Raw genomic sequence first — 56651 nt, 5'->3', positions numbered from 1 at the left:
GTAGGTCGAGCCGACCGCGTCGCAGTTGTCCTCGACGAGGAACAGTCCCCGTTCCTCGGCCAGTTCGGCCATTTCGCTTGCCTGGTAAGGGTTTCCCAGGGTGTGCGCCAGCATGATGGCACGCGTCTTCGGGCCGATGGCCGCGGCCACCCGCTCCGGCGTGGTGTTGTACGTGCCCAGTTCGACGTCGACGAAGACCGGGACGAGGCCGTTCTGCACGATCGGGTTCACCGTGGTGGGGAACCCGGCGGCCACGGTGACCACCTCGTCGCCGGGGCGCAGCGCGTGCTCCTCCAGCGTCGGCGATGTCAGCGCCGACAGGGCAAGCAGGTTGGCCGAGGACCCCGAGTTGGTCAGATGCGCCTTGCGCACGCCCAGTTTCCGGGCGAACCGCGACTCGAACACCTGCGCCTTCGCCCCGGCGGCGATGCGCAGTTCCAGCGCGGCCTCGACCAGCGCGGCGCGGTCGTCGGCGTCCAGAACCGCGCCGGAGGGCCAGATCTCGCTCACGCCGGGCACGAACGACTGGAACCGGCTCTTGTCCTGGTGGTACTTCATCACCTCGTCGAGCAACAGTTCCTTGCGGTCACCCATGTCGAATCCCTCCTGGAGCTGTCGCCGCGCCGGTGCTTCCCCGCCATCACACAACGGCGCCCGCCGCCCCGGCATCTCTTGCCCTGCGCTGGACGGGCGCGCAATCGGCAGGACGGCGGACCCGCGCGGAAGCCCTACCGTCGGTGGACGCGACGCGTGTCGAGCCGAGGAGCGCTTATGCGGTGGAAGGTGCACGGGGAACGCGAGCTCTACCACAGCGACTGGGTCCAGCTGTGCCTGTCCGAGATCGAATTCGACAGCGAGCGGAGGGAGCACCACCTGATCCGGCTGGCGCCCTCGGTCGGGATCGTGATCGTGAACGACCGGGACCAGGTGCTGATGCTGTGGCGCCACCGGTTCACCACGGACACCTGGAACTGGGAGCTGCCCGGCGGGTGGATGGAAAGCGGCGAGAGCCCGGCGAAGGCCGCCGCCCGGGAGGCCGAGGAAGAGACCGGCTGGCGGCCCCGGTCGATCCGCGAAATCGGGTATCTGCAGCCGATCGCCGGCATCACCGACGCCGAGCAGTACATCTTCCTGGCCGAGGGCGCCGACCGGATCGGGCCGCCGCCGGACGCCTACGAGTCCGACCGCGTCGCCTGGGTGCCGCTGGCGGAGGTTCCCGGCCTGATCCGGCGACGGCAGATCGTCGGCGGGGTGTCGGTCGCGGGCCTTCTCCAGCTGCTGACCGAGCGCGAACCGAGAGGAGAACAGCAATGATCAACATCTTCCAGCCGAGCCTGGGCGCGGAGGAAGTCGCCGCCGTCGCCGAGGTGTTCGAGAGCAACTGGGTCGGGAAGGGCGAGCGGACGGCCAAGTTCGAGGCCGCGTTCGCCGAGCACCTCGGCGTCGGGCAGGACCGGGTGATGACGGTCAACTCGTGCACCGAAGGCCTGTTCCTGTCGATGCAGCTGGCCGAGGTCGGCCCGGGCGACGACGTCGTCCTCCCCACGGTCAGCTTCGTCGGCGCCGGCAACGCGGTCGCCTCGCGCGGCGCCCGGCCGGTGTTCTGCGACGTCGACCCGCGCACGCTGAACCCCACCGCGGCCGACGTGGAGGCCGCGCTGACCCCGGTCACCAAAGCGGTCATCGTGCTGCACTACGGCGGCCGGGCCGGGGAAGTGGCGGAGATCGCGCGGCTGTGCCGGGAACGCGGCATCCTGCTCGTCGAGGACGCGGCCTGCGCGCCGGCGTCGCGGGTCGAGGGCCAGGCCTGCGGCACCGTCGGCGACATCGGCGTGTGGAGCTTCGACGGGGCCAAGATCCTCGTCACCGGGGACGGCGGCGTGCTCACCGCGCGCGACCCCGGTCTGGTCGAGCGCGGCCGCAAGCTGACCTACTTCGGCCTGGAGCAGGTCAGCGGGTTCTCCCAGGCCAGGCAAGCCGGCACGCGGTGGTGGGAGTTCCAGATCTCGTCGTTCTCCCGGCGGTCGGTGATGAACGACGTGCAGTCCGCCATCGGCCTGGTGCAGCTGGGCAAGCTGGGGGGCTTCGTCCGGAGGCGCCAGGAAATCGCCGACCGCTACGACCGGCGGCTGCGCGGCACTGCCGGGATCACGACCCCGCCGCCGCTGCCCGGCGGCCAGACGTCCTCGCACTACATGTACTGGATCCAGCTGGACCCGGCGCAGCGCGACCAGGTCGCCGCCGACCTGTACGCGGCCGGGATCTACACCACGTTCCGGTACGCGGCGCTGCACGCGGTGGACGCCTACGACTGGGACGGCTGGCTGCCGAACGCCGAGCACGCGGTGGCCGCCACGCTGTGTCTGCCGCTGCACCAGGCACTCGCCGACGACGACGTCGACTTCGTGGCCGACACCCTGCTGGAGTCGGTGAACGCCCGATGAGCGCGGTCTACGACGAGGACGTCAGCACGGTGTACGAAGCGTTCTACGCGGGCCGCGGCCAGGATTTCGCCGCGGACGCCGGTGTCCTCGCGGCGATCGCCCGCGCTCGCGGCCGCACGCGGTCCGTGCTGGACGTGGCCTGCGGCACCGGCGCGCACCTGCGCGGGCTGAGCGAGCACTTCGCCGATCTGGCCGGGGTGGAGCTTTCGCCGTCCATGTGCGCGGTCGCGCGGGGAAGGCTGGACGGGATCCCGGTGCACCAGGGCGACATGCGCGATTTCGACCTGGGCCGGACGTTCGACGTGGTGTGCTGCCTGACCAGTTCCCTGGGCTACATGGCCGACGAGGCCGAGCTCGCCGCCGCCTGCCGGCGCATGGCCGCGCACCTGGTTCCCGGGGGCCTGCTCGCGGTGGACCCGTGGTGGTCGCCCCAGTCCTTTCGGGACGGTCACGTCGCCGGGGACGTGGTGCGCGAGCCCGGCCGCACCATCCTGCGGCTGTCCCACTCCCGGCGGACCGGAGCCGCGGTGCGGCACCAGGCCGACTACCTGGTAGCCGGACCGGACGGGATCCGCCACCTGCGGCACGTGCAGCCGCTGCACCTCTTCACCGCCGAGCAGTACCGCACCGCGATCGAACGGGCGGGCTGCACGGCCGAACACGTCGCCGCGGACGGCGGGTTCGCCGCCCGCGGGCTGTTCCTCGGCACGAAAAAACCCTGAGCGCACAACGGAAAGGGCCGCCCGCGGGCCCTGCCCCGCACCACCGGTCAGGCCGCGGACTCGCCGACCACGCGACCAGCACCGAAACCCCGATCACCCAACGAGACAAGGCCGCCCGGAAGCCCCCGGACAGCCCTGCCCCGCACCACCCGATTCAAGCCGCGGACTCGCCGACCACCAACTGCTCGAACGACGCCGAGACCGGCACCAGCACCTCGGACTGGGTCGAGAACCTCCCGGCGAAGCGGTCCGGCCGCCACGGTTCCAGGTCCGCGACCAGTTCGGTGCGGCCGAGCGCGATGTGCTCGGCCAGCGCCCGGCCGAAACCGGGGCCGTGGGTGACGCCGAGTTCGTTGTCGCCGCCCATGACGTACAGCCCGTCGAAGCCGGGCACTGCGCCGAGCAGCGCCATGTCGTCCGGGGTGTAGCACGGCGCACCGTGCTTGACCCGGATGCTCGCCCGCCGGGACAGCGCCGGCAGGTACCGGGCGGCCCGGGCCACGCGCTGGTTCTCCAGCACGCCGTCGGTCGGCAGTTCGTCCAGCCGGCCGGGCACCGGCCGGTCGACCAGGACATTGCGCGGGTACGTCGTGTACATGCCGCCCCACAGGAGGCCGCCGTCGTGCCAGCGCACCCACAGCACGGTGCCGCCGCCGGGCTCGTCCGGGAGCGTGCCCATCAGCATGAGCACCGGCAGGGTCTCCGGCAGCCCGATCGGCTCGGTGATGATCCTCGAGGTGATCTGCGGGACGGCGGGCAGGAAATAACCGTGCGGCCGCAGCAGTTCGGCGTTCCAGGCGCCGGCCGCGACCACGACGGAATCGCACTCCACCGGTCCGGTCGGCGTGTCCACCCCGGTCACCCGGCCGCCGTCGGCGCGGACTCCGGTGACCGGCCGCCGGGTGTCGATCACGCCGCCCAGCCCGGTGATGCGGTCGGCCATGGCCGCGGCGACCTTGGCGGTCGTGACCTGGGCGCCGCTGGGCAGGTACTGGGCCGCCCGCACCAGGTCGCCGTGCACGGCGCCGCCGGTGAGCTCGGTGATCCGGTCGCCGGTCAGCGTGACGCTGTCCGGGTCGGCCGCCGTCCAGGACAGGCCGCGGTTCTGTTCCCAGGCCGGTTCGCTGGCGCAGACCCAGAGCAGGCCGTTGCGGCGGTAGTCCACGTCGTAGCCCGCTTCGTGCAGGCCGGCGTAGAACTCCAGGCCGTAGCGCTCCACCGGCAGCATCGGCGACGTCGCGCCGTGCAGCGGCGACACCGTGGTCCACGGGGCGAGGAAGCCNGAGGAAGCCGCCGCCCGCGCCAGTCGTGGCCTCGAACAAGCCGTCCCGCTCCAGCAGGCGCACCCGCGGCACCCCGGCCTCCAGCAGGTGCAGCGCCGCCGAACTGCCGAAGATCCCGCCGCCCACCACGACGACATCGGCCCTGTCAGTCATTCCAGCCTCCTCGAAGGGGTTTTCCTCATCAGGACGCGGCGCGCTTCGCCGCCTCCTCGCGGACCGCGTCCGTCTCGCGCACCAGGCAGAACTTCACCGCCTCGTTGGCCGAGCGGGCCGCGGTCGCCGCGGTCCGCAGGTCCTCGACCGCTTCCGGCCGCCGGCCGGCCCGACGGTGCCGCGCGGCAGCGTCGATCAGCCGGTAGACCTCGGCGCAGACGTCCAGCGCGTGCTGCAGCGCGTCGTCGGCGTGCCGGGCGCGGTGCCGGCGGGGAACGGACACCGGAGGCCTACCTGACCCTCGGCGCCAGCGTGAACATCCGGTCCTGCCACAGGGCGTGCAGCTCCCGCCGGAGCTCCTCGTCGAGGGAGCAGCCCGCGCGCCCGGCCAGTTCGCCGACGGTCCGGCGGCCGTCCGCTCGGGACAGCAGGTCGTGCAGCCGGGCGGAGATCTCCCGGCGCGGGCCGGTCGCGTAGTCCAGCGCGATCTCGCAGCGGGCCTCGCCGGTCCCGCATCCGGCGGCCGCGACGGTCCGCGAGACCCGCGTGACCGGCCGGAAGCCGAGCACGAAATCGTCGAAGGCCAGGTCGGCCCCCGGCTTGCGGCGCACCACGAAATCCCCGGCGACGAGGACGTCCAGCCCCGTGGTGAGGAAGCCGGTGAGCACGTCGGCCAGGTCCTGCACGATCGGCTCGGCGTTGTTGTTGAACGACGTGTTCAGCAGCACCGGGGTGCCGGTCAGGTCCCCGAACCGGGTCACCAGGCGGGAGAACCGCTCGTCGGTCTCCTCGTCGACGACCTGCACCCGCGCCGTCCCGTCGACGTGCGTCACCGCGCCCAGCACGGCCCGCCGCTCCTCGCGGACCGGGACCACGAAGGACATGAAATCGTAGTTGGCCGCCGTCTCCGGCAGGTCGAAGAACGCGGCCGCGTCCCGGCTGGTCACCACCGGGGCGAACGGCCGGAAGCTCTCCCGCTTCTTCACCATCGCGTTGATCCGGGTCTGGTTCTCCTTCGGCCGGGCGTCGGCGAGGATGCTGCGGTTGCCCAGGGCGCGCGGACCGAACTCCGACCGGCCCTGGGCCCACGCGACGACCGCCCCGCCGGCCAGCAGTTCGGCGGTCGCGTCTACCACGTCTTCCGGCCGCTCGTACTCGACCAGGTCGCCCCATGCCTTCAGGGCGCGCTCGATCTGGTAGCTGTCGCCCAGCGCGGGGCCGAGGCTCGCGCTGCGCAGCCGGGCGACCGGCGGCGGCGCCGCCCCCAGCCGCCGCGCGGCGGACAGCGCCGCGCCTTCGGCCGCCCCCGCGTCGTGCGCGGCCGGGTGCACGAACACCTCGTCGAACAGCCCGGACCGCAGGATCAGCCCGTTCAGGCTGCTGTTGTGCGCGACGCCGCCGGTGAAGCACAGCTTGCGCAGGCCGGTCGTGCGGGCCCAATGGCCGAGCACGTGCAGCACGATCCGCTCCAGCGCGTCCTGCAGCCCGGCCGCGAAGTCCATGTGCTGCTGGGTCAGCGGTTCGCCCTTGCGCCGGGGCAGGAAGCCGTTCGCGAAGAACGCCGGGCAGACCAGGTTCATTTCCGGGGAGCCCGGGTTGAGCTCGTAGCCGCCGTCTGGCCCGAGCCGGCACAGCCCGTCGAACACCTCGCGGTAGCGCCCGGGATCACCGTAGGGGGCCAAGCCCATCACCTTGTACTCGTCGCCGAACCGGTACCCGATCAGGTTGATCGCCGCCTCGTAGAACGTGCCCAGCGACTGCGCGATCGAGTACCGGCCGAGCGCGGTCAGATCCTGGCCTGCGCCGCGGAAGACGGTGCCGGAATGCTCCTCGCCCCGGGCGTCCAGCACCACGACGAGCGCTTCGTCGGTTCCGGACCGGGCCAGCGCGGAACGGGCGTGGCAGACGTGGTGCTCGGTGAACACCAGCCGGTCCTCCGCGGGCCGCCAGCCGAGCCCGTCGTGCAGCCGGTCCCCGATCAGCCGGCGCGCGTAGCGCAGCGGCGTTCCCGGGTTCTCCGCGTACCAGTTGTTGAGGGCGTGGTCGGTGAACTCGCGGTCGAAGTAGTAGCCGACCGCGTCCACGTCCCCGGGCTCCGCCCCGATCGCGTCCAGGCAGGACCGGACCGCGTTGACCGGGAACTTCGTCGTCTTCTTGATCCGGTTGAGCCGTTCCTCCTCCACCGCGGCGACCAGTTCCCCGTCGCGGACGAGACAGGCGGCGGCGTCGTGGAAGTAGTAGTCCGGCATGCCGGGGACCAGGTCCGCGCTTTCGGTCCCGAAGTTGCCGTTGATCCCGAGTACCAGCATCGAGCCCCCATCGAGGATGCGTCGTCGTCCTGGAATGCGGCCGGAGATGTCCGCGCGGTGCCCATTCTCGGCACGCAGCGCGGACCGGGGACAGTGACCGGCGAACCCGATCGGCGTGGGTTTCGCACGACTTCGGCCGGACGTGCCGGCAGGGCAATCCGGAGGTGGTACCCGTTCCTGAGCGGGTGCCACTCTCGGCCGGGTTTCGACGCTCGGCGGTGGACGTAGGAGGCGACCTGGATGGAAACGCGCAATCGCGATCGTGCGGTGGTGCTCGGCGGCAGCATGGCGGGCCTGCTGGCCGCCCGGGTGCTGTCGGAGAGCTTCGCCGACGTGCTGGTGCTCGACCGGGACGACGTCGGCGGGACCGCCGCGCGCCGGGGCGTGCCGCAGGGGCGGCACGTGCACGGCCTGCTGGCCCGCGGCCAGCAGATCCTGGAGGAGCTCTTCCCCGGATTCACCCGGGAGATGGTCGGCGCCGGGGTGCCGACCGGCGACCTCGGCGGCCTGCGCTGGTTCTTCGACGGCCGGCGGCTCAGCCCCGGCGAGACCGGACTGACCTGCGTGTCGGCCAGCCGGCCGGTGCTGGAGCACCACGTGCGGGAACGGGTCCGGGCGATCCCGAACGTCCGGCTGGAACGCCGGGACGTCCTCGGCCTGGCCGCCTCCCCCGGCCGTGGCCGGGTGACCGGCGTTCGCACGGCGACCGGGGAACGGCGGGCCACGGTCGGGGCCGACCTCGTCGTGGACGCCACCGGGCGCGGCTCGCGCACTCCGGCCTGGCTGGCCGGACTCGGCTACGAGCGGCCCGCGGAGGACCGGATTTCCGTCAAGCTGAGCTACACCACCCGGCACTTCGCCCTGTCCTCGCCGGACGTGCTGCAGGGCGACCTGTCCATCAACCCGGTGTCCACCCCGGCCAGCCCGCGCGGCGCGTTCCTCAGCGACATCGGCGGCGGCCGGTGCGTCGTGTCGCTGACCGGCGTGCTCGGCGACAGCGCCCCGGTCGACCCGGCGGGCTTCCTGGAATTCGCCCGGTCGCTGCCGGTCCCGGACGTCCACGACGTGATCCGGGACGCCGAACCGCTCGACGACGCCGTCTTGTTCCGGTATCCCGCGAGCGTCCGCCGCCGCTACGAGCGGCTGGACCGCTTCCCGGAGGGATTCCTGGTGCTGGGCGACGCCGCGTGCAGCTTCAACCCGGTGTACGGCCAGGGCATGACCGTCGCCGCGCAGGAGGCGCTCGCCCTCCGGGCTCATCTGGAAGCGGAGGGGCCCGGGCGGCCCCGGGCGTTCTTCGCCGGCATCGCGAAGGTGATCGACGTGCCGTGGGGCATGTCCGCGGCGGGCGACCTGGGATTCGCCGGAGTGCCCGGCAAGCGCACCGCCCAGGTGAAATTCCTGAACGCCTACCTGGCGCGGCTGCGGGCGGCCGCGGCGCGCGACGGCCGGCTCACCAGCACGTTCATGCGGGTGGCGGGGCTGGTCGACCCTCCGTCGGCGCTGCTGAGCCCGGCGACCGCGCTGCGCGTGCTGCGCAACGGCTGGCGGGCCGCCCCGGCACCGGTCGCCGCGGCCCCGGAACGGCCCGACAATCGGCTGGCCGCGTGAAACCCGCCGGCGGCGGCCGATGAGTTTCCGCTCCGGCAGCCGTCACATGAAGCACAACGGTCCGAACGACACGGAGGCGACCATGACCACCCAGGTGGAATCCGGCGGCCGGGGCGAGAACGCCGACCTGGTGAGCGCGGCACAGGCGGGCGACGAGTCCGCTTTCGGCGAGCTGACCGCGCGGTACCGCCTCGAACTGCAAGCGCACTGCTACCGGATGCTCGGCTCGTACCACGAGTCCGAGGACATGGTGCAGGAGACCTTCCTGCGCGCGTGGCGCAAACGAGAGGCCTACCAGGGCCGCGCGACCTTCCGGGCCTGGCTGTACCGGATCGCCACCAACGCCTGCCTGGACCTGCTGGACCAGCGGTCCCGCACCCCGCTGACCGGCGACGGCGCGCTTCCGGGCGACCCGGGCGCGGCGCCGCTGCCCGCGGTGGCGGTCCCGTGGCTGCAGCCGTGCCCGGAGCCGCTCGTGGACGCGGTGGAGGCCAAGGAGACCCTCGAACTGGCGTTCCTCGCGGCCATCCAGCATCTTTCGCCGCACCAGCGGGCGGTGCTGATCCTGCGCGACGTCCTCGGCTGGTCGGCCAAGGAAACCGCCTCGGTGCTGGAGGCCACGCTCGCGTCGGTGAACAGCACCCTGCAACGGGCCCGGCCGGCGCTGAAGAAGCATCTGCCGCGGCGGCGCATCGACTGGACGTCGCCGCCGGGCAGTTCCGAACAGGACCGCGCGGTGCTGCGCCGGTACATGGCCGCGCTGGACAACGCCGACGCCGACGCGCTGGGCGACCTGCTGCGCGCCGACGCGCGCTGCGGCCAGCAGTCCGGAGCCGGCGGCAACATGGGGCCGGACCCCATCTGGTACTCCGGCCGCGACACGATCCTGGGGGCCTGGTCCCCCGCGCTGCGAGGCGACGACGCCGTCGAGTTCGCCACCCGCGCCACCTCGGCCAACGGGCAGCTCGCGGTCGCGACCTACACCCGCGAACCGGGCACGGAGACCTACCGCGCCTTCGGCCTGACCGTGCTGGACGTGGTCGACGGCCTGATCGCCGAACTGGGGGTGTTCACCCCCGACCTGTACCCGGCGTTCGGCCTGCCGCGGAGCGTGTGATGGCTTCGCGGCGGCTGTTCTCGCAGTCCACTGTGGACCTCGCCCCCGGCCAGCGGTGGCCGGAGCCGGGGCAAGCAGCCGAACGCGCCTCGCTCGTGCTGGTGGAACGCGGCCGCGTGCAGATCCGCTGCCCCGGCGGCGCCGGCGCGGACTTCGACGAGCACGCCGTGCTCACCCTGGCCGGACTGGGCGAGGAGTGCGCGGTGTACAACCGCGGGCCCGGCGACGCCGTGCTGGTCGTCGTGGTCCGGCGGCCCTGGCGCGCTCTCTTCGCGCGGATCCGCCGTCTTTTTCCGCGAACCCGATGATTCCCGACCGGATCGGCCGTCGTACTGGGTACCGAAGCCGATCGCCGAGACGAAACGAGGCCGGACAATGACCGAACACGTGCCAGCCGCCGGGCGGCGCGAGTGGACCGGGCTGCTGGTGATGCTGCTGCCCACGCTCTTGCTCGGCGTCGACCTGAGCGTGCTGTACCTCGCGCTGCCGAGGCTGAGCGAGAGCCTGCACGTCGACACCGTGCAGCAGCTGTGGATCACCGACATCTTCGGTTTCATGATCGCCGGTTTCCTGGTGACGATGGGAACGCTGGGCAACCGCATCGGCCGCCGCAGGCTCATCGTCATCGGCGCGGCCGCGTTCACGGTGGCCACGCTGGTCGCGGCCTTCTCGGTCAACGCGGGCATGCTGATCGCCGCCCGCGCGGCCATGGGCGTCGCCGGCGCGACGATGGCCCCGTCCACCATGGCGCTGATCAGCACGATGTTCCGCCAGCCCAAGCAGCAGGCGTTCGCGGTGGGCGCCTGGATGAGCTGCTTCGTCGGCGGCAACGCGGTGGGGCCGCTCGTCGGTGGCCTGCTCCTGCGGTCGTTCAGCTGGGGCTCCGTGTTCCTGATCGGCGCCCCGGTGATGGTGCTCCTCATCGTGCTGGCCCCGTTCGTGCTGCCGGAGTTCCGGGACGAGAACCCGGTCCCGCTGGACCTGGTCAGCGTCGCCCTTTCGCTGGCCGCGGTGCTGGGCGTCATCTACGGCATCACCGAGATGGCCCGCGACGGCGTGGAATTCCGGTATGTCGCGGCGGTCGTCGCGGGCCTGGCCCTCGGCGCGGTGTTCGTGCGCCGTCAGCGCCGCCTCGACCATCCCCTGCTGGACCTGGGGCTGTTCGGCAACCGCACGCTGCGCAACGCACTGACCATCAGCGTGATCGGCGCGGTGTTCCTGGGCGGCACCACCTACCTGGTCACCCAGTTCCTCCAGCTCGTGACCGGGCTGGACCCGTTGCGCGCCGGACTGCTGCTGGTGCCCTCCATCGCGGCGATGATCGCCGGTTCGCTCGGCGCCCCGGCGCTCGCGCGCCGGATCCGCCCCGGTTACGTGATGGCGGCCGGCCTTGTCCTCGCCGCGGCCGGGTACCTGATGCTCACGCAGGTGCCCAGCACCGGCAGTCCCTGGCTGCTGGTGCTGGGCTGGGCGGTGACGCTCGGCGGCAACGGCCTGCCCGCCGGGCTGGGCACCGCGCTGGTCGTCGGTTCGGTGCGGCCGGACCAGGCCGGTTCGGCCTCGGGCCTTTCCCAGGCGTTCAGCGAACTCGGCCTGGCCGCGGGCATCGCACTGGTCGGCAGCCTGGGCGCGGCGGTGTACCGGGCCGGCCTGTCCGACGTGCCGGCGTCCGGCCAGACCGCCGCGGCGCGGCAGAGCCTGAGCGAGCTGCTGGCTCATCCCCGTCCCGACGCCGGGCTGCTGGCCACGGCCCGCGCGGCCTACACCGACGGGCTGAACGTGTCGGTCGGGGTGAGCGCGGGCGTGTTCGCGGTGCTCGGCGTGCTGTGCCTGATCACGCTGCGCCACGTCCCGGCCTACAACCAGGCCGAGTCCGGGGGCGCGGACGAGAACGCGGGCCCCGGCGAACTCGTCGGCCGCTGACCGGCCGCCGTCCCGGCTTCCGGGGCGCTCGTTTTCCGTTGCCACCGACCGGAAGGACCGCACGATGCTGACCGAAAGCAAGGCATTCAGCGGGATCGCCGTCGACGACCTCGACGCGGCCCGGAACTTCTACTCCGAGGTCCTCGGCCTCGACGTCCGCGTGGTCGACGAGAAGTACGGCCTGCTCGGGCTCGCCGTGGCGGGCGACCGCGAGGTGCTGGTCTACCAGCACCCGCGGCACCGGCCGGGCAACTACACGGTGCTGAATTTCCCGGTGCCCGACATCGAGGCCGTCGTGGACCGGCTGGCCGGCCGCGGCGTGGAATTCCTGCGCTACGACGATTTCGACGCCGACGAGCGCGGGATCTACCGCGGCGGCGGCCCGCTGATCGCGTGGTTCGCCGATCCCGCGGGCAACATCCTCTCGGTTCTGCAGGACCAGGACTGAGCAACCCCGCAGGCCGCCCCCGCGAACGCGGGGGCGGCTTGTTGCCGCGCAGGTCCGCCCCGCGGCACCGGCGTCCGGCGATCAGCGCGTCAAGCGGGCTCAGGCAAAGCAGTCCGCAACCGGACACGGTTCTTCGCGAACGCCGCCTCCGGCCGACAGCAGTGAGCGACCCTCGCTTTCACGAGGGTCGCTCACTGCTGTCGCGGCAACTGTCTCAGGGCGTGTTCACCGCGGCCCTCAGGCGGACGGGAAGGCTGCGGTGGCCGTTCATGATGAAGGTCGGAAGCGGCTCCAGCTCTTCGGCGGGCACCGCCAGGGACAGCTCCGGGAACCGGCGGAACAGGGCGGACAGGCCGATCGCGGCGACCGCGCGGGCGATGGCGGCGCCCAGGCAGAAGTGCGGCCCGAAGCCGAAGGACAGGTGTTCCTTGTCCTCCCGGGTCGCGTCGAACTCGCAGGCGCTCTCGCCGTGCCGCGCCGGGTCCCGGCCGACGCCGCTGTAGTTCACCAGGATCGGGTCGCCCTGCCGGATGTGCACGCCCTCCAGCTCGAGGTCGGTGACCGCGTACCGCAGCGGCAGGTGCGCCAGCGGCGACTGCACCCGCAGCGTCTCGTCGATGACCGCGTCCCAGCCGATCTCGCCGCTGGTCACCAGTGCCCGCTGGTCGGGGTGGCTGAGCAGCGCGGTGATCGCGTTGTCGAAGAAGTTGATCGTGGTTTCCGAGCCCGCGCCGAGGATGGCGAAGATGGTGTCGGTCAGCTCGTCCTCGGACAGCCGGGAGCCGTCCTCGTCCCGGGCCGCGATGAGGTCGGAGGTGATGTCGGCGCCGGGTTCGCGCCGTTTGTGCTCGATCAGCGTCCGCATCGCCCCGCGCCAGCCCTGGAGGGTCTTCTGGGCCTGCTCCGGCGTGAGCGTGGTGTCGACCATCATGTCGATCACCTTCGCGGTCTCCGCCCGGGCCTCCTCCGACATCCCGATCAGGTCGGCGACGAGCATGGCGGGCAGCGGGTAGGCGAACCGCTGCCGCAGGTCCACGACCTCGCCCGGCCCGGCGGCGGCCAGCTTGTCCAGCAGCTGGCCGGTCAGCTCCGCGATGTGCGGGCGGATCGCCTCGGCCCGCCGCGGGGTGAACGCCTTGCCGACCAGGCGGCGCAGGCGGACGTGGTCGGCCCCGAAGGCGGTCACCATGTTGTCCATCGCGACCCAGCTGATCATCTCCCAGTCCGGCGGGATTTCGCCGTCGATGAACCTCGGCCAATGGTTGCGCGCGCTCTTCGTGACCCGCGGGTCGCCGAGCACCTTCTTCACCGCGGCGTAGCTGTTGACAGACCACGCCTGCACGCCGCCGGGAAGCTCCACCCGGACCGCGGGGCCGATTCCGCGCAGCCGGGCCGTTTCGCCGTGGAGGTCGCGACCGCTCGGGTCGAGGACAGGACAGCCTTCGTGCATCGGATCTCTCCCTGCTCCGTTTGTCGGTCCCTGCCCGTCCAACTTCGCACCGGCACGGCCGCGGATCGCCTTCTCGGCTGCTCTGATCGCGCAAGGAGGGAGGCGCTGCGCGCACCCGGCCGGACGAGGATTCGTCCCGCTCCGGGCACCCGGCCCGGAGCGCACTGAGGGGAGTTCCCGTGTCCGTTGCCGACCCGCCTGTTCCCGGCGCCCGAAAACCGGAATCGGCCTCGCCCGCCGTGCCGGCCTGCCCGTCCCTGACCGGACTGCGGTTCGCGGCCGCCGGCCTGGTGTTCGCCTTCCACAGCTCGCTCACCTCCTCGCCGGTGACGGCCGGCCAGCCGGTGAACCTGTTCGCCGATCCGGCCGTGGCCGTCCCGTACACGGAGGTGCTGAACACCAGCGGCTTCGCCGCCGTGTCCTTCTTCTTCGTGCTCAGCGGATTCGTCCTGGCCTGGTCCCACCGGCCCGGCGAACCCGGGCGCTCGTTCGTCCGCCGCCGGCTGCTCAAGATCTACCCCAACCACGCGGTCGTGTGGGCAGCGGCGATGCTCCTGTTCGCCGGGGCGACGACGCCGGTGTCGCGGTGGCTGCCCAACCTTCTGCTCGTGCAGTCCTTCTCGCCCGACCCCGGCGCGTCGATCAGCGTCAACTCGCCCAGCTGGTCGCTGTGTTCGGAACTGCTGTTCTACCTGGTGTTCCCGCTGCTGATCGGCCCGGTGGCACGGATTCCGGAACGCTGGCTGTGGCCGGCGGCCGGCCTCGTGGCCGCCGCGGTGGCCGCCGTGGCGCTGCTGGTCCAGTTCGCGGCGCCCGGCGGGCCGGCCGCCGCCGGGTCCCCGTCCACCGCGCAGTTCTGGCTGGGCTATTTCTTCCCGCCGACCCGGCTGCCCGACTTCCTGCTCGGCATGCTGATCGCCCGCATCGTCCGGACCGGCCGGTGGCGCGTCGGCATCGGCTGGTCGTTGCTCGCGTTCGCTGCCTGCTACGCCCTGTCCCTCCTGCTGCCGCCGGTGTTCCGGTTCGACGCGGCGATGATCGCGTCCCTGGGGCTGCTGGTGGGTTCGTTCGCGTCCGCGGACGTGCGCGGCGCGCGCACCGGCGGCCTGCGCAGCCGGCCGATGGTCTGGCTCGGCGAGGTGTCCTTCGCGTTCTACCTCTGCCAAGGCATCGTCCTGCTGTACGGCCGGACGCTGATCGGCGGCCGCCAGTTCTCCACCCCCGTCGCGATCGTCGTGCTGATCGGCTTCTTCCTGGCCACCGTGCTGGCCGGCTGGCTGCTGCACGTCGCCGTCGAACGCCCGGTCATGCGGCGCTGGGGCCGCCGTCCGCGGCCGCTGCGAGCCGGACTGCCCGCCGCCTGACCGGCGACGCACCGGCGCCCTCAGCCGATCGGCTGAGGGCGCCGGTGCGTTCTCCGCCGGGACGCGGCGGCCCGTCAGCGCCGTCCGGCCGCCGGGACCGGACGGCGCGCTGTCCGCTCCAGCCACCACTGGGCCAGCAGCAGGTTCAGGGTGAAGCCGATCCAGGTCGCGGTCTGGCCGGCCGTGATCGCCCACGAAGGCGAGTAGCCGGGGACGAGCGGCAGCGTGGTCAGCACGAGGCGGCCCCACACGATCGAGTAGGTCAGCGCGACGCTGTAGATCATCCACCGGCGATGCTGGGCGAATCGGCGCTTGCGCACGTGCACGTAGGCGACGGTCGTGGCGGCCAGCCACATCACGCCGGTGACCAGGTTCCCCGGAGGGAACAGCGACACCGGCATGATGCCGAACGAGAGCAGGGCCGCCGGGATCACCCCGGCGAACACGTACACCCGGCCCAGGAAGCGGTGCACGGCCGGACGCCGCCGCCGGAGCCGGCCCCAGACCTGCAGCGGCGCGGTGGCGATGGCGATCGTCCCGCACGCGATGTGCGCGACGAGCAGCCAGTAATGCGCCGGGAAATCCGGGGTGATCGGGAGCCGGGACTGCCGCGGGTCCAGCGTCAGGTACGGCGGCAGCGCGTAGGCCAGGAAGGCCGCTGAGATCGCCGCGCCCACGAGCCACCAGTTGCGGTCGCCCGGCCGCCTGGTCCGCCGCGGCCGCGCGGGCGCCGTCTCTTCCAGCGTGCGAGTCACGGGATCTCCTTCCGGTGCGCCGCGGTGAGCCGTTCCAGCTCCGGCACGATGTCGTTCGGGGTCGGGACGGCCAGCGCCTCTTCGCGCAGCCGCGCGGCGTTCGCCTGGTACGAGCGGTCGTCCAGCAGCCGGACCAGCGCACCGCGCAGCGCGTCCGGGGTGATCGTGTCGGAGTCGCCGACGTAGATGCCCGCCCCGCGTTTCTCGAGGCCGTTGGCCATCGCCACCGGGCCGTACCACTTCTCGGTCCACCAGCAGCTGGGCGTGATGAGCTGCGGCACGCCGTGTTCGACGGCGGAGGCGAACGTGCCGGCCCCGCCGTGGTGGACGATGGCCGAGCAGCTGGGCAGCAGGAAGTTCAGCGGGACGAAGTCCACGGCGCGGACGTTGCCCGGCAGCGCCGCCGGACCGGCCTGCTCCGCGGTCAGCGTCGCGACCACCTCGATGTCGAGGCCGGCGACCGCGGCGAGCAGGTCGCCCGGGCTGGCCTCGGCCCGGCCCGCCTCGCGGTGCGAATTGCCCAGGGTCAAGCAGACTCGCGGGCGGTCCGGCGGCTCGCGCAGCCAGTCCGGCACCATCGCCGGCCCGTTGAACGGGACGTGCCGGACCGGCAGGTAGTTCACCCCCGGGGCATGCCACGTCCAGGCAGGCATCAGGTCCAGCGTCCACTGGCCCAGCACGGTCTCCTCGCTGAACTCGCCGCCGTGGCGGGCCAGTTTGGGGCCGAGCCAGTCGCGCATCGGGTCGCGGCCCGAACCCCTCCGCCCGGCGAGGAAGGCCGACCGCACCTGGGCGACTCCGTCCGTGGCCAGCACGAGCCGCGCGTGCGCGGCGCCGCAGGCCTGGGCCACCACCGGGCCCGCGTAGGTCAGCATGTCCCAGACGACCAGGTCCGGCCGCCAGGTCCGGGCGAATCCGATCAGGTCCTCGAACAGGGAATCCGGGCACATCAGCGGGTACAGCCGCGCCACCAGGGTCTCGAACTCGGCCGCCGGGTCGTCCTCGGCGTACTGGTCCTGCACCGGGTTGCTCCCCGGCGCGCCCGGGGGCGGGGCGGCCGGGACCGGTTCGGCCTCGTTCATGCCGCCGATCACCTCGACGAGGTCGCCGGCGGGCAGCCCGGTCAGCCCGGTGGCTCCGATCGTCTCGGCCAGGTCCGGCTGGGCGGCGACCAGGACCTCGTGGCCCGCGGTGCGCAGCGCCCAGGCGAACGGGGTCGCGATGTGCAGGTGGGAGCGGTTCGCCACGGTGAGGAACAGAACGCGCATCGTCGTCTCCGATCACCGGCGCAGCGAGCGCACGAACGCCCGGATGTCGCCGACCAGCTCTTCGGGCTGTTCGAGCGCGGCGAAGTGCCCGCCTCGCCCGAACTCGGTCCAGCGCGCCAGGGTGGGCAGCGCGCGCTCGGCCAGCGCGCGGACCGGCCGCGTCGCGTCGGCCGGGAACACCGCGACCCCCACCGGCACGGCCAGCGGCCACGGACCGCCCCACGTACGGACGAAATCGGGCGTGGTCGGCGTGGTCTCGTAGTAAAGCTGCGCGCTGGGGCCCGCGGTCGCGGTCAGCCAGTACAGCGTGACGTTGGTGAGGAGCCGGTCCCTCGGCACCGCGTCCTCCGGTGCCTTCTCCGAATCGGTCCATTCCTTGAACTTCTCCGCGATCCAGGCCAGCTGGCCTGCCGGGGAGTCGGTGAGGCCGTAGGCGAGCGTCTGGGGCCGGGTGGACTGGATCTTCTGCCAGCCGGTGCCGTCCTCGGCGAAGCGCAGGCCGTGCGCCACGCGGGCCCGGTCCTCCTCGCCCAGCTCCACCTCCGGGTCCGGGAAGGTCACCAGCATGTTGACGTGCACCCCGAGCACATGGCCGGGATCGATCCGGCCCAGCTCCAGCGAAATGACCTCGCCCCAGTCGCCGCCCTGGGCGACGTAGCGGTCGTAGCCCAGCCGGCGCATCAGCTCGGCCCAGGCGCGGGCCACTCGCGGCACGTCCCAGCCGCTCTCCCGGACCGGGCCGGAGAAGCCGTACCCCGGAATCGAGGGGAGGACGACGTGGCAGGCGTCGGCGGCGTCGCCGCCGTGCGCGGGCGGATCGGCGAGCGGCCCGACGACGTCGAGGTATTCGGCGAACGAGCCGGGCCAGCCGTGGGTGAGGACCACCGGCACGGCGTCCGGATGCGGCGAGCGGACGTGCAGGAAGTGCACCGTCGCGCCATCGATTTCGGTGGTGTACTGGGGAAACCGGTTGATCTCGGCCTCGGCGGCGCGCCAGTCGTATTCGGTGCGCCAGTACTCGGCCAGCTCCTGGAGGTAGGCCAGCGGGACCCCGCGGTCCCAGCCGGCATCCGGGATCTCGGCGGGCCACCGGGTCGCGGCGAGCCGCCGCCGGAGGTCGTCGAGGTCGGCGTCGGGGATGTCGATGCGGAACGGTCGCATGGCGGAACTTCTCCTTTACGGTCGGAGGACGTGCCCGGCCGACGGGCCCGGCTCGCCCGCCAGCAGCGAGCGGAAGACGGCCGCCGCCGCGTCCGGCCCGGTTCCGGCGGACATCCGCAGCCATTCGGCGCTGCCCCGGACGAACCGTTCCTCGGCGGCGGCGTAGCGGCGCCGGTAGGCCGCCGGCCCTTCGGCCCGCGCGGTCTCCTCCTCGTAGGCCGGAGTGAAGAAGATCTCCGGCTCCGGGCCGGGCAGCTCCGGCGGCTCCAGCCGGGCGTCGGGGTGGGTGTATCCGACGAGCGCGGTGTAGACCAGCCGGCCCGCGAGGACGTCGTAGAGGGCCGCGAGCCGTTTGGCGTCGCCGGTGAAGTCGACCAGCACGGCCGATCCCCCGCCGCCCGCCAGCGCGTCGAGCTCGTCGTAGGAGACGACCTCGTCGTACCGGTTCAGCGCGGCGGCGAACGGCTTGTCGGCCGTGACGCCCACGGTCCGGAACCGCCCGTTGCCCGCCAGCAGCTCGGCCATGCCGATCGCGGTCTTGCTGGACGCGCTGGTGACCACCACGGTGTCCGCGCCGTGCGCGCCGGTCCGCCGCAGGTAGTCGTTGAGCACCGCCGACGCCGGGAAGAGCGGCCACAGCAGGGCGCGGCGGTCGTCCAGCTCGTCCTCGGCCGGCGCGTTCCGGTAGGTGCGGTACCAGACGTGCAGGAAATCCCGGACGCCGGAAGTGTCCAGCAGGCCGTGGCCGGCGGGTTCGGCGGACAGCGTGAAGCCGCTGGACATCGGCAGGTAGCCGAAATACCGGCGGCCGGCCGCGATCCCCGGGCGCCGGGACTCCTCGACGTGCGCGAACCCCCAGACCGGGACCCGGCCGTAGCCCTCCGGCGCGGGGAAGGCGTTCCAGAACGGCAGCGCGGAATCCCCCAACCGGGCGTAGGTGACGTTGTTCATGCTCAGGCCGAACTTCTCGACCGCCAGCCGGATCTCGCCCGGTCCGAGCGGCCGGTCCGGCGCGGGCCGGAGCTCGAAGTCGCCGGTGCCGGACCGGTTGACCAACAGGTCCCAGTTGTCAGGTGTGCGCACGGTGTCTCCTCGGCAGCTCGCGGTTGTCGTCGTCGCCGCTGTCGATGGTCGCCGCCGGACCGGGGTTCAGCGCCTCATCGATTGCGGGGCTCGCGGCAAGGCGGCCGGGATGCCGGAAAAGGCCGCGCAGGACGTCGGCGGCAACCCGCTTTTCCCGTGCCGCCGACGGTTTCGGGAACGCCGCCGGACGACCTGGCGCTCAAGCGGCGCTTCTGCGCCGCACTCCGGCGGCCGCGTCCCGTTCGATCTCGGCGACGATGTCCGCCCACACGATTCCGCGGCTGAGCTGCGGGAACGGCCGCGGCCCTGCTTCCGGAGGCGCGTCGGCGGGTTCCGGCCGGGGTTTCGCCGCCGTCGTCTTCCGGCGGCCGACGGGCAGGCTGGGGGTCATGGCGGTCCTCCTCGATCCGGCTGGTCCCGAGCGTCGGTCCCGGCCTGCTGTGCGGTTTTCGCCCGGTCCCGGCGGCCCGGCGCGATCGGCGGCGCGGCCTTCACGCCGCGCGCGCGTGCCCGTCGACGCGGTGGTAGCGGCCGCCGTAGAAGACGAGGGCGTGCTCGCCGGCACCGCGGCCGGCGGCGACCACCCGGCCCAGGAAGATCGAGTGGTCACCGCCCGCCAGCACCTCGTCCAGCTCGCATTCCAGCCACGCGAGCGCGTCGCGCAGCAGCGGTGCTCCGGTCCGGTCCCCCGCCGTCCAGCCGACCGCGTCGAACTGGGCCATCCCGTCCGGCCGGCGCCAGTCGGCGAAGTACTTCGACAGCTCCTGCTGGCCGGCGGCGAGGATGTTCACCGCGAAAGAACCCGCGCCGACGATCGCGGCGTGCATCCGCGCGGCCCGCGAAACGCAGCAAAGCAGCAGCGGCGGCTCCAGCGAGACGGACGAGAGCGCGTTCGCGGTCATCCCGTGGGCGTCCGCGCCGCCTGCGGTCAGCACCGTGACCCCGGTCGCGAACTGGCCCAGCACCTGGCGCAGGCCGTGCTTTCCGGGGAGCCCGAGACGAGCGGGCGAGGCCGGCAGCCGGCTGAGCGCACCGCGTTCGGCGAGCCTGCCTTGTTCCTCGGCCACCTCAGACTCCCCCGTCGTCCGCCGCGCCCGCGATCGTGTACGCGGCGAGCGCTTCCCGCAGCTGCTCGGGCACCCGAGACGGCACGGTTTCCCGGTTGGGGCCGCGCATGCAGGCGATCCGCTGCCTGCCGCGGGCGACCAGCCGTTCGCCGTCCGGGCGGAGGTGCACGTAGTCGAACGCGAACTGGAGCTGCGTCTGGGTCAGCCCCTCCAGCCGCATCCGGATCGACAGCTCGTCGAACGCCGTGATCTCGGCGAAGAACTCGCATTCGACCTTGAGCGTGAACAGCTTCAGGTCGTCGCGGACCTCGTCCAGGACGTCCGGAGCCTTGTCCTTGAGGAACATCTCGCGGCACCGGCCCTGCCAGCGCACGTAGTTCACGTAGTAGACGTTGCCCACCAGGTTGGTCTCTTCGAAGCCCACCGTGTGGCGGATCTCGTAGTAGTCGGTCATCTTCAGCTCCCTTCTGCCTGGAGCACGGCGAAGACGACCGGATCCGGCCGGTCGCCGACGACGGCCGCCCACGTGGCGATCCGCGCGTCGCCGCAGGCCAGCAGCGCCCAGCCGTCCTCGTGTGCGCGGCGCACGGTGAGCGCCCCGGTCATCTCGCCGGTCTTGCGGACGCATTCCAGCGCGCTCCACACCCGCGTGTTGGCCACGGCGGCCGGTTCGCCGAGGTCCTCGGCCAGCAGACGGCCCACCGCGCACAGCTCCTCCCCGAGCAGCCCGGCCCAGTCCTCTCCGGACCGTTCGACCGCGGTTTCGATGTCGCAGGCGAGCGGACCGCCGCCGGTCACCGCGAGCGTCAGCCGCGCGGTGTGCGACGCGGTGATGTCGGCGCCGTCGAGCTCCGGCTTGCCGTCCGGGCGGTAGCGGATCGAGACGGGCCGGTCGAGCGTCCGGCCGGCGGCGAGCGCGGTCTGCGCCCGGCGCGCGGCGGTCCCCTCGGCCGGCCCGCCCGCCGGATCGGGCTCCAGCACCACCGCGCGGCTTCCGCCGAGCAGCTTCTCGCAGGCGCGCTCCAGGTAGGGCCCGAGCATCGCCGGGGCCCACGGGCCGGCTCCGGAGCGCTTCCGGACCGCGCGCAGCTTGAGCCCCTCCCAGCGCTCCACCACCGTGCCGTCCGGATTCCGGACGTCGAGGTCGTAGACGTAGCTGTCGCCTTCTTGGAACCGTTCCCGGGCGTCCAGCACGACGTAGTCCTCGTGCTGGGCGCCCGGTTCCGCCGGGCAGAGCCGTTCGACCGCCTGCGGGAGCAGGGTCGCGTCCGGCACGCAGCACTGGAGGGCGTGCATCACCGCGTCCCTGGCGCCCGGGTCGGCGAGCAGCATTTCCTGCGGCAGGAACGGGGCGAACCAGTCCACGTCGGCCGTCGTGGCGATCTCGGCGACGGCGTGCCGGGCGGCGGCGCGGCGGTAGCCCAGCAACCGCTGGAACCGCTTGCCCTGGAACAGCACCGACCCGTACAGCTCGCTGACCGGCTCCACCGGCACCGGCGGGAGAGCGACCGCGCGGGCGGGGGCTCCGCCCAGTCCGGCCGGCCTGGCGAAGCTGAGCCGGGCACGGAAGTGGTCGGCGCCGAAACCGGTCTCCCCGCTCCGCAGCGCCACGTCGACGGTGTCCGCGTCGCGGGCCAGCGCGGCCAGCCGGATCGTGGTGGTCCCGCCGGAGGGCACGATGACCGGCCGGAGGAACTCGACGTCCTCGAACACCGGCGTGCCGGTGCGGCCGAGCGCGGCCGCGGCCGCCTGAGTCATCGCCTCCATGCCGAGCACTGCCGGGAACAGCAGCTGGCCGTCGAGCAGATGGTCGGCCAGGTACGGATCGCTGCCCGCGGACAGGTCCGCCTCGGTGACCAGCTCGACGCCCGGGTAGTGCACGACCGCGCGGTCGACGAACCGGGTCAGCGGCAGCTCACGCTTGCGGACCGGCAGGGTCGGCAGCCCGCCCGTGCGGCCGCAGACCACCAGCACCGGCGGCGCGGCGGGATCGGCCAGCACCCGGCGCAGGATCGCGATCCCTTCCTCGGCGGGGATCGGCGTGATGCCGTCGCGCGTCAGGGCGCTCACCACGCCGAGCTTCTCGCCCATCCCGGCCCCCGACCAGACCGACCACTCCAGCGCCACCGCCCGCGCCGCCGGGTGTTCCCGGCCGAACCGCAGGGTCAGCTCGGTCATCCAGTCGTTCGCCGTCGCGTAGTGCGCTTCGCCGCGCAGGCCGGCCCTGCCGATGATGCTGCCGAAAGTGACGAGGAGCTTGATCCGGTCCTGGTCCACCGCGGCCAGCACCGCGGCGAGGCCGCCGGTCTTGGGGGCGAGCGTCTCGCGGAAACTCTCCTCGGTGAGGTTGGTCAGCGCGGCCGGTTCGTTGCGGCCGGCGCCGTGCAGGATCGCGGTCACCGGGCCGAGTTCGGCCTCGAACCGGCGGACGGCGGCAGCCACCTGCGCCGGGTCGGTGACGTCGGCGCGCTCGTAGCAACAGCGGATGCCGGCGGCCTCCATCCGGTCGAGGTTCTCGGCCAGCTCGGTGTCGGCATCCGCGTCGCTGCGCCCGAGCAGCGCGAGGCGTGCCCCGGAGTCCTTGGCGAGCGCCAGGGCGCTCTCCGCGGTGATCCCCTTGCCGCCGCCGGTGACCAGCAGGACGTCGCCGCGGTCCAGCGACTCCCGGACCGGTCCGTCCGGCGCGGGCGGCAGCGCGGCGAGCCGGGGCACGGTCCGGGCGCCGGCCGCGTCGTAGCGGACCTCGGCGAAGCCCGCCGTCGCGGCGACCTCGGCCGCCACGGCGGCCGCCGCCGCCTCGGCTCCGGCCGGATCGGCGGGCTCCGGGTCGGCCAGGTCGACGATCGTGGTCGGCGCCGACGGGTCCTCCAGGAACAAGGTCTTGGCCAGGCCGGACGCGCCGTATCCGTGGTGCACCACGACGAACCGCGTGCCGCTCGGGGCGGCCAGCAGGGCACGCGCGGCCCCGAGGAACAATCCGGCGTGCCCGGCGTCGCAGTCCGCGGGCAGGCACAGCAGCACGCCGTCGCCGGTCCCGGCGGCCGCCAGCGAGGCCCGCAACGGCTCGGCCAGCGGATGCCCCGGGGTCGTGAACACCTGCCACTGTGCGCCGCTCGCGCTGTCGTGCCCCGCCGCGGCCGGACGCGCCGCGGGCACGTGCTCGATCGCGAACGGCCGCACCCACGGTCCGATCCCCGGCGCCTCTCCCCGGTCGCCCGCGGCCGCGCCGCCCTCGGTCCCCGCCAGCTCGTCGATCATCTCGGCCAGCTCGCCGAGGCGGACGGTCGCGAAGTTCGGCATGCCCGCCAGCGGCGGGCGGTCCAGCGCCCGGGTGACGTCGTTGACCAGCTGGCCCACCGTGATCGACGACAGGTGCAGGTCGTCCAGCGGATGGGTGTCCGCGGTGACCGTGTCCAGCGGAAGCTCGACGCGGTCGGCGGCGACCCTGCAGAGAAGGTCCAAAGTGGACTTCCCGTCGCCCGCGACCGCCGCGCCGCCCTCCCCGTCCGCGCCGGCCCGCTCCCCGCCCAGTTCGGCGGCGAGCTCCGCGTCGATCGCCGGCGCGGCCTCGCACGGGCTGGCCAGGAACCGGTACCGGCCGTCCGCCGGCAGCGGCCGGGCGGCCCGGCCGGAGAACAGCGCCGCGGCCGCGATCGGCGTGCCCAGCGCGAACGCGGCGCCGAGCACCCGCAGCAGCGGGGCCAGCGAGGCGTGGTCGGTGTCGATCGCCAGCACCGGAGTCTCCGGCGCGGTCTCCTCGAACAGCCCGGCGAGCACCCGTCCCGGACCGACCTCGACGACCAGGTCGCTGCGCTCGGCCAGCCGGGCCGCGGCCTCCCGGAACCGGACCGGCAGCACGATCTGCTCGCACAGCAGCTCCGGCAGGTCCTCGGCGGCGTGCAGCACGTCCCCGCGGACCGTCGAGACCACCGGCCGTTCGAGCCGGGAGAAGGAGAATTCGCGCAGCCGTCCGGTCATCGCGCGGGCGGCGGGTGCGACGACGGGCGAATGGAACGCGTGCGAGACCCGGAGCCGGGAGGCGCCGACGCCTTCCGCCTGGGCCCGCGCGACGATCCGGTCGACCGCTTCGGCCGAGCCGGACAGAACGGTCTGCCGGGGCGCGTTGTACCCGGCGATGACCACGTCCTCGCCGAGACCCAGTTCTTCGACGCGGTCGGGCGAAGCGGCGATCCCGGCCATCGCCCCGGCGCCATCCGCCATCCTGGCCATCACTTCGCCCCGGACCTTCGCGAGTTCGAGCAGCGCTCGTTCGTCCAGCGCCCCGCCCCAGTGCAGGGCGGTCAGTTCGCCGAGACTGTGCCCGGCCGCCGAATCCGCCTCGATCCCGAACTCGCGCAACACGCGCAGCCCGGCGAGCGAGCCGGCGACGATGCGCGGCTGCGCCACCTCGGTGGCCACCTGGTCGCCGCCCGCGGGCAGCCCGGCCGCGCGGTGGATTTCGGCGGCCGCGGCGAACCGCCGCCGCAGCGCGCCTTCCCCGCCGCTTCCGGATCCTTGGCCGGGGAACAGGTAGCCGATCTTCGGCGGTGCCGTGCGGCTGCTCGCGAAAACGCCTTCACCGGCGGAGAAAACGGAGTCGCCGGAGTCCAGATCGGCCAGCAGCGCGGCGAGTTTCCGTTCGGCCTGCTCGGGATCCGCGGCGACGACCGCGGCGCGCACCGGCCGTCCGGCCAGCTCGCCGGCCAGCTGCCCGGCCAGGTCGGTCAGCTCCGCGAACGACAGCTTCGGCACGAACCGCAGCACCTCCGCGATCCGGCCGCGCAGGGCGGCGAGGTCGTCGGCGTCGAACAGCAGCAGTTCGGCGTCCTGTCGTCCGGCGACCAGCGCGCGGGACCGGTCGTCGACCTCGCGGCGGCGCCCGGCCGCCGGCGCCTCGGTCACGGTGACGTGCGTGTTGACCCCGCCGAAGCCCATCGCCGAAACCCCGGCGCGCACGGGCTGGTCCGGCGGCCACAACGTCGCTTCGCGCGGGACGAACATCCGCGCCGAGGCCCCGGTGAGCGATTCGTGCGGCTCGTGATGCGCGGTGCCCGGAGGAATGATCTGGTGGTGCACGGCGAGCGTCGCTTTGATCAGGCCGGCGACCCCGGCCGCGGCCTTGGTGTGGCCGATGTTGCCCTTGACGGTCGACAACGCCGCGGGAGCCGCGAGCGGATCGGCCTCTCGTCGCGCGGCGGAAAGGGCCTCGATCTCGGTAGCGTCGCCCAGCGCGGTGCCCGTCCCGTGCCCCTCGAAGTAGGAAACGGTTTCGACGCCGTAGCCCGCGCGCCGGTACGCGCGTTCGAGCGCGAGCCGGTGCCCGCCGGCTTCCGGCCGGGTGATGCCGCCCTTTCCGTCCGAGGACACGCCCCAGCCGCCGATCGAAGCGTAGATCCGCCTGCCCTGCCCGATCGCGTCGCTTTCCCGCATCAGCACCAGCATTCCGGAGCCCTCGCCGGGCCAGAAGCCGTTCGAATCGGCGTCGTAGACCTTCATGTCCCGTTCGGCCAGCGCTCCGGTCTTAGCGAAGCCGATCACCTCGAACGGGTCGATGGACAGATCGACCCCGCCGGCGACCGCGAGATCGAGGTCGCCCTGGACCAGCGCGTTGGCCGCGGTGGCCACCGACAGCAGCGAGGACGAGCACGCGCCGTCGACAGTGAACCCGCCGCCGCCGAAGTCGAAGAAATTGCAGACCCGTCCGGCGATGGTGTTGGCCAGGCCGCCGGCCAGGCTGTCCTCGTTGATCTCCGGGAACGGCTCCTTGTACTGGATTTCCAGCTCGCGCAGGAATTCCGCGGTCTCCCGGTCGCCCCACTCGCGCCGCGCCAGCGCCGCGGCGACCGTCCGGCGCACGTACGGCCAGCGCAGCCGCATGATGTTGGCGCGGGTGAACTCGCCGGTGAGGCTGTTGCCGACGACGACGCCGGTGGACGCCTTCGGCGCGCCCTCCCCGTCGGCGAACCCCGCGTCGGCCAAGGCCGCGGCGGCGACCTCCAGCGCCAGCCAGTGCGTGGTGTCGGTGGCGCGGAAAGTGCTGCCGGCGACCTTGTGCTTGACCCGGTCGAATTCGTAGCCCCGCAGCACCGCCGCCTTCTGGGCGTAGAAGCGGTCCGGCGCCTTCGGGTCCGGCGAGTAGTAGTCCTCCCGGTTCATCCGCTCGTCGGGCAGCCGGCGGAAGGCTCGGCGGCCGGCCAGCACGTTCTCCCAGAGTTCCTCCGGGGAATCCGCGTCGGGGTACTTCAGCCCGATCCCGACGATCGAAATTCGCTCAACGCTCATGCCACCGCACTCCCACTTGCTCTCGAACCCCGTTCACTGGAATCGCCTCCGTTCCAGAATGGCTGCCCGCGACCCGGCGGTCTTCTCTGTTCCTGCCCGCGGATCGCGCCGGGCGCAAACCGGGAAGCGGCCGGGCTCACGGGCGGAAAGCCAGGCGCCCGCCCATTTCGGCCGCGGCGGTGAAGGCGGCCCACGAAGCCGCTTCGATCAGCCTGCGGTCGTCTGTCCATTCGAGACGGACGGCCTCGACCACGCCCGCGTCCACCCGGTACGCCGCTTTCGCCGCCAGCAACGCGAACCGGGCGGCAGGCCGTTCGGACGGCGGCAGCTCGGCCAGTGCCGGTTCCGCCCAGCTCCGGTCCGGGCCGGGCGGCTCGCCGTTCCACGCCTTGAGCTCGCGGCGGACCAGCTCGCGCACCCGCGGGGCCAGCACCCGCTCCCCCGCCGCTTCGAACACCGCTGCGGCACGGACGAAGCCTTCGGCGAGGACGCTGCCCGGCACCGTCCACTCCGGACTGTCGCCTGCCGCCGGCCGCAGGTGCGCCAGCGATCGGCCGGCCGCCGGCGCTTCGCCCGGTTTGAGCAGAAACCCGAGCAGCGCCTTCGCTTTCGCGCGCGCCGCCGCGGGAATGTGCTCCGGCAGCGGTGACGGCTTGAGGAATACGCTCACCATCCGGTTGAGATAGTGGAACGCCACGGCGACCGCGGTCAGCTCCGCCGCCGCGGCGGGGGACACCGCCCGCGGCAACGGGGCGGTGCCTCGGGCCCACGCCGCGAGGGCGCGGGTTCCCGGATTGGCGATGGCGACGGGGTCGCCGCCCGCGATCGCCGCCGCCGCCTCCTCCCGGCCGAGCGCGCCGAGCGCCATCGCGTGCACCTCGACGCAATACGGGCACGAGTTGGCCGCCGACACCGCCGACGCCACGGTCTCGCGGTCCGCCCGGCCGGTCCGGCCGTCCGCGACCAGCGATTCGCGCAGCAGCACCCACGCCGCGGCCAGCACGTCGGGCGCGGCCGAGTGCAGCGCTATCGGGGGCGCGAGGATGCCGAAGTCCCGCTCCGCCTCCCGGTAGACGTCCCGGACCAGTCCGCGCGCCTGCCGCGGCCGCACCGCCTCGACGTACCGGACTTCCCGCAGCGCCCGGCGGAGCGCCGCCCGGACCGGACCCGGCGCCACGGTCACGCCCTCGCGACGAGGTCGAGCCGGGAAACCGCCCGCCTGCCGGTGATCGAGCCGTCCGGAGCCGGAGCGCCGTAGGAAACGTCCACGCCCCGCGCCTGGAGCGCGCGCACGATCCCGGGGACCGACCGCTCGGCGAGCGCGGCGATCGTCATGGCCGGGTTCACGGTGAGCGCGCCCGGCACCGAAGCGCTGTCGGTGACGAAAATGCCGGGGTGGTCGCGCAATTCGTGATCGGGGTGCAGCGCCGAGGTCGCGGCGTCGTCCCCGATCCGGCAAGACGCCAGCGGATGGACAGTGTAGGCGCCGACGAGGTCGTTGGTCCACGGCGCCACCTTCGCCAGGCCGTCCTTCTCGATGATCGCCCGGCAGTCGGCGTCCGCGAGATCCCAGCCGCGCCGGGTGTTCTCGGTCGGTTCGTACTTCAGCGGCCCTCGCCCGAGCATCTGCTGCGAGATCCGGTAGGCGTTGCCGGTGGGCGGAGGCGGGCCGAAGACGCCCTCGTTGTCGTCCTCGGTCATCAGGAAGATCGTCAGCCAGTTGGCCCACTGCTTGAGCATTTCCTTCTTCTCCGCCCCGAACCAGCGCGGCTCCGCTCCCCCGGGCGCCTGCGCGAGGATCGTGCCCAGGCCCGGCGGGAAGTACAGCTGTTCCAGGGAATACCGCTCGTACTCCGGCAGCGAGCCGTCGAGCTTGTCCCAGTTCGCCACGGTCGGGCCCTTGCCGATGTGGTTCGCGGAGTACACGGAACCGTCCTCGCGCGACAGGCCGAGCACCTCGCGCACCCGGTCCTCGTCGACGACGGCGGTGTTGAGCCGTTCGCCGTTGCCCGAGAAGTACCGGCCGACGCCGTGCGGCATCCGGCCGAGCGCCTCTTCCGACCGCTGGAGGATCACCGGAGTCGCGCCGGCCCCGGCGGCGATGATCACGATCTTCGCCTCGATCGCCCCGGTGCCGGTGTGGATCCGGTAGTCCTCGTCGTCCACGACGGCGAAATGGACCCGGTAGCCGCCGTCCCCGGTGCGCTCCAGCCGCTGGACCTCGTGCAGCGGCCTGATCTCCGCGCCGTGGGCGAGCGCGGCGGGCAGATAGTTCGTCAGCATCGACCGCTTGGCGTCGAATTTGCAGCCCGCCATCATGAAGTTGCAGTTGACGCAGTGCTCGTTGTCCACCGCGACCGGAGCCGGGTTCGCCGTCCGGCCGGAGTGGGCGCAGGCCGCGGCCCACAGCCCGCCGGCGTAGGAGACGTCGTTCCAGTCCTGTGTGGACACCGGGAGCGCTTCGTCCACGCGGTCGTACCACGGTTCGAGCGAGTCCCGGGTGATGGCCGAGGGCCACATCCGGCGCCCGATGCCGCCCCGGCGTTCGAAGACGAATTTCGGCGCCCGCGGCATCGCGGCGAAGTACACCACGCTGCCGCCGCCGACGCAGTTGCCGCCCAGCACGCTCATCCCGTCGCCGACGACGAAGTCGAACACGCGGGTGTAGGAGGAGCCGAGCAGGTAGTCGTGCTCGAAGTCGTTCGCGGCCAGCCACGGCCCGCGCTCCAGCACGGTCACCTTGGCTCCTCCGGCGGCCAGGTGGTAGGCGGGAATGGACCCGCCGAAGCCGCTGCCGACGACGACCACGTCGGTCTTGTCGACGGCGGTCACGACGGGCTCCCCATCGCGGTCGTGTCCGGGTGGATTTCGGCCAGCTCGCGGCCGTAGCCGTACTTCGGGAACCGCCAGGCGCCGTCGGCGTCCGGCGGACGGTACCCCAATGCCAGCAGACCGGGATGGCCGTCGCGGACGGCTTCGGCGGTGTGCCGGTGCGCCGCGCTGTCGTAGGCCATGTTGCAGAACAGCGCCAGGCTGACCCAGCCGTCCTTCTCCGGATGGCCGGGGGCGGTCAGGCGCCGCACCAGTTCCCGGCGGTGCTCGTAGGGAAGGGCGACGAACGGAGGCAGGCCGGAGTCCGGTTCCAGCTCCGCCTCGGACGCGTAGGCCTTCGCGTGGTCGTTCACCGACCGGACGAGGAACGGCAGCCCGGCCGTGATGCCGGTCGCGTCGAAGTTCAGCAGTTCGAGCGCGCCGGCCGCCACCGCGCCCGGGCCGGGCGCGGCGCCGGCGATCGCCCGGTCCTGCGGGAACCGCTTCTCCCCCGGCACGATCGTGTCCGCGTAAGCCTCCAGGGTCAGCGTCCGGAAGCGTTCTTCTTCGGTGGTCTCGGGTTCCACTCGCTTACCTCCTCGTCGAACGTCTGCTGTGGATCAAGCGCGCGGCCCGGCGTTCCCGGGCCGGGCGCGGGCGCACCGTCATCGGCAGGCCGCCGCGCACCCGCAGCGAGAGCATCGCCTCGGGCTCGACCGGGCGGCCGGGCACTTTGCGCAGTTCCAGGTCCCGCGCGGTCATCGCGAGCACGAACACCGCCTCCAGCAGTCCGAGGCTGTTGCCGACGCAGAACCTCGGTCCGGCGCCGAAGGGCAGGTAGGCGTACCGCAGCGGCCGTCCGCCCGGGCCCGCCGGGTCGAACCGCCCGGGGTCGAAGCGCTCCGGGTCGGCCCAGAACCCCGGGTGCCGGTGCAGCGTGTAGGGCACCACGACGACATCGGAGCCGGCCGGCACGCGGTATCCGCCGATCTCGTCGTCGGCCTGGGCCACCCGCGGCAGCAGCCACACCGGCGGGTACAGGCGCATGACCTCTTCGACGACCGCCGTCGTGTAGGTCAGCCGCCGCAGGTCGTCGTAGCCGGGCAGCCGGTCGCCGAGCACCTCGACGGCCTCGGCGTGCAGCCGCGCGGAGACCTCGGGATGCTCGTCGACGAGGTGGAACGCCCAGCCGAGCGTGCTCGCCGTCGTCTCGTGCCCCGCCAGCAGCAGGGTGATCAGCTCGTCGCGCATGCCTTCCCGCGACGCACCGTCCGCCGTCTCCGAACCGACCAGCCGCGAAAGGACGTCTTCGCCGCCGTCGACCGGATTCGCCAGCCGCCGGTCGACCAGTTCGTCGGCGATCCGGCGCAGCTCGTCGCGAGCGGCGCGGAAGCGCACCTGTTTCTTCAACGGCGCCCACCGCGGCACCGCGCCCAGCGTGATCGCCTCGAACATGGCCTGGTCCTGCACGGCTTCGAACGAGTGGCCGAGAGCGCCGTAGCCGCCGAGGTCCGCGTCGAGCAGCGTCTTGCCGAGCACGCCGAGCGTCAGGCCGGTCATCTCCTGCAGGATGTCGACCGGCCCCTCGTGCGCGGCGAGCCGCTCGACCAGTCCGGCGGCTTCGGACGCCACCAGCCCGGCCTGCCGGGCGATCCGCTTGGGCTGGAACGCCGGCTGGATCGTCCGCCGCTGCCGGTGCCAGGTCTCCCCGTCGCTGGTGAGGAGGCCGTCGCCGAGGGCCTGGCGGGCCTCCCGCAGGCCGATCCCCTTGTGGTAGTTCGCGGCGTTGTCGGCGAGCACGTGCTTCGCGAGATCCGGATGGTTGACGAGATAGAGCGTCTTCGGGCCGATGGCGATGCGGACGAGGTCTCCGTAGTCCTCGGCGCTGTCGCCCATGAGCGCGAGCCGGTCGGTGAAAAGCTGCTTCAGCAGCCGGAGGGTCGCCCGGCGCGGCGGTCCGGGCGGGACGGCGCGCACCGCCCCGGTTTCGTCGCGCGGCCCGGCGGTCATGCCGCGACCGCCCCGGGCCGCTCGTCCCCCTCCGACCGGGTGGTCTCCGTCTCCTCCGTCGCCTTCGCCGCGGCCTGGCCGGCTTCGAACTTGACACGCGCCTTGTTCGAGAAGTGGAGGCTCCAGAGGAACGCCCCGCGGATCAGGCACACGGTCGCCGTGGCCAGGAACAGGCCGTAGGCCACGTGCACCGCCATGAAGAAGCCGTACGCCAGCGCCACCCCGGCCCCGAACGCGAACTGGGAAACCGGTTTCGACGGCGAGGTGCCCGGGTCGGTGACCATGTAGTTCGTGTAGAGCACGAACGCGATGCCGGTGGCCATGCCCAGCGCGCCGGGGACGGCGATGCCGAAGACCAGGCCGCGGAGGACGGCCTGGACCACGAAGAATCCCAGCCAGCCGGCGATGAGCCACATCCGGTTGGTCAGCATGGCGTTGAGCACCGTGCCCGACACGAGGATGACGCCGACGATCAGCCAGCCGCCCCAGGTGTCGATCTTCTCGCTGAAATGGTACGGCGGGGCGATGCTGGCCCACGGGAACAGCAGGAGGATCACGGTGATGCCGAAGTTCGACGGGTTCATGTAGTGCCGCATCCGGCCGTACACCGGCGCCTGCAGCACCCATTTCGCGCCGACCGCCACCACGACGCCGAAGACCATCACGAGGATCCGGTCGTTGACGTAGGTCAGCATGTTCAGCGCGAGACCCGTGATGTGGGCGGGCAGGAGGAACTCCGCGAGCCCGGCGAACCCGTTGCCGGCGAACCGGGCTTTCCGTTTGGTCATGCGCGCGTTGACGGTCTCGAGGAGCAGTTCCGTGGCGTACGCGGTCGCCAGCGCGACGAGCGGGTACAGCCACGGCTGCTCGAATCCCAGGATCGTGTAGCCGAGGATGTTGAAGACCGTGATCGAGATCGCGAACCGCCGGAGCGCGGTGACGACCTTGTTCGTCCTCTTCGGCGGCGCACTGTCCACTGTGGTCAGGATGGGGGTGGTCATGCCGTCACATCTCCTTCGCCGCGGCGCCGAGCCGGAAGCAGTGGCGGCCGGGGTCGAGCTTCAGGTCCTGCGTGCGCAGCTGCCCGGTCCGGTCGCGCCACTGCAGGTGCACGTCCAGCGGACCGCTGACCTCGCGGCCGAGGCCGATCTGGACGTCGAAGCTGCGCCGTCCGGCCTCCCCGCTGCTGCCGTCGACCCGGCCGAGGTACTTCTTGCCGTCCGCGGTCGTCACGGTGGCTTCGGCTCCGATCGCGGGCGGTCCCGCAGCGGGCAGCGGCCCGGGCGCCACCGGGGCGTCGGTGGTCAGCTTCAGCTGCAGGAACTTGCCGGGGTTCGGGCTGTCGTTGCGGTAGAAGATCGGCTCCTCCCACTGGCGCGCGACGGCCATCTCGGGCAGGCCGTCCCCGTTCGTGTCGCCGACGGCGATGCCGCGGGTGGGCACCGGCACGGCCAGTCCCAGCTGCGGCGCCAGGTCGGTGTAGCGGCCGTCCGCGCTCTTCACGAAGAAGTGCAGGGTCTGGTCGCCCGCGATGTCGTCCCCGGCCTTCGCGTTCGGCCACCAGAACGGATTGCTCACCAGCCCGTCGTTCGCGGTCGCCAGTTCCTGCAGGTTCGGCCAGCGGTTGACCTGGCCCTTGACGAATCCGGTGGACTGCGCGATCTGGTTCTCGCCGCTGTTGTCGAAGTCCTGGATCTTGACGTCCCAGCCCCAGCCGGACCACGCCGTCCCGGTCCCGCCGCTCTCGTCGCGGAAGGGAGCGACGCCCTTCTTGAGCTGCCCGGTCAGGTCAGCGTTGTCCTTCGCGGTGTTCACGAACTGGAAGTTCGATTCCTCGATGCCCCACGAAGTGGTGATATTGCTGACGAAAAGGTCGTAGAGGCCGTCGTGGTTCAGATCGCCGAAATCGACGCCCATCCCTTTGAAGGAGTCGTTTCCCAGCACTTTCGACTTCGGATCGCCGGCTCCGCGGACTCCCGTGACCTCGCCGAACTCCACGTGTCCCGGCGTGGATTTGTTGTACAGCAGGTGATCGTGGCCGAAGTCGTTGGCGATGTAGAGTTCCGGCAGGCCGTCCCGGTCGATGTCGGTCGCGCTGGAGGCCAGCGTCCAGCCGAAGCGCGCGCTCGGCGGGATTCCCGAGGAAGCGTCGGCGAACCGGGCGCTCGGGTGCGCGCCGGAAGAGCCGCCGGCCCATCGGTAGACGTACTTGCCTCCCGAGTTCGTCGCGTGCGACATCGACTGGTTCATCGCGACGCCGCCGTCCTCGCGCGGGTCGAGGACCTTGCTGTCCGGGAAGTAGTTCCCGATGAAGATGTCGATGTGCCCGTCGCCGTCGAAGTCGCCGATCGTCGCCGAATCGGTGTTCCACATCGGGCCGTTGTAGGCGCCGTCCGGGCCGCGGTGCTCGCCGGGGACCAGTTCGGTCGGCTCGAAGGCCGCCGCGTCGAGCTTCGCCGCGGTCGCCTTCTGCAGGAACAGGACCGGGGTCCGGCCCCAGTAGTAGACCAGCAGGTCGGTCCGGCCGTCCTCGTTGAAGTCGCCGGGGACGCAGCCCATCGGCGCCATGAAGTCCCACGTCGGCAGCGCCGGCGCCGGGTCGAGCGCGAAAGGCGCGTAGCGCGGGCCGGAGTCCGGCGTCGGCGTGACGACGACCTGGTCGCTGCGCGGGTCGACGAGGCAGAGGTCGTCGGCCTTCCCGCTGCCGCTGATGTCGTTCATCGCGGCCGCGGCGCCGACCGAGGAGATCCACGCGGTGATGTTCTTGTAAGCCTTGTTCACCGTGCGGATCGACTGCGACTTCTTCGCCGCCGGCAGCGCGATCGTCATCGGGGTGAAGCGGAATCTGCCGGCCATCGCGTCCTGCTCGGCGGCGGAGACGCCCGGCAAGCGCGCGACCAGGAACAGGCCGAGGACCAGCACCAGCGCCAGGATGCCCGCCAGCTGTTTGCGCAGCCAGCCGAACGCCGCGGTCATTTCTTCCCTCCGTGGGTCAGCACTTCTTCGGCGATCCGCTGGCGCCAGGTTTCGAACGCCGGCACGTCGGCGCCGTCGACGACGGCGGCCGGGCGGACCTCCTGGGTGATCGCGGCGGCGCGTTCGGCGGGGAGCCCGCAGATCGCGCGGGTCGCGACGTCGGTCTCCGGAATCAGCAGGCCGGCGCGCACCCGGGCTTCGGCCGCGAAGGCGCTTCCCTGCGCCAGCTGGCCGTGGTGGATCCCGGACCGGTCGACGAGTTCCGCCAGTTCCTCGGCCGTGGCGCCGCACGCATAGGTCGAAGCGAGCCCGACCCCCGCGTACAAGTCGCCGTGGCGGGACTCGGGGAATTCCTCGATCGTCTTGCCCACCAAGGAAACGTCGGTCCCGCAGACGAACCAGAGTGCCCGGCCGACGCCCTGGTCGATGGCGCGCAGCGCGTAGCCGCCGTAACGCCGGTCCGGCCAGGGGAACCGCGCCTCCTGGTGATGCCGCCGCACGTACTGGTCAGTCTTGAAGTACGCCTGGTGGAAGCCGTACCCGTCCAGCACCAGCCAGCGCAGCAGCGGGTCGAAGGCGCTGGCTTTCGGCCACGCGAACCGCGGAATGCGAGCCATCGCCCAGCCGACCCCGACGTACACGATGTAGTTGTGCTTCTCGCCGGGGCCGGCGAGGAATTCGGCGATGTTCGCGCTCTTGCCGAGCGGAAGGCCGTCGAGGACGCCGTAACCCATTCCGGCGCCCTCGTAGGCGAATCCGCGGAACTTCGGGGGAATGCGCTCCAGCCACTCGGCGGCTTGCTCCGCCGAACGCGCCTCGACGGCATTCGCGTAGCCGAGAAGGAATTTTTCCCCGACCGTCTCGAGCAGTTCCTGAGCGGCTGGGTCCTTGCGGTGGAAACCACGTTTGACCAGCGACGTCTCGGAGACGTCCGGTGTCAGAATGCGCCGCCTGAGCGCGCGCCAACCATTACCCAACGCACTCTCCCCCTTCAGGGTCGAAAATGTGCTTAAGATCGCCTCTTCTACGGTCACAAACTCGCCTGCCGGCGGTCTACTCCACAGTTGCGTGCGCCGGCCGCCGCTCATCCCGCGCGGCGCGCGACCGCCCGGAACTCCTGCCGGATCCGGTCCCGCCACAGCTCGTACGGCGGCAGCGGGCCGTCGTCGGCGTCCGGCCGCTCGGTGCGGTCCGCGAGTTCTTGGGCCCCTCGCACGGAAAGACCGGTGAGAGCCCGGCTCGCGAGGTGGGTGTGGGCGGGCACGTGCGCGGCGTAGGTTCGCGCTTTCACCGCGAACACCGAGCCCAGCGCGAGTTCGTCGGAGTACGGCCCCGCCGCCCCGCGCAGCCCGGCCAGGCCTCGCTGGTCGCTGCCGCCGGCGAACGTCGCGGCGAGCCCGATCCCGCTCCACAGGTCGCCGCGGCGGTGTTCGCCGAAGCGCCCCGCCGCGGCGGCCGCTGCCTCGGGGTCTCCCCCGTGCACGAACCACAGGGCCCGCCCGATCCCCTGGTCGAAGGCGCGCCGGAAGTAGTCCGCCCGCCCGGCCCAGGCGTACGGCGCCGGCTCCTCCTGGTCGTCGACCCAGCGGCGGGTGTCGAAGTACGCCCGGTCGAAGCCGTACCCGTCCACCGCGAGCCAGCTCATCACCGGGTGGTACCGGGTGCCGGCCAGCCGGGGCAGCACGTTCTTCCACAGCGGGCGCGGCAGCCGGGCCATCGCGAAGCCGATTCCTATGTAGGCGAGGAAAATATGCGGTCCGGCGGGACCTTCCAGCAGCGCCTTCGTCCGGCCTCCGCCGCTCGGCAGCGCGTCGAGCACGGTGTATCCCATGGCCGCGCCTTCGTAGGCGAACCCGCGCTGCTCGGGCTCGACGAGGGCGAGGCGCCGCTCGACCTCCCAGAGCGAAGCGCCTTCGATCGCCCATTCGAACCCGCACACCACGGCCTGCGGCACCGCCTCCAGCCGAGCCGTGGCGTCCGTGGCAAGGACGGGGAACCCGCGCTCCGCGAAACCCACGGAGGACAACGAAGGCGCGAGGAACCGCTTGCGCAGCAAACCAAAGAGAGTCGACATCGGAATCCTCCGGATGGTGGGAGCGGTCACGCGACGGCGCGCAGGCGGGAGTGCTCCGCGGCCGCCGCCGGACGGACGGCAGGCGTTTGCCGGGGAGCCAGGGTGATGGCGACCGGCGGATCGGTCAGTGACCGCGGGCTCAACCGCATCGCCACCTCAGCGCGCCCGAACCGCGTCACCGCCGCCCGCTCCGTCGCGATCGTGAACGCGGGGCCGCCCTGCCTTCCGCGCAACGCACCGTGGTCGGCCATCGCGATCACCGTCCAGTCGCCCTCGGGCACTCCGTCGATGGTGAGATCCGCCGACCGGGCGTCGGCCAGTCCGCCGCAGGCGACCGGACCGCTCTGCGGCACCGCGTCGGCGAAGACCCCGACGAGCACTTTGGCCGGCATCGCGTTCTTCGGCATCCGCAGCCGCACGGTCAGCTGCCCGGATCCCGGCTCCGGCGACGCGTGCGCGCCGCCGGCGTCCCGCAGGGACCGCAACGACGGCAGCCGCTGGAAATTCGCCGAATGCGCCACGAGCAGTTCGCCGACTTCGGGCTTGCGGTATTCCGTCGGCGTCATCCCCACCGCGCGGAGGAACCGGCTGGTGAAGGTGCCCACGCTGCTGTAGCCGACGCTGCAGACGATGTCCGACACGGTGAGCGGGCTGGTCAGGAGCAGCCGCTTCGCCTCGAAGAGCCGGACGGCCGTGAGGAACCGCCCGGGCGTCACTCCGGTCGCCTTGGCGAAGATCCGGGAGAAGTGGAACGGGCTCACGTACACCTCGGACGCCAAGGCCGACAGCGTGATCGGCTCCGAGTAGCGCTGGAGCATCAGCTCGATCGCACGTAGGACGGCCGGCTGGACGGACCTTTCCCGGGCCGGCGGCTTCCGCGCCGGCCCGCCCGGCTCCGTGCCTGCCGGCAGTTCGGTCGCGCCGGTCGCCCGGGACGCAACGGATCGCAAGATCATGGTTCCAACCTCGATTCCTGCCGACGTCGATTGCCTCGGCACCCAGGTAAGGCGGCGGGCCTTGGACCCCGGTGGACCTCCGATGGAGTCCCGGAGGAAACCGCCGACGGCGGCGGCAGGCACCGGTGCGGACGTCACGGGCCGACCGGCGTCCCGCATGCCGCGCGTGCACCGCACCCGGGAATGCGTTGGGAGGCAAGGAATCGCGGCGGGAACGGGAGATCGCGCCACGCCGCCGGAAAAGCTGCCGGGAAGAGCGGCGCAGCGGAGCGGGCCCGGCGGCGGCGGTGCTTCGCGGGGTGCCCGGCGCCCGCGGAAGACGTGCAGAACGCAGGTGCCGCCCGGAGAAAAACATCTCGGCGCCGGTGGACGGTTCACTGGATGCGGCTCCGCCGGTTCTGCCACATTCGGACACGGAAAGCCTCGGGCCGGCCGTCCGGCCCGCACGGCTTCACCGGGAGATCGGAACACCGTTGCGGAACCACTGGAGGCGCCCGGCATGTACTCCGCGAAAGACCAGGCCGTTGTGGACCACCGGTCCGGGGAACCGGGCGGAACCGGCGTCCGCTTCACCGTGCTCGGGCCGCTGGGGGTGGTCCGGGACGGGGTCGAGACCGCCCCGACCACGCCGAAACTCCTGCAGCTGCTGGCCTTGCTGATCCTCCGGCCCGGCAAGCTCGTGCACGCCGACGCGATCGCCCAGGAGCTGTGGGCGAGCACGCCGCCCCGCACGATGCGGACGACCCTGCACACCTACGTCTACCACCTGCGCCGGTGCCTCGGGGAGAACGGCCCGGACCGCGGCGCCGGGTCGGCGCTGGTCACCAAGACGCCCGGGTACGTGTTCCGGATCGACCCGGCCCAGGTCGACGTCTTCCGCTTCGCGCGGCTCCAGCGGGAGGGAGAGGAACTGCTGCGCGGGGAGAGGCATTCCGCCGCCGCGGAGCGTTTCCGCGCGGCGCTCGACGTGTGGACCGGTCCGCCGCTCGCGAATGTCCCTTGTGGACCGATGCTGGTCCCGTACACGGTCGAACTGCTCGAACAGCGGCGCGCCGCGGTGCACATGCTGATCGAGGCCGAGATCGCCAGCGGGCGCCACCGCGAGCTGATCGGGGAACTGTGCTCGCTGACGGCGGGCAATCCGCTCGACGAAACCTTGCACGGCCAGCTGATGCGCGCGCTGGGCCGCAGCGGACGACGGTATGACGCGATGTCGGTTTACCGCGCGCTGCGCAACCGGCTGCACGAGGAACTCGGCGTGGAACCGTGCGACGAGATCCAGCTGCTGCACCGCGACCTGATCTCCGAGGGCGGTCACCGCTGACGGGCCGGGCCCGGCGCACGCGGCGAAGATCCGTCGCCCGCCAACGCCTGAGGCCGGTCCGGCGGCATCGCCGAACCGGCTGAGAACCCGGCCTGATTCCACTGTGGACGATGCGGATGTCTTCGGAGCCGCCGTCCGCGAACGGGCCGCCCGGACGCCGGACGGCCCGTTCGCGCGCGACGGGTTTCCGCCGATGACCGCATGAAATCCGCGGGCTCGGCGCCAGGAACCGCCAAGCCGCTGCCCGGCCGTCAGCGCGTGAACTGGCCGGCCCGGCGCCCTTCGCCCGCGGGCCCCCGGTAGGCCTGGGCGATCTCGAGCCACCGCGAGGCTTCGGCGCCCTCGGCGCCGACCGCGAGGTCGGCGGGGTGGCGCCGCCGCGTGACCAGCAGGCAGAAGTCGACTGCGGGACCGGTGATCCGCTGGGCCGCGCCCTCGGGCCCGAACGTCCACAGCGCGCCCGACGGAGCCGTGATCTCGAAGCGGAACTCGTCCGGCGGCGGAGTGAGGCCGCGAGCCTGATAGCCGAAGTCCTTGGTGCGCACCGCGAACTCCGCCACAGGACGAAGCCGGTCGGTGTGCGTCCGCTCGACGCCGAGCGCGTCCGCGATGTCCTGGCCGTGCGCGAACAGTTCCATCATCCCCGCCGCGGCGAGCACCGCCGGAGGCAGCGGAGCGACCAGCCACGGCACGGTCCGGTCCGCGGGCACCGCGGCGAGCGCCTTGACGGCGGTGTCGCGCTCGGCCCGCCAGCGGCCGGCCAGGACCTCCGCGGGGTCGTCCAGGTAATCCGCCAACGCCGCGTTGACCGCCTTGTCGAACCCCGTTTCGCCGGCCGCCTCGGCGATCCGGCCGAACGCCGCGGGATCGCCCGCGGCCAATCCCGCGATGCGGAAGACGAACGTCAGGTGGGCTACCTGATGCTTGACCGTCCAGCCGGGCGCCGGGGTTTCGGCCGCCCAGCCTTCCAGGCCGAGCCCGGCGAACAGCGCGTGGAAATCCTCGCTGTCCGCGGTGAGGTCGTCGATCACGTCCTGCGCATTCGTCACACGTCTGCCCTCGCACACCGGTAGGTTTCGTTTCGCCCCAGTGTGGGCGCCCGGCCGGGCACCGGTCCTCTCCTGCGCTGCACGGTTTCCGGGGCGGGTTCAGGACCGGCCAGCCAGAACGCATTCGCCGACGCTCACCTCGGCGGGCCACCGCAGGCGCAGCACGCGATCGACCCGGTCGACCCGGTCGCTCGCGTCGACGGGCACCGCGTGCGCGATCACTCCCATCGCCCTGGCGACGAGATACAGCGTCTGCTGCAACGCCCCGAGGTGCATCAGGGCGATCGCGTAGGCGGCTCCGCCCAGCACCCGCGACATCCTGCCGATCCGGACGGTCACGGTGATCAGCGCCGACGGGCGGCGCGCGCTGCCCGCGGCCGCCTTCGCCATGTCCAGCAGTTCCCGGCGGGCGGCGGCGTCGGTGCTCACGACAGTCAGCGCGTGGCCGACCGGGTCGTAGCGGTGGATGCCGTCCGGCAGGCCGGCGCAGCCCTCGATGCTGAGGTAGAGCTCCAGTTCGTACAGCCCCGCGACGGCGAAATAAGGACGCTGCGAGGTCCGGAGCCCCCGCCCGAACCGCGGATGCGCCGGGCCGGCGGACCGCACCCGGGCGCTGCGGAAGAGCAGTTCGCCGAGCTGGCCCGCGCTGATCGAAGCCCCGGGCAGCTCCGGCCAGACGTGGTCCTGCTCGAGCAGTTCCGCCAGCGGCCGCCGGTCCGCGGGCAGCCCGCCCGCCTCCGGCCGGCGCAACGGGTAGGCCCCCGCCGCGCCGGCCGGTTCCTCCGTTTCCGGCGGCGGTTCGCCCGCCGGGGGCTCGGCCGCGAGCTCTGGCGGCCGCATGCGGCTGCGCACGTGGAACAGCAGTTCGTGATGCGACCATGGGCGCAGCACCGGGTCGGCGTCTTCGGCGAAACCCCGGTCGCGTCCCGCGGCCAGCACCACGCCCGCGGCGACGAGATAGCCCACGATGTCGGCCACCACCGACACCGGGGAGGCCACGCGTTCGGCGATTTCCGCCGCCGTGGCCGGCGCGGCCAGCGACGCGGCCACCTGGGCGGCCGCCGGCTGCGTCAGCACCACCCGGAAATCCGCCCGCGGCGACTCCAGCACCAGCGCGTCGTCCGCGGAGCGCAGCGCGGCGAACCGCGAGAGCCGGGCCTTCCGCAGCGGCCCGATCCGCCGGGGCGCGAACACCGGCGAGGCCACCACGGGGATCGCGGAGAGCAGCGGCCGCCGCCCGTTCGCGAGCCCGAGCGAATGGACGACCGCCCCGCTGACGCGGTCCAGCACCCGCTCGAATCCGGCCGGGCCGCCGCCCTCCCGTCCGGCGACCGCGGTCCCGGGCTCCCGGCCGCCCGGCACGATCCCGGTCACGTTCCCCAGGAAGACCGGGCCGAGTTCCATCCGCCGCAGCAGTTCCCGGGCGGGCCCGTCCGCGTCGCTGACGTCGAACTCGCCCCAGCGGGTGACCACGAGCAGCGCGGCGCCCGCCGCGTCGACCTCCAGCAACGCGTCCTCGCTGAGCGACCACAGCCGGATCGTGGCCGTCTCGTCGCCGAGGAATTCGGACTGCACCCCGCTACCCCTTTTTCGAACCCGGGACCAACCTTCGCGACGACTGCGCGCGGGCGAGTTCAGCGCTGCCGCGAGACGGGACGGCGGCTGCCGCTCCGTCCCGCCCAGAGGTACACATTCTGCACTGTCCCCGTCGCCGGACCCAGTGCTCCCGGCATCCGCCGATCATGATTCCCTCCCGCACCGCCGGGAAATTTTCATGCCCGCAACGGCATTTTTGACAGAACCCGCGGCAGACCGGGCACCCGCCGACCGGGCGCTTCCGGCGCAGCTGGCGGGTTCCTGCGGCGATCCCGTGGATCCGGGCCGTCCGGAGGGAGGACGGAGCCGGGAAGCGGCCGACCGCGCTGCTCCTTCCGGGCTACGCGGTCCGGAAAGACCCGGTTCCGGCCGTCGAACGCGAGCTATATTGCGGTGCCACCGACGAGAACGGCGCGGTGAAATCGCGTCCCGGACCAGTCGGACGCAGAGATAGGGACCCGATGTCACCGTCTGAGGGGAACGCCGCGGTTCCCGGGGAGAACTCGCGAGGGTCTGCCACGGGGCCGGGCACAGCCGCGAGAGTCGACGAATGGCCGCGGCAAGCACGGCACATGTCCCAGACCATCGTCAGCGTGGCGTTCGGCTGCCTGGTGCTGATCGGCCTCGTCGCGATGATCGCCGAAGGCCTCGCGCCCGGGCTGATCCTGTTGTGCGCCATCGGCAGCGTCGCGCTGCTCGCTGTCCAGCTGCTCTACTTCGGGCGGCCGGGGACCGCGCCGCACTCCCCGCTGAGCCACTGGATGCTGCTGGCCCAGCTCGTGCTGGCTTATCTTCCGCTCGTTCCGGCGGCCACCGCGCTGGACAACATGCTGGCCTTCCCGGCGGGCACCGCCCTGCTGGTCCTCGGCAAGCGCGCGGGCCCGCTGGTCTACGTCGCGGTGAACGCCAGCGTCGCGGTGATCTATACGGCGCTGGGCATCTCGCCGCTGCTGACGGTCTACGAGACGCTGGCGAACGCGAGCATGGGGCTCGCGGTCTTCCTCCTGACCGGGCTGGCCCGAACTGTCTCCGAGCTGCACGCGGCCCGCACCGAGCTGGCCAACGGAGCGGTGGCCGAGGAGCGGCTGCACTTCGCCCGCGAACTCCACGACCTGCTCGGGCAGAGCCTGTCGGCGATCGCGCTCAGGGGAGAGTTCACCCGGCGGCTGGTGCGCACCGCCCCCGCCCGCGCCCGGGACGAGCTCGCCGGGATCCTCGACCTCAGCCGCCGCGCCCTCGCGGACGTCCGCTCGGTCGCCAGCGGGTACCGGGAGCTGTCGCTGGAACAGGAGTTCCGCGCGGCCGAGTCGCTGCTCTCCGAGGCGGAGGTCGACCTCCGCCTGGAACTCGACGAGCGCGAGCTGCCGGTGCAGGTGCGGACCGTCTTGACGGCAGTGCTGCGGGAAAGCATCGCGAACATCCTGCGGCACAGCGACGCCGGGCACTGCCGGATCGCCGTCCGGCAGGAAGCGGACCAGGTGTCGCTCGATGTCGCCAACGACGGCACCGACCCCGAGGAGTCCGCCCGGGACGGCGAGACCGGTGGAAAGGGGCTCGCGGACGTCACCGCGCGAGTAAGCGCTCTCGGCGGCGAGATCACCGCCGGGCCCGAACCCGGCGGGCGCTTCCAGGTCCGCGTCAGGCTGCCGCTGGACGACCCGCGGCCGCTCCCCGCCGCGCGGAAGGCTCCCCGCTCCGAGGAATCCGCCTCCCGCGTCGGCGTCCGGCTCGCGGGCGCCGGCGTCGCCGCGGTGCTGGTGAGTTTCGCCGCCGGCGCGGTCCTGCACGTCATGGTGCTGACCGGCGCGCCGTGGCAGATCACGCTGACCGCGGTCTGCCTCGGCGCGCTGGTCGCGCTGCAGCTGGCGTTCTTCAGCCGCCCCGCCGCCCGGCTGCCCGTCCGGCGGGCGTACGCACTGCTGTTCGTGCAGGTCTGCCTGGTGTACCTGCCGCTCCTCGAGCTGCGCGAGGTCTGGGTCAGCTTCCCCGGCCTGCTGATCTGCAACGCGCACCTGCTGATGCGCCCGGCCGCGGCGTGGTTCGCGACCGCGGCCGTGCTGGCGAGCATGGCCGGGGTGCACGCGGGTTTCGACTCCGAGATCAGCGGCATCCCGTTCAACGTCCTCGCCACCGTCAACACCGGGTTCGTCGCGTTCGGAGTGACCTGGCTGAGCAGGCTGGTGGCCGAACTGGACGGCGTCCGCCGCAGGCTGGCCGGCGTCGCGGTCGCCGAAGAACGCCTGCGGTTCGCCCGCGACCTGCACGACCTGCTCGGCTTGAGCCTCTCCGCGATCGCCCTGAAAACGGAGCTCACCGAGAAGCTCCTCCGGGCCGATCCCGGCCGGGCGGACGCCGAACTGGCCGAAATCCTCACCCTGTCCCGGCAGGCTCTCGCCGACGTCCGGTCGGTCGCCGACGGCTACCGCGAGCTTTCGCTGGAAAGCGAGTCGCGCTCGGCGGAGGCCGTGCTGACGGCGGTGGACGTCCGGGTCCGGATGGAGGTCCAACAGGAGGCGGCCGCGGCGCTGGCCGTGCCGGTGCGCACCGTCCTCGCGGTCGTGCTGCGCGAGGGCGTGACCAACATGCTGCGGCACAGCAAGGTCGAGAACTGCGAGATCGCGGTCCGGCAGTCCGGCACGACGGTGTGCCTGGAGATCGTCAACGACGGCGTCGAGGACGGCGAGCCCGCGAGCGGCGGGACCGCTGACCCCGAAACCGCCAGCGGCAACGGCATCGCCAACCTCTCCGAGCGGGTGACCACGCTCGGCGGCGAGCTGACCGCCGGTCTGCAGCGCGACGGCCGGTTCCGGCTGCGCGCCGAGGTTCCCGCGGCCGCGTGATCCTCCGCGGCGCCGGTCCGCGCGTCCGCGGCGGGCCGCCCGGCGCCTAGATCCAGCCGGATTCCCGCGCGATCCGGACGGCGTCCACGCGGTTTCGGGCACCGGTCTTCACAACGATCGTCGTGAGGTAGTTGCGCACCGTCCCGGCGGACAGGCACAGCCGCGCGGCGATTTCGTCCGGCTGCGAACCGTCCGCGGCCATCCGCAGCACCTGGGCCTCCCGGACGGTCAGCGGGCTTCCGTCGCCCTCCCACGCGGCGAGGGCGAGGTCGGCGTCGACCATCCGCCTGCCCGCGGCGACCCCTCGCACGGCGTCGGCGAGCCGGTCCGCCGGCGCGTCCTTCAAGAAGAACCCGCCGACCTTCGCGGCGAGCGCCCGGCGGAGCGTTCCGGGACTGCCGAGGCCGGTGAGGATGAGCGTCCGGGTCCCGGGCAGCCGCTCGTGCAGTTCGGCCGCGGCGGTCAGGCCGTCCTTGCCGGGCAGGTCGATGTCGATGACGGCGACCTCCGGAGCCGTGCTCGCGGCGAGCGGCAGGATCTCGGCGCCGTCCGCGCAGTCGCCGACGACCTCGATGTCCTTTTCCAGTCCGAGCAAAGCCACCAACGCGCCGCGGACGACGTGCATGTCCTCGGCGACCAGAACCCGGATCATCGCTCACTCCCGCCCTTCTCCGGCCGCGGAGGCGACGGCGGCGCCGGGCGGCGGCGGGCATGGAACCGGCCCCTGACCGGGAGGGGAGGCCAGGGGCCGGCGCTGCGCTGCCGCGGGAATGAGCTCTTCGGACCGCGGACAACACGGGCCGCGGCACGCACGCCGCGTCCGCGGAAGGGTCATGCCGCCTCGGGGAGCGCGGCGACGGTGATGGTCATGGCGGCGAGCCCGCCCGTGGCGGGCGCGGTGCCGGTCCAGTTGTCGAAGTGCTCGATGACCAGGTCGGAAGGAGTGTCGGCGGCGTCGGGGTCGAGGCCGATCTCGGCGAAGAGAGAAGCGACGCGGTCCGAAACGGTGTCTTTCATGGCTGGCTCCCCGGTCGTGCTGGTGGTCGATCTCGTCGTCTACTGCATAGTGCGGCCGAAGTCCGGAAACCGGCCAGTGCGGCGCGCACCGGAATTCCCATGCCTTTCGTATACGCCAGTCGGGCGCTTTCCTCTCGGAATTCTTGTGGTACTGTCCGCGCGCGAAATCACAGTAGTCGATTGTGGACTGGCGGTAATTCCAGGCACCGTCAGTGACGAGTTGTAAGCGTCGCGCGCCATTTCGCGCGCAATCGCTCGATTACCGCGTTTCGCCGCGTCCTGCCGTCGGCACCGCGGGCGAAGCAAACGGGAAGTTGCCCGAGGTGCGGACGAGGAGTCCTCTGGAAGGGTCACTCGAAGCAACGCGTGGAGCGGGACATGACCGAACGCCTCGATCCCTATGAGCTCATCGCCGACGACGAGTGGGGCGACGCGGGCCTTTTGGGCCCGTCCGATGAGGTTTTCCGGGCCCGGGCACGCTCCACAGCGGACGCGACCGGCCGCGGGCGCCGCGCCCGCCGGCCCGACCCGGCTGGAGGTGCCGCGGATGTCCCGTCCGAAGACGCGCGCGAAGGCACAGACGCCGCTTGACTCTCCCGCGCGGATCAGGCTCCGGCCCGATCTCGTTCAGGCGGTGGGAAAAGGCGCTCGGCGATGAGCGCCGCGAGCCGCCAGCGAACCTGCGCCGCGTGCGGTGCGCCGTTGCGCGAAGGCGAGCGCACCGACCTCGAACCGCTCATCGACGGAAAGATCCGTTACGTAGCAGTGCATTCCGGTCATTCCACCTATGCCAAGGCCCGGACCCGGCGCTCCCGGCCCGACCCGGCGATATCCGGGCACGAGACGCCGGAGCGACGGGTTTCCGCCGACGCTGCGTGACCTGCGCACTACGCGTCCGTCGACAGCACTCTCAACCAGGCGTGCCAGGGTTTTCTTTCCCCGCAATACTTTCGCCGTGGCCGCCACAATGGACCGGACCGGACCACGCGCCTGCCATGGCGGCGGCGGGCAGCCGGGCGCGCTCGGAGCAACACCGCTCGGACAATCGGCCCACGGGCGCCGCGGCCGATCCACTCGGGATATCGCCGCCGGACCGCAGGCGCACGCGGTGAAAAGCAAACACAGCCTGGCATTTCGCCGCGATCTGCACGGAATTGGGAAGGGCGAGTAAACTGGCGGCCCGACGGATCCGGGGGATCTGGGGGATTCGTCTCGACGGATCGGGGGAACTGGGGTGATTCGTGTCCTGCTGGCCGAAGACATGCACATGGTGCGAGGCGCGCTCGTCGCGCTGCTCAATCTGGAACCGGACATCGAGGTGGTCGCCGAGGTGGCGTCCGGCGACGAAATCCTGCCGCAGGCCCGCGCGCGCCAGCCGCACGTCGCCGTCATCGACATCGACCTGCCCGGCAAGGACGGCCTCACCGCCGCCGCCGAGCTGTACCAGCACCTGCCGGACTGCCGGACCCTCATCCTGACCTCGCTGGGCCGGCCCGGCACGGTCCGCAGGGCTCTCGACGCCAAGGTCAGCGGCTTCATGCTGAAGGACGCGCCCTCGGACAAACTGGCCAACGCGGTGCGCTCGGTGTCGGTCGGGCACCGGGTGATCGACAGCGATCTCGCGCTTTCGGCGTGGGACACCGACGAATGCCCGCTCACCCCGCGCGAGGTCGAGGTCCTCCGCCTGGCCGCGCGCGGCCGGACGGTCGCGGACGTCGCCGCCGAGCTGTTCCTCTCCCCCGGGACCGTGCGCAATTACCTGGCCACGATCGTGACCAAGCTCAACGCGCGCAACCGCGTCGACGCGATCCGGATCGCCACCGACTCGGCCTGGCTGTAGCCGGTCACAGGAACATCGGGAACGGATTGAGCCGGTCGCGGGCGGTCGGCCGGGACAGCCGGCCCAGCCGCACCGGGACGTCGAAGAGCCTGCCCGGCGCGAACCTCGCCCAGAACGACCGCAACCCGGGCACCACGACCTTGACGACCGGCAGCTCGACGTCCGGCCGGGTCTGGTCCAGCACCAGCGTTTCCATCCCGTGGCGGCCGAGCAGCCGGACGAGACCGGCGACGTCGTCGCGGATGTCGGCGTTCGGGAGGTAGCCGAAGTCGGCACGCGTCCGCGCGGGCGTTCCGGCGGCCGGCTTGAGGTACGGCTGGTTCGCCGCCGTCGCGCGGCTCAGCCAGCGTTCGACGTCGGGGTCGTCGTCCCGCCGGAGGTCCAGCACACCGGGCAGCATCTGGTTCAGCTCGCTCACCGCGCGCCGGAGTGCGGTTCGCGGGTCGAGATGCGCGCCGAAGCCGAAGATCACCCGCTCCGGGCCCGAAAGCGCCCGCGAGACCGCCGCCATCACGGGCACTCCCAGGTCGGAGGTCAAATCCAGCGCCCACACTTCGCGGCCGGCTTCCGCGTACTGCGCGGTCATTTCCTCGACCCACGGATCGCCGAACGCGGCCAGGTCGACGCCCGGCATCGGGGTGCGGTTGTACCACCACAGCGCCACCGCGTCCCGCTCGATCACTTCCAGCGTGCCCTGGAGCACGGCGTCCTCGACGCTGCTGCCCGCGGCGTTTCCGTTGGAATCGGGCCGGAGGAAGCCGTGCGGATCGGGTGCGCCGAAGTAGAGCAGACCCGTCGGCAGCAGCCGCTGCCGCGATCGGCTGAGCGACCACAGCGGAGTCCAGTCCAGCTCGGCATCGGCGTCGAACTCCCGGCACACGTGCTGGAAGCTCCCGTGCGCGGCGTTCCACTCCGCCCGGTTCTCGTACTGCTGCGCCGCGTAGAGCATGCATTCGTTCGGATGTATCGCGTCGGGGCCGAGCGACCGCAACGATCCCGACAGCCGCAATTCGTCGCCGCGGTAGTTGCCGCTGTGCCGCTCGACGGCCTCGCACAGTGCGCCGACCTCCGCCTCGGCCGGCGTGGCGCCTTTGCCGCCGCTCTGCCCGCGCAGGCTGGCGTGCAGCGAATCCATCCCGGTCAGGTTCCGCACGACGTTCGGGCCGGACCGGCAGGCGTTGACGAACGCGGGACTGCGCGCGTCCCGGACGATTTCCTTCACCACTCCGGTCACAGGCCCGATCAGATGGCGATAGCGATCGAACATCTCGCCGGGAGCGAGAGCGCGGTGCCCGTCGCCGCTGTGCGCCGCCTTCCTCGTCGGCCGCAGGACCACCGGCTCGGCCGTGCGGGCCGCCACCAGCGAAGCGTCGCCGCAGGCCGGGCACTGCGGGCGACGGCGCAGCTCATGGCGCTCTCCCCGCAGGTCAAGGGAATCGAGGACCCACACGCACCGCTGGCCGAGGTAACGGTACCCGCTCAGCCACTTGGCGACCTCCAGCGCGATCAGGTGCGCCGCCGCCGAGGCCAGCGGCGGCGGCGCGGAGACCGGCCGCGCCGCGGGACCGTCGTGCCCGAGCATCGCCTGCACGCACGCCTCGCCGTGTCGATGCGTCCACAGCCGGTCTGCGAGACAGTGCCAGCAAGCCGACTCGCCCGGCTCGAAGAACGGCCCCAGCCACACCTGCGAGCCGACCGGACGGGCAAGCAGCCACGGCCGCCCGCTCGACCGATGGGCGGCGTCGATGTCGCCGAGCCCGGGGTCGAGATAGTCATCGCAGAGCACGACCGACAGGTCAGCCTCACCAGCGGCGTGCGTGCCCACGGTCAGGCCCGCCGCACGAAGCGCTCGCCCGACCCGCTCGGATTCGATCCCTTCGCGGGCCTCAGCGAGAACGACCCGCGCCGGCCGGATCCGAGACTCGGCCGCTCCCGCGTCCACCCCGCAGGCATCCCAGAAAGCGAGCGCCCGCCCGTCGGTCTCCGGCGCTTCGCGAGCACGGACCGTGATCAGACCAGCTTCCGCGAGCCGGGCGAGAACTCCGGCGATCCGCCCGCTTCCCAGCCCGGCGGGCACATCCCGCACCAGCCCTTCGAAATCCCTCGTCCCGTCCAGCAACGCGGCCACCTCGGCGACGTCGGCGCCCCGCATGGCGATCACGCCGCGTTCGGAGAAGAGGTACGCGCCTTCGCCCTCGTTGATCTCCGCGCGCAGATGCCGCTTGAAGGAGAGAAATCGTTTTCTCGCAGTCATTTTCCCCATCGGAAGCCCCTGCCACCGCAAGAATGTTCGGCGGACCTTCGAATCCTGCCCCGCAGCAGAGCCGTGCGGCCAGTGCCTGGCGCACGGCTGAGGCATGCGATTCTCACTGTGGAGCAGTGGCGCTTCGCCCTCCCCTCTCGGGCTACCCGAGCGTGGGGAGGCCCCGTCCGCCCCCAAGGCCGTGGTCGAAGCGGGACGCAGGCCCGTGCACGATGGCCCGACGCTGTTGGACGGCCAGCTCCGAAGCGCACGGAAGACGGTCGCCCCGCACTGGGACGACCTGCCCGCCATCAACAGCAAGCAACCTCCGGCCCGCAACACAGCCCGGACGCGCTCCCTCCGCACCGATCGGCGGGGATTGACTGCAGGCTGAGCCCGCCGGGTACGGGGCGCACCGCCGAAGTGTCAGAGTCCCAGACCTGCCCACCCCATCTCCGACCACGGGCGGGCCAACTTGGCAAGTGCCCGTGCCAGCACCCTCCGGCGCACACTGGGCGAACGGCGCTGTGCCCTTAAGGAACGCAGACCTGGTCGCAGACATCCGTGCCAGTACGCAGGCCTGGCAAGCCAGCGTGGCGGGAGTGCTGCCGCCCTTGACGGAGGGTTGAATGCGAACCAAAGAGTGCTGACCTGGGGAAATGCCCATCTTAATTGAGATTTTGTAAACATATTATGGTAGCATGCGAAGCTTGGGGAGGGTTTTGCACCCCCCTGAAAAGGTGCCCTCCGCCGTTGTATACTCTCTTTATCAGCAAGTCCGAGTGGCGGAATGGCAGACGCGCTAGCTTGAGGTGCTAGTGTCCTTAACGGACGTGGGGGTTCAAGTCCCCCCTCGGACACACACATTATTCACCCGTGGAGAGGCCGTCAGATCGACGGCCTCTTTTTCGTGGTCAAACCGCAGGTCAAGAGCAAGGTCCCGGTAGAGCTGGGCTAGCTTCCCCGGCTCAGAGTCGGCCAACGCAGCTCCGATGTCGCCGAGCGAGTCGATCATCGCGTAGACCTCGGCCTCGCTCAGCCCGGCGGGCTCTCCCGCGTTCGCCAGCTCGGCCTGCGCCACCGCTCTGTCCGCCTGCGCCTGGTTGATGCTCTCCACGACAGCCGCCGGGTCGATCCCAGCCGCGATGGCGTCCTGGAACCTCCGAATCTTGGCCTCGGCCTCCTCCAACCGCCGCCGAACTGCGCCGTCATTCCCTGACTTGGCCGCAGGCTGCGCCTCCACCAGTCGCTTCACAGTCCGATCCACGTTCTTCGGATCGAACAGTTCCCCGATCCAGCCGTTCACAGCATCCCGCAGCGGCTCTTCCCGCAGGTAGATCGTCGGCGGGTGACTCGCCAAGGCCGGGTGAGCCCGGAGCAAGCGTCCGCGCCGGGCACCGGTAATACATGCCGTGCTTGCGCGGACTGCCCTCCATCTTCCGTCCGCACGCCACACAGCGAATCAATCCCCGGAACAAGTACTGGTGCTTGACCGCGCGCGCAGACCGCTCGGTTTTCCGCGCGGTCCGGAGTCCACCAGCGGCTTTGGAACGGCGCAGCAGCTGAGCCCGCGTGAAGTCCTCCACCGAGATGATTTCCGGGTGCGCAGGCTTGCGCGAGCGGACAACGCGCTCCGGCGCTGCTCGACGGAACCGCACGACGTTCCCGGCCGCCACGTCCTCCGGGTCCAACAGCATCTCCTGCCGCGTCCAACGCCCGAAGAACGCGTAACCGGTGTACCGCGGGTTCTCCACGATCGACCGCACCGTGCTGCCCTGCCAGCCGTCCGCGAACCGGTGCCTGTTCTGAGCCGGCTTGTGCGCCGACGGGCAAGGAATCCCGAGCCGGTTCAGCTCATTCGCGATCGCTCGGTCACCCCAGCCGTCCAGGTAGGCGGCGAAGATCCGCCGGACCACATCAGCGGCGAACTCGTCCACAGCCAGCAATCGCAGCCGGAACCCCTCTGCAGCTTTCCGCGGGTTCGGATGCGGCCCGCCGTCGACCACCACGTATCCGTATGGTGCGCGGCCACCTTGATGACGGCCCTCGTTGATCACCTGCGTATCCATCGCCGCCCGCACCCGAGCTTGCACGTGCTGCCGCTCCGACTCGCTCATCCCGCCGAGCACGCTCATCAGCATCTTGTGCGACGGATTCCGCGGATCGAACCTCCCGCCCAGCTCCGCACCCACAGGTCCACGCCGTACGCCGCGAACCGCGGTGCGATCAGCGAGAACTGGTTGCCGAACCAGCACCGAGTGCCCTCACCGACGACGATGGCATCCCAGCCGCGACGCGGATCCTTGAGCGCGGCCAACAGCCGCGAGGCCTCGTTCCTCCGCTCCCACGGGACTGACCGCGACTGACCTACGTCGAAATACTCGGTGGTCACGCGCCCGCCGAACGGCTCCACGAACTTCCGCGCGTTCCCGAGCTGCCAGCCCAACGACGTCTCCGGGTCCTGGTTGTCCTCCGTCGAGCACCGCCCGTAGAACGCGACCGACCCGATGCCCTCGTCGACCGGCTCGACCCCCTGGACACCCAGAATCTCGTCCAGCGTCGCCCACGGGTCGCTGATGAAATCAGCCGTCATGCTGCACCCCCCTCGACCGATTCCAGGACCGGAACCGCAGTCAATTCGATCAGGATCGCCAGCAGTGCTCGTGCCGCAGGCACGGTCAGTGTCGGCGTCTTCACTGGCAGGATAACCCGAACAGCACTGGATGAGGTTTCGCGGCGAGTCATGATGCGGCACCCCCGCGCACCTCGCCGACTCGCGTTCGTTCTCGGTCGAGCGATGCACTGATTTCAGCCCGCAGGTAGCCGCGAATCTGCCTGACGCGCCCGTCCTCGCCGGATACTCGCCCGCGCCTGCCCTGGCAACCAAGGTCCGCCATCAGCTGTGCGAACTCCTTCGCGTCCACCGACAACGCCTCAACCAGCTCAGCTGTCGGGATGAACTCCCGCTCGTCGCCGTCCAGGTAGGCAACGAGAGACGCGAGCGGCTCCGGCAGCACGGCAGGCGTTGCGGCCTCTGCCCGCGCGAGCACCTTCAAGGTGTTCTCCAGCGCCAAGTCCGCCCCAGCCGCGTGCCCAGTCAGAGTTCCCTCAGCTTCACGCAGCTCCCGACCACGGCGACAGATCGTCTGCCAATCCTCATTCGGCATGTAGTACGTCCGCACAGTCAGCGCCAGCACATCCCCGCCAGCCTGTGCATCCCCGTCCGGCCGAAGAATCCCAACGCCCTTGTGCGACGCCAGCAACCGACTGCTGTCATATCCGCGCGTGTTCATCTGCTCGCCGAGAACGATGTTGCTGTCCCGCCAATCCATGACACGCAACGCGAACCGCGACCCAAGCACCGCCCGCAGACCAGACGGAATCGTCTTCGAGTCAGGCCGCTGCGTCGCCAACACCAGCACAATCCCGGCCGCCGGACCCTTCTTCGCCAGCCACGTCAACAACTCGCCGACGTATTCACCCGCCGTCAAAGTCTTGCCCTCGACTTTGACCGGCGTCCGGTCCTCCAGCGGAACCTGCACCTCGTCCACGAAAATCGCCGTGATCGGCATGTCCAACGCCCGGTTCCGCGACATCGCCGGCGTCACCTTCGACTCAGGACACGTCTCGTCGTCCAACTCCCGCATCCGCCGGAACCGCCCCTGCACCTCGCCGACCAGCTCCACCAGCCACCCGACCAGCGCCAACACGTGCTCCGGCTCGTCGCCCGACATGAACCGATGCGCGACGCGCCCAGCCGCGTCCCAGTCCTTGCCAGCCTTGAAATCCGCCACATAAAGCCGCGTGAACGGGTCAAGCGCCAGCCCAGCTGCAGCCAACCGCGCCGCAAATGTCTTGCCCTGCCGCGGAATCGCCCCAACCAGTAACGACGTCCACACCAACGGAAGGTCCACCCGCCGGTCCCGCGCGTTCCGTCCAAACGGGACCGGCCGCCACGCATCCCACCGCGCCGCGTCGAGCAGCGGCGTCCTCCGCGGCGCAGATGCGTACGGATCCTCATCCGCAACCCACATCGCGACCCGGCCAGCGTGCCCACCGTTACCGCGCACCCGCTCCACGATCAGCTGCACCTCATCGACCGCAAGCGCCGAAGCCAACGCCTCCCGGTTCTTGATCACGTCCGCGGCCTTCCGCGTGGCCGGAAGATCCACGGTGATCGCCCAGCCGTCGCCCATCCGCGTCGCGCGCTCGACCAGCCGCAACGTCTCGTCCTTGCCCACGAGCTTTGCATCCCGAAAAGCGTCGACCAGCACCTGCGGATCCATCGTCCAGCGCAACGTCCGCGGCCCGGCCAGCACCGCCTTTCGCCCCGGACTCCCCTCGCGCTGCCGTCCGAGCACGGCCAACGCAACCGCCAAGACTCCACCGACAGCCCAAAGAGCAACGGCACCGTAGACCAGGTGAGCCATCAGAGTGACCGCAACGGCACCGGTCGCAACCGCACCCGTGACCTTCCACCGGAACAACGTCAGCGCCCGGATATCGGCAAACTTGTCCGCCAACTTCTCCGACTGCTCCGCCGCCTCCCGGAAGTCCCGAACAGTCACCCAAGCTCGCCACCACCGCGCAGCCGCAACCAACCCGCGCGCCACCGCACCCAGACACCGGAACGGCGAGCGCACGACACCCGCAACGAAGTCCTTCGCCGCCTGCCGTGCCTGGCTCCGGTCTTTCAACCACGTCGGCACCCACCGGGACCGCAGCCACCACGACTCAAACCGCTTCCGCCGCCGCGGCTGCGGCAACGTGTCATCCACCAGCTCGCCGTCGAGTATCTGATCCGCCCTGACCAGCGCATCGTCAGCCATTGGCCACCTCCGCGCGCAGCGCCCGTGCCAACCGCGGCGACAACCCGCGCGAACACCCGGTCTCCTGCCGAACCCACGCCGGCGTGATCTCCACGCCCGGAGCCCAAGCCGCCCGCGCCTCGGCGAGGTAGTCCGCGAACAGCTTCCGCCGCCCGCTCTCGACCGGCCGAACAACTCGACGTTCACCACCAGCCACCAGCACGGCATCGGTCAGCTTGTCCCGCAGATCAGTGACCGCCTCCACCGCCACGAACACCACCAGCGGCGGAACCGAGTGCAACACGATCGCCGCAGCCTCACCGGCCATGAACGACGTCCAGGTGTTCATGACATACGTCGCCGCCAGCGTGAACTACTTCGCCCGACGCACCCACGGCCCAGTCCTAACCTGGTACCGCGCCGTCACCTGCTCCGCCCGGAGAATCGCGAGCAGTACCAACGAAACCGTCGGATCCAGCACCCACGCCGCCAGCCACGGCAACGACCACACCGCCGTATCAGCCGACGCGAAGGTCTGCACGTTCGTCATCGTGAAGCCCAGCCCGAGCACGATCCCGGACCACGCCATCCAGTCGACCTGCCGCCGCACCCGCTCAATCCGCAACGCCACCACGTCCGGATCCGTCTGATACGCCCGCACTTCCGCAGCCTCGGCCGCATCCTGCGCGAGCTTCTGCGCCCTGCTCATCGCCGACCACCCCGCTTCGAGGCGTCGATCGTCGTCACGGTCAGCGCCCGGGTCAGCGCGTGCGCGGCGAACAGCGCAGGCAACCCAACACCGCCAGCAAGACCCACGTCCCGCCCTGGTGAGCGATCACCACCCACTGAACCGCCACGATCAGCGCCGCGTTGAACACGACCCACCCAGCCAACGACACCAACCGAGCCCCAGACCGCGCCTTCTCCGCAACCGCCTTCGCCCGGCGCGCACCCGCACGCCACACCCAAAACAGCACCAGCAGCACGCCGACTCCGGCCACGATCTGCGTCGGTGTCACGGTCAGCCCGTTCATCGCGCACCCCCGGCCCGCTCGCCGCGGCGCAGCCAATGCGGGTGCAACGCCCGCCGGTCGTCGTCCGTCATCCCGCCCCAGATACCGACCGTCGCCGCACCGGCCGTCCGCAACTCCAGCTCCAAGCACATGTCCCGGACCGGACATCCGCCGCACATCCGAGCAGCGAGTTCCGCGTCCGACGACGCAGGCGGCGGGTCACCGTCCGGTGGCCACATACAGAGTCCGTCCCTGGTCACGATGTCGTGAAGCACATCGGACGGCACCCAACGGAGCGCATCGAGCCGCCAAGCGATCCCGATCAAGGCGAGTTCGTCCATCACGCCGCACCTCCGCGAAGGACGCGTGTCAGCTCGGTGGACGGGATCCGCAGCCCTTCCCGGCGTCGCACCACCCGCAGTTGGTGAGTCCGGATGGCACGACCGACAGCACCCCGCGAGACGCCGAGCAGCCGCGCAGCTTCATCCGGCGTGTGAAAAGTGACATTCGAGTTCATAAGAAAAGGCCAATCTGATGATTTCAAGACTATGTTGTTGATTTCAGCTGCCCGAAGGGCATAGACATCCAACGCGCCGCGGCACACCCGCTACGCGGCGCGAGAAAAGCGCAATGACGCGCTAATCTCGGCGCTGAGGCGGAGCGCGGAGGAATAGGTGTCGGAGGATTGGGCGGCGGTCGCGAAGGCGATCGACATGCGGGTGCACGAACTCGGCTGGCGGCAGCGCGAGCTGGCGGAGCGGTCGCACGTGTCTCAAGCGATCGTGCGCGAGCTGCAGCACCACACGGTCGAGCGCCGACGGAGCGCGCGCACGCTCGAAGCCCTGTCGACCACGCTCGGCTGGCACCCGCAGCATCTGCAGGCCGTGCTGCAGAACCGCACGCCCCCGCACCCCGACGAACCGGCCGACGACGGCGGCGAACTCTCGACCCGCCTCGACGCGCTCGAACAGCGCTTGGCCGAGATCTTCGACCGGCTGGACGACGTCCAGACCAGCCTGGCGACCGTTGTCGACCACGTGCAGAAGAAGCGCTGACAGCTTGCGCTTCGGGCTGATGAACCAGGTGATTTCCATACCCCGAATTCAAGGCCGAAACGGCGACCGTTCCCATGCATCGCCAGTGCATGAGCAGTGCACGACTAATGCAGCTTCGAATTCGGAATACGCGCGCTGATGAATCCGGCCGACGAATGGACGGGTCGCACCGCATCAGCGCTGCAAGCAGCTCTCCGAATGAGCAATGAGGGTTTCGCCGCGCACCTCGGCATCGGCGTCCGCACAGTCGCGTCGTGGCATCAGAAGCCGGACCTCCGCCCGCGGTCGGAGATGCAACAGGTGCTCGACCGCGCGTACGAACGAGTCAGCGACTCCGACCGCGCCCGCTTCGCCGAACTGACCGGCACCGCACCGGCCGAGACCCGCACGGATCCCCGCCCGCACGACGACCCGAACATCGCGTCCGCGCTCGAATGGATCGACCAGCACGCACACTGGTCCCCCGGAACCGCGCGCCGCGCAGTCGCCGCCAAAGCCGCGCAACTGGACACCCAAGCCCTGCGGGACCGAAGCACCCGCCGCAACTGGGTCACCCAACGCGACACCGCCGACGCGCTTGCCGCCTACTACGGCAGCCGA

General features: G+C 71.8%; 50 protein-coding genes, 1 tRNA gene and 2 pseudogenes (1 of these 53 running past the window's edge). 17 read left to right on the top strand and 36 right to left on the bottom strand.

The genetic code is table 11. From position 1 onward, the window contains the following. A protein-coding gene (gene rfbH, locus A4R44_RS40385; RefSeq protein ID WP_067593372.1) for a lipopolysaccharide biosynthesis protein RfbH crosses the window boundary here: on the bottom strand, positions 1-594 show its 5' end (the start). Its footprint begins 708 nt before the window's first position; 594 of the gene's 1302 nt are visible here — the first part of the coding sequence; its start codon is at positions 592-594; its stop codon lies off the left edge, out of view. A gap of 177 nt (positions 595-771) precedes the next feature. Between rfbH and A4R44_RS40380 the strand changes: the two genes are divergently transcribed. Genes A4R44_RS40380 through A4R44_RS40370 form a run of 3 tightly spaced genes read left to right on the top strand, consistent with a single transcriptional unit; the run spans position 772 to position 3166 of the window. Continuing rightward, a complete protein-coding gene (locus A4R44_RS40380) occupies positions 772-1314 on the top strand; it encodes an NUDIX domain-containing protein (protein ID WP_067593368.1) in 543 nt (180 codons plus the stop codon). Continuing rightward, positions 1311-2444 (top strand): DegT/DnrJ/EryC1/StrS family aminotransferase, encoded by a 1134-nt coding sequence (locus A4R44_RS40375; RefSeq protein WP_067593366.1) that lies wholly within the window; start codon positions 1311-1313, stop codon positions 2442-2444. Before A4R44_RS40380 ends, A4R44_RS40375 begins: the two co-directional genes overlap by 4 nt. Next, positions 2441-3166, top strand: a complete 726-nt coding sequence (locus tag A4R44_RS40370; RefSeq protein ID WP_067593363.1) for a trans-aconitate 2-methyltransferase — start codon at positions 2441-2443, stop codon at positions 3164-3166. Before A4R44_RS40375 ends, A4R44_RS40370 begins: the two co-directional genes overlap by 4 nt. A gap of 154 nt (positions 3167-3320) precedes the next feature. Here the strand turns inward: A4R44_RS40370 and A4R44_RS40365 are convergent, their stop codons facing one another. From A4R44_RS40365 to A4R44_RS40355, 3 genes are read right to left on the bottom strand one after another with little or no spacing between them, the layout of a single operon-like run. Further along, positions 3321-4586, bottom strand: coding sequence for an NAD(P)/FAD-dependent oxidoreductase (locus tag A4R44_RS40365; RefSeq protein ID WP_369806046.1), 1266 nt, complete (start codon positions 4584-4586; stop codon positions 3321-3323). Positions 4587-4630: 44 nt separating this feature from the next. After that, the gene (locus tag A4R44_RS40360) at positions 4631-4885 is read right to left on the bottom strand and encodes a hypothetical protein (RefSeq protein ID WP_067593357.1); all 255 of its coding nucleotides are present in this window, start codon (positions 4883-4885) and stop codon (positions 4631-4633) included. Positions 4886-4892: 7 nt separating this feature from the next. Continuing rightward, positions 4893-6911, bottom strand: a complete 2019-nt coding sequence (locus tag A4R44_RS40355; RefSeq protein ID WP_067593354.1) for a carbamoyltransferase C-terminal domain-containing protein — start codon at positions 6909-6911, stop codon at positions 4893-4895. A gap of 240 nt (positions 6912-7151) precedes the next feature. Between A4R44_RS40355 and A4R44_RS40350 the strand changes: the two genes are divergently transcribed. From A4R44_RS40350 to A4R44_RS40330, 5 genes are all read left to right on the top strand, one after another. Then, the gene (locus A4R44_RS40350; protein WP_067593351.1) at positions 7152-8522 is read left to right on the top strand and encodes an NAD(P)/FAD-dependent oxidoreductase; all 1371 of its coding nucleotides are present in this window, start codon (positions 7152-7154) and stop codon (positions 8520-8522) included. 82 nt (positions 8523-8604) lie between these two features. Then, positions 8605-9639, top strand: coding sequence for an RNA polymerase subunit sigma-70 (locus A4R44_RS40345; RefSeq protein ID WP_067593453.1), 1035 nt, complete (start codon positions 8605-8607; stop codon positions 9637-9639). Then, the gene (locus tag A4R44_RS40340) at positions 9639-9947 is read left to right on the top strand and encodes a hypothetical protein (protein ID WP_067593348.1); all 309 of its coding nucleotides are present in this window, start codon (positions 9639-9641) and stop codon (positions 9945-9947) included. The genes A4R44_RS40345 and A4R44_RS40340 overlap by 1 nt, the downstream gene beginning before the upstream one ends. Positions 9948-10014: 67 nt before the next feature. After that, on the top strand, positions 10015-11562 hold the full coding sequence (locus tag A4R44_RS40335; RefSeq protein WP_067593345.1) for an MFS transporter: 1548 nt from the start codon (positions 10015-10017) through the stop codon (positions 11560-11562). 64 nt (positions 11563-11626) lie between these two features. Further along, on the top strand, positions 11627-12010 hold the full coding sequence (locus A4R44_RS40330) for a VOC family protein (RefSeq protein WP_067593342.1): 384 nt from the start codon (positions 11627-11629) through the stop codon (positions 12008-12010). A gap of 214 nt (positions 12011-12224) precedes the next feature. On the opposite strand, the gene A4R44_RS40325 is transcribed toward A4R44_RS40330, so the two are convergent. Next, positions 12225-13460: a cytochrome P450 gene (locus A4R44_RS40325; RefSeq protein ID WP_067593339.1), complete on the bottom strand. Its 1236-nt coding sequence runs from the start codon at positions 13458-13460 to the stop codon at positions 12225-12227. Between the two features lie 179 nt (positions 13461-13639). Between A4R44_RS40325 and A4R44_RS40320 the strand changes: the two genes are divergently transcribed. Next, positions 13640-14824 carry an acyltransferase gene (locus tag A4R44_RS40320; RefSeq protein WP_198545639.1) on the top strand — a complete coding sequence of 395 codons (1185 nt, stop codon included), beginning with the start codon at positions 13640-13642 and terminating at the stop codon, positions 14822-14824. Between the two features lie 74 nt (positions 14825-14898). Here A4R44_RS40320 and A4R44_RS40315 read toward each other — a convergent pair whose 3' ends face one another. The 17 genes from A4R44_RS40315 to A4R44_RS40235 form a co-directional block, all read right to left on the bottom strand. Beyond that, positions 14899-15579 carry a DUF2306 domain-containing protein gene (locus A4R44_RS40315; RefSeq protein ID WP_232791992.1) on the bottom strand — a complete coding sequence of 227 codons (681 nt, stop codon included), beginning with the start codon at positions 15577-15579 and terminating at the stop codon, positions 14899-14901. After that, positions 15576-16847 carry an activator-dependent family glycosyltransferase gene (locus tag A4R44_RS40310; RefSeq protein WP_067593334.1) on the bottom strand — a complete coding sequence of 424 codons (1272 nt, stop codon included), beginning with the start codon at positions 16845-16847 and terminating at the stop codon, positions 15576-15578. The genes A4R44_RS40315 and A4R44_RS40310 overlap by 4 nt, the downstream gene beginning before the upstream one ends. 12 nt (positions 16848-16859) lie before the next feature. Further along, positions 16860-18008, bottom strand: coding sequence for an epoxide hydrolase family protein (locus tag A4R44_RS40305; protein WP_067593331.1), 1149 nt, complete (start codon positions 18006-18008; stop codon positions 16860-16862). A 15-nt stretch (positions 18009-18023) separates the two neighbouring features. Beyond that, positions 18024-19091 carry a DUF2855 family protein gene (locus A4R44_RS40300; protein ID WP_067593328.1) on the bottom strand — a complete coding sequence of 356 codons (1068 nt, stop codon included), beginning with the start codon at positions 19089-19091 and terminating at the stop codon, positions 18024-18026. A 199-nt stretch (positions 19092-19290) separates the two neighbouring features. After that, a complete protein-coding gene (locus tag A4R44_RS40295; protein WP_067593325.1) occupies positions 19291-19482 on the bottom strand; it encodes a DUF6222 family protein in 192 nt (63 codons plus the stop codon). A gap of 100 nt (positions 19483-19582) precedes the next feature. Beyond that, positions 19583-20158 (bottom strand): flavin reductase family protein, encoded by a 576-nt coding sequence (locus A4R44_RS40290; protein WP_067593322.1) that lies wholly within the window; start codon positions 20156-20158, stop codon positions 19583-19585. Between the two features lies 1 nt (position 20159). After that, positions 20160-20612 (bottom strand): thioesterase family protein, encoded by a 453-nt coding sequence (locus A4R44_RS40285; protein WP_067593318.1) that lies wholly within the window; start codon positions 20610-20612, stop codon positions 20160-20162. A 2-nt stretch (positions 20613-20614) separates the two neighbouring features. Next, positions 20615-26440, bottom strand: coding sequence for a type I polyketide synthase (locus A4R44_RS40280; protein WP_095213918.1), 5826 nt, complete (start codon positions 26438-26440; stop codon positions 20615-20617). 136 nt (positions 26441-26576) lie between these two features. Beyond that, the gene (locus A4R44_RS40275) at positions 26577-27617 is read right to left on the bottom strand and encodes a carboxymuconolactone decarboxylase family protein (protein ID WP_067593444.1); all 1041 of its coding nucleotides are present in this window, start codon (positions 27615-27617) and stop codon (positions 26577-26579) included. Between the two features lie 2 nt (positions 27618-27619). After that, positions 27620-29272: a GMC family oxidoreductase N-terminal domain-containing protein gene (locus tag A4R44_RS40270; RefSeq protein WP_067593315.1), complete on the bottom strand. Its 1653-nt coding sequence runs from the start codon at positions 29270-29272 to the stop codon at positions 27620-27622. Next, positions 29269-29838: a DUF5987 family protein gene (locus A4R44_RS40265; protein WP_067593312.1), complete on the bottom strand. Its 570-nt coding sequence runs from the start codon at positions 29836-29838 to the stop codon at positions 29269-29271. Before A4R44_RS40265 ends, A4R44_RS40270 begins: the two co-directional genes overlap by 4 nt. 4 nt (positions 29839-29842) lie before the next feature. Further along, positions 29843-31261, bottom strand: coding sequence for a cytochrome P450 (locus A4R44_RS40260; RefSeq protein ID WP_067593310.1), 1419 nt, complete (start codon positions 31259-31261; stop codon positions 29843-29845). Further along, positions 31258-32262, bottom strand: a complete 1005-nt coding sequence (locus tag A4R44_RS40255; protein WP_067593307.1) for an enediyne biosynthesis protein — start codon at positions 32260-32262, stop codon at positions 31258-31260. Before A4R44_RS40255 ends, A4R44_RS40260 begins: the two co-directional genes overlap by 4 nt. Before the next feature lie 4 nt (positions 32263-32266). Next, positions 32267-34237, bottom strand: coding sequence for a VCBS repeat-containing protein (locus A4R44_RS40250; RefSeq protein WP_067593304.1), 1971 nt, complete (start codon positions 34235-34237; stop codon positions 32267-32269). Continuing rightward, a complete protein-coding gene (locus A4R44_RS40245; protein WP_255366223.1) occupies positions 34234-35214 on the bottom strand; it encodes a DUF1702 family protein in 981 nt (326 codons plus the stop codon). The genes A4R44_RS40250 and A4R44_RS40245 overlap by 4 nt, the downstream gene beginning before the upstream one ends. 107 nt (positions 35215-35321) lie before the next feature. Beyond that, positions 35322-36311 carry a DUF1702 family protein gene (locus A4R44_RS40240; RefSeq protein ID WP_067593301.1) on the bottom strand — a complete coding sequence of 330 codons (990 nt, stop codon included), beginning with the start codon at positions 36309-36311 and terminating at the stop codon, positions 35322-35324. A 26-nt stretch (positions 36312-36337) separates the two neighbouring features. Next, complete coding sequence (locus A4R44_RS40235; protein WP_067593439.1) at positions 36338-37129, bottom strand: helix-turn-helix transcriptional regulator; 792 nt, start codon at positions 37127-37129, stop codon at positions 36338-36340. Positions 37130-37766: 637 nt separating this feature from the next. On the opposite strand from A4R44_RS40235, the gene A4R44_RS40230 reads away from it, so the two are divergent. After that, positions 37767-38591 (top strand): AfsR/SARP family transcriptional regulator, encoded by an 825-nt coding sequence (locus A4R44_RS40230; protein ID WP_095213915.1) that lies wholly within the window; start codon positions 37767-37769, stop codon positions 38589-38591. A 251-nt stretch (positions 38592-38842) separates the two neighbouring features. Here A4R44_RS40230 and A4R44_RS40225 read toward each other — a convergent pair whose 3' ends face one another. After that, positions 38843-39640 (bottom strand): TIGR03084 family metal-binding protein, encoded by a 798-nt coding sequence (locus A4R44_RS40225; RefSeq protein WP_067593298.1) that lies wholly within the window; start codon positions 39638-39640, stop codon positions 38843-38845. 99 nt (positions 39641-39739) lie between these two features. Continuing rightward, positions 39740-41215, bottom strand: coding sequence for a SagB family peptide dehydrogenase (locus A4R44_RS40220; RefSeq protein ID WP_067593295.1), 1476 nt, complete (start codon positions 41213-41215; stop codon positions 39740-39742). 593 nt (positions 41216-41808) lie between these two features. Here A4R44_RS40220 and A4R44_RS40215 point away from each other — a divergent pair. Then, positions 41809-44076, top strand: a complete 2268-nt coding sequence (locus A4R44_RS40215; protein ID WP_232791991.1) for a sensor histidine kinase — start codon at positions 41809-41811, stop codon at positions 44074-44076. A 46-nt stretch (positions 44077-44122) separates the two neighbouring features. On the opposite strand, the gene A4R44_RS40210 is transcribed toward A4R44_RS40215, so the two are convergent. Further along, complete coding sequence (locus tag A4R44_RS40210; RefSeq protein ID WP_067593288.1) at positions 44123-44728, bottom strand: DNA-binding response regulator; 606 nt, start codon at positions 44726-44728, stop codon at positions 44123-44125. Positions 44729-44907: 179 nt separating this feature from the next. Continuing rightward, positions 44908-45093, bottom strand: a complete 186-nt coding sequence (locus A4R44_RS40205) for a hypothetical protein (protein WP_067593285.1) — start codon at positions 45091-45093, stop codon at positions 44908-44910. Between the two features lie 378 nt (positions 45094-45471). On the opposite strand from A4R44_RS40205, the gene A4R44_RS40200 reads away from it, so the two are divergent. From A4R44_RS40200 to A4R44_RS40190, 3 genes are all read left to right on the top strand, one after another. Then, entirely contained in the window at positions 45472-45684 is a 213-nt protein-coding gene (locus A4R44_RS40200) for a hypothetical protein (protein WP_067593283.1), read from the top strand. 63 nt (positions 45685-45747) lie between these two features. Next, complete coding sequence (locus A4R44_RS47625; protein WP_067593280.1) at positions 45748-45972, top strand: hypothetical protein; 225 nt, start codon at positions 45748-45750, stop codon at positions 45970-45972. 355 nt (positions 45973-46327) lie between these two features. Then, positions 46328-46933: a DNA-binding response regulator gene (locus tag A4R44_RS40190; RefSeq protein ID WP_067593277.1), complete on the top strand. Its 606-nt coding sequence runs from the start codon at positions 46328-46330 to the stop codon at positions 46931-46933. Positions 46934-46937: 4 nt separating this feature from the next. On the opposite strand, the gene A4R44_RS40185 is transcribed toward A4R44_RS40190, so the two are convergent. Continuing rightward, positions 46938-49187, bottom strand: a complete 2250-nt coding sequence (locus A4R44_RS40185) for a TOMM precursor leader peptide-binding protein (RefSeq protein WP_067593433.1) — start codon at positions 49185-49187, stop codon at positions 46938-46940. Between the two features lie 764 nt (positions 49188-49951). Between A4R44_RS40185 and A4R44_RS40180 the strand changes: the two genes are divergently transcribed. After that, positions 49952-50035 (top strand) — tRNA-Leu (locus tag A4R44_RS40180). Here A4R44_RS40180 and A4R44_RS51475 read toward each other — a convergent pair. The 9 genes and pseudogenes from A4R44_RS51475 to A4R44_RS46955 form a co-directional block, all read right to left on the bottom strand. Beyond that, positions 50017-50481 (bottom strand): hypothetical protein, encoded by a 465-nt coding sequence (locus A4R44_RS51475; RefSeq protein WP_232791996.1) that lies wholly within the window; start codon positions 50479-50481, stop codon positions 50017-50019. The genes A4R44_RS40180 and A4R44_RS51475 overlap by 19 nt on opposite strands. Next, entirely contained in the window at positions 50384-51244 is an 861-nt protein-coding gene (locus A4R44_RS51470) for a recombinase family protein (RefSeq protein ID WP_232791994.1), read from the bottom strand. The genes A4R44_RS51475 and A4R44_RS51470 overlap by 98 nt, the downstream gene beginning before the upstream one ends. Positions 51245-51309: 65 nt before the next feature. Beyond that, positions 51310-51768 (bottom strand): recombinase family protein, encoded by a 459-nt coding sequence (locus A4R44_RS51465; protein WP_067593271.1) that lies wholly within the window; start codon positions 51766-51768, stop codon positions 51310-51312. After that, positions 51765-51920: a hypothetical protein gene (locus A4R44_RS48640; RefSeq protein ID WP_157905126.1), complete on the bottom strand. Its 156-nt coding sequence runs from the start codon at positions 51918-51920 to the stop codon at positions 51765-51767. Before A4R44_RS48640 ends, A4R44_RS51465 begins: the two co-directional genes overlap by 4 nt. Beyond that, entirely contained in the window at positions 51917-54004 is a 2088-nt protein-coding gene (locus A4R44_RS40165) for a cell division protein FtsK (RefSeq protein ID WP_067593268.1), read from the bottom strand. The genes A4R44_RS48640 and A4R44_RS40165 overlap by 4 nt, the downstream gene beginning before the upstream one ends. Beyond that, positions 53997-54692 (bottom strand): annotated as a pseudogene (locus A4R44_RS40160) (hypothetical protein). Before A4R44_RS40160 ends, A4R44_RS40165 begins: the two are co-directional and overlap by 8 nt. A gap of 52 nt (positions 54693-54744) precedes the next feature. Beyond that, entirely contained in the window at positions 54745-55017 is a 273-nt protein-coding gene (locus A4R44_RS40155) for a hypothetical protein (RefSeq protein WP_369806041.1), read from the bottom strand. Further along, the gene (locus A4R44_RS40150) at positions 55014-55337 is read right to left on the bottom strand and encodes a WhiB family transcriptional regulator (protein ID WP_067593430.1); all 324 of its coding nucleotides are present in this window, start codon (positions 55335-55337) and stop codon (positions 55014-55016) included. The genes A4R44_RS40155 and A4R44_RS40150 overlap by 4 nt, the downstream gene beginning before the upstream one ends. Then, positions 55337-55513: a helix-turn-helix domain-containing protein gene (locus tag A4R44_RS46955; RefSeq protein ID WP_095213913.1), complete on the bottom strand. Its 177-nt coding sequence runs from the start codon at positions 55511-55513 to the stop codon at positions 55337-55339. Before A4R44_RS46955 ends, A4R44_RS40150 begins: the two co-directional genes overlap by 1 nt. A 157-nt stretch (positions 55514-55670) precedes the next feature. Between A4R44_RS46955 and A4R44_RS40145 the strand changes: the two genes are divergently transcribed. Then, positions 55671-56051: a helix-turn-helix transcriptional regulator gene (locus tag A4R44_RS40145; protein ID WP_067593265.1), complete on the top strand. Its 381-nt coding sequence runs from the start codon at positions 55671-55673 to the stop codon at positions 56049-56051. A 198-nt stretch (positions 56052-56249) separates the two neighbouring features. After that, a pseudogene (locus A4R44_RS51460) lies at positions 56250-56651 on the top strand (transcriptional regulator); the annotation flags it as partial.

The sequence above is a fragment of the Amycolatopsis sp. M39 genome (genome assembly GCF_001651785.1).
GTDB classification, from domain to species: Bacteria; Actinomycetota; Actinomycetes; order Mycobacteriales; family Pseudonocardiaceae; genus Amycolatopsis; species Amycolatopsis rubida.
Note: the sequence above shows the minus strand (reverse complement) of the source record. Positions and strands in the feature narration are given on the sequence as shown.

Bases quoted from the DNA above. Each gene is read 5' to 3' on its own strand.
- A4R44_RS40305 (WP_067593331.1), bottom strand. From the start codon at position 18,008: ATGCGACCGTTCCGCATCGACATCCCCGACGCCGACCTCGACGACCTC.
- A4R44_RS40375 (WP_067593366.1), top strand. From the start codon at position 1,311: ATGATCAACATCTTCCAGCCGAGCCTGGGCGCGGAGGAAGTCGCCGCC.
- A4R44_RS51470 (WP_232791994.1), bottom strand. From the start codon at position 51,244: ATGGATACGCAGGTGATCAACGAGGGCCGTCATCAAGGTGGCCGCGCA.
- A4R44_RS40370 (WP_067593363.1), top strand. From the start codon at position 2,441: ATGAGCGCGGTCTACGACGAGGACGTCAGCACGGTGTACGAAGCGTTC.
- A4R44_RS40250 (WP_067593304.1), bottom strand. From the start codon at position 34,237: ATGACCGCGGCGTTCGGCTGGCTGCGCAAACAGCTGGCGGGCATCCTG.
- A4R44_RS40235 (WP_067593439.1), bottom strand. From the start codon at position 37,129: ATGCTCCAGCGCTACTCGGAGCCGATCACGCTGTCGGCCTTGGCGTCC.
- A4R44_RS40285 (WP_067593318.1), bottom strand. From the start codon at position 20,612: ATGACCGACTACTACGAGATCCGCCACACGGTGGGCTTCGAAGAGACC.
- A4R44_RS40205 (WP_067593285.1), bottom strand. From the start codon at position 45,093: ATGAAAGACACCGTTTCGGACCGCGTCGCTTCTCTCTTCGCCGAGATC.
- A4R44_RS40165 (WP_067593268.1), bottom strand. From the start codon at position 54,004: ATGGCTGACGATGCGCTGGTCAGGGCGGATCAGATACTCGACGGCGAG.
- A4R44_RS40340 (WP_067593348.1), top strand. From the start codon at position 9,639: ATGGCTTCGCGGCGGCTGTTCTCGCAGTCCACTGTGGACCTCGCCCCC.
- A4R44_RS40330 (WP_067593342.1), top strand. From the start codon at position 11,627: ATGCTGACCGAAAGCAAGGCATTCAGCGGGATCGCCGTCGACGACCTC.
- A4R44_RS40355 (WP_067593354.1), bottom strand. From the start codon at position 6,911: ATGCTGGTACTCGGGATCAACGGCAACTTCGGGACCGAAAGCGCGGAC.
- A4R44_RS40150 (WP_067593430.1), bottom strand. From the start codon at position 55,337: ATGGACGAACTCGCCTTGATCGGGATCGCTTGGCGGCTCGATGCGCTC.
- A4R44_RS40260 (WP_067593310.1), bottom strand. From the start codon at position 31,261: ATGACCGCCGGGCCGCGCGACGAAACCGGGGCGGTGCGCGCCGTCCCG.
- A4R44_RS40335 (WP_067593345.1), top strand. From the start codon at position 10,015: ATGACCGAACACGTGCCAGCCGCCGGGCGGCGCGAGTGGACCGGGCTG.
- A4R44_RS40280 (WP_095213918.1), bottom strand. From the start codon at position 26,440: ATGAGCGTTGAGCGAATTTCGATCGTCGGGATCGGGCTGAAGTACCCC.
- A4R44_RS40350 (WP_067593351.1), top strand. From the start codon at position 7,152: ATGGAAACGCGCAATCGCGATCGTGCGGTGGTGCTCGGCGGCAGCATG.
- A4R44_RS40185 (WP_067593433.1), bottom strand. From the start codon at position 49,187: ATGACTGCGAGAAAACGATTTCTCTCCTTCAAGCGGCATCTGCGCGCG.
- A4R44_RS40310 (WP_067593334.1), bottom strand. From the start codon at position 16,847: ATGCGCGTTCTGTTCCTCACCGTGGCGAACCGCTCCCACCTGCACATC.
- A4R44_RS40325 (WP_067593339.1), bottom strand. From the start codon at position 13,460: ATGCACGAAGGCTGTCCTGTCCTCGACCCGAGCGGTCGCGACCTCCAC.
- A4R44_RS40200 (WP_067593283.1), top strand. From the start codon at position 45,472: ATGACCGAACGCCTCGATCCCTATGAGCTCATCGCCGACGACGAGTGG.
- A4R44_RS48640 (WP_157905126.1), bottom strand. From the start codon at position 51,920: ATGACTCGCCGCGAAACCTCATCCAGTGCTGTTCGGGTTATCCTGCCA.
- A4R44_RS40255 (WP_067593307.1), bottom strand. From the start codon at position 32,262: ATGACCACCCCCATCCTGACCACAGTGGACAGTGCGCCGCCGAAGAGG.
- A4R44_RS51465 (WP_067593271.1), bottom strand. From the start codon at position 51,768: ATGACGGCTGATTTCATCAGCGACCCGTGGGCGACGCTGGACGAGATT.
- A4R44_RS46955 (WP_095213913.1), bottom strand. From the start codon at position 55,513: ATGAACTCGAATGTCACTTTTCACACGCCGGATGAAGCTGCGCGGCTG.
- A4R44_RS40295 (WP_067593325.1), bottom strand. From the start codon at position 19,482: ATGACCCCCAGCCTGCCCGTCGGCCGCCGGAAGACGACGGCGGCGAAA.
- A4R44_RS40230 (WP_095213915.1), top strand. From the start codon at position 37,767: ATGTACTCCGCGAAAGACCAGGCCGTTGTGGACCACCGGTCCGGGGAA.
- A4R44_RS40240 (WP_067593301.1), bottom strand. From the start codon at position 36,311: ATGTCGACTCTCTTTGGTTTGCTGCGCAAGCGGTTCCTCGCGCCTTCG.
- A4R44_RS40380 (WP_067593368.1), top strand. From the start codon at position 772: ATGCGGTGGAAGGTGCACGGGGAACGCGAGCTCTACCACAGCGACTGG.
- A4R44_RS47625 (WP_067593280.1), top strand. From the start codon at position 45,748: ATGAGCGCCGCGAGCCGCCAGCGAACCTGCGCCGCGTGCGGTGCGCCG.
- A4R44_RS40155 (WP_369806041.1), bottom strand. From the start codon at position 55,017: ATGAACGGGCTGACCGTGACACCGACGCAGATCGTGGCCGGAGTCGGC.
- A4R44_RS40345 (WP_067593453.1), top strand. From the start codon at position 8,605: ATGACCACCCAGGTGGAATCCGGCGGCCGGGGCGAGAACGCCGACCTG.
- A4R44_RS40215 (WP_232791991.1), top strand. From the start codon at position 41,809: ATGTCCCAGACCATCGTCAGCGTGGCGTTCGGCTGCCTGGTGCTGATC.
- A4R44_RS40210 (WP_067593288.1), bottom strand. From the start codon at position 44,728: ATGATCCGGGTTCTGGTCGCCGAGGACATGCACGTCGTCCGCGGCGCG.